The organism is Bacteroides muris (ex Fokt et al. 2023), from assembly GCF_024704895.1.
Lineage (GTDB): Bacteria > Bacteroidota > Bacteroidia > Bacteroidales > Bacteroidaceae > Bacteroides > Bacteroides muris.
In genome coordinates this window covers 1-57,671 of record NZ_JAMZEE010000010.1, presented here as the reverse complement: position 1 = coordinate 57,671, position 57,671 = coordinate 1, and the positions used below count along the sequence as shown (strand labels likewise).

Annotated in this window: 46 protein-coding genes, 2 tRNA genes and 1 pseudogene (1 of these 49 running past the window's edge); 16 read left to right on the top strand and 33 right to left on the bottom strand. The window is 47.0% G+C overall.

Annotated elements, in window-relative coordinates:
• From M1B78_RS05875 to galA, 9 genes are all read right to left on the bottom strand, one after another.
• Positions 1-516, bottom strand: the 5' portion of a protein-coding gene (locus M1B78_RS05875) for a hypothetical protein (RefSeq protein WP_257930999.1). The gene continues 213 nt to the left of window position 1, outside the view; only the first 516 of its 729 coding nucleotides appear in the window; the start codon lies at positions 514-516; its stop codon lies off the left edge, out of view.
• Positions 517-587: 71 nt separating this feature from the next.
• On the bottom strand, positions 588-1,424 hold the full coding sequence (locus tag M1B78_RS05870; RefSeq protein ID WP_257940157.1) for a hypothetical protein: 837 nt from the start codon (positions 1,422-1,424) through the stop codon (positions 588-590).
• Between the two features lie 26 nt (positions 1,425-1,450).
• Positions 1,451-3,220 (bottom strand): RagB/SusD family nutrient uptake outer membrane protein, encoded by a 1,770-nt coding sequence (locus tag M1B78_RS05865; RefSeq protein WP_257940156.1) that lies wholly within the window; start codon positions 3,218-3,220, stop codon positions 1,451-1,453.
• A gap of 12 nt (positions 3,221-3,232) precedes the next feature.
• Positions 3,233-6,481, bottom strand: coding sequence for a SusC/RagA family TonB-linked outer membrane protein (locus M1B78_RS05860; RefSeq protein WP_257940155.1), 3,249 nt, complete (start codon positions 6,479-6,481; stop codon positions 3,233-3,235).
• A 291-nt stretch (positions 6,482-6,772) separates the two neighbouring features.
• On the bottom strand, positions 6,773-7,744 hold the full coding sequence (locus M1B78_RS05855; RefSeq protein WP_257940154.1) for a glycoside hydrolase family 5 protein: 972 nt from the start codon (positions 7,742-7,744) through the stop codon (positions 6,773-6,775).
• A 112-nt stretch (positions 7,745-7,856) separates the two neighbouring features.
• Positions 7,857-9,149 carry a glycoside hydrolase 5 family protein gene (locus tag M1B78_RS05850; RefSeq protein WP_257940153.1) on the bottom strand — a complete coding sequence of 431 codons (1,293 nt, stop codon included), beginning with the start codon at positions 9,147-9,149 and terminating at the stop codon, positions 7,857-7,859.
• Positions 9,150-9,223: 74 nt separating this feature from the next.
• Complete coding sequence (locus M1B78_RS05845) at positions 9,224-10,507, bottom strand: acetylxylan esterase (RefSeq protein WP_257940152.1); 1,284 nt, start codon at positions 10,505-10,507, stop codon at positions 9,224-9,226.
• Between the two features lie 72 nt (positions 10,508-10,579).
• On the bottom strand, positions 10,580-11,467 hold the full coding sequence (locus M1B78_RS05840) for a helix-turn-helix domain-containing protein (protein WP_257930989.1): 888 nt from the start codon (positions 11,465-11,467) through the stop codon (positions 10,580-10,582).
• Between the two features lie 333 nt (positions 11,468-11,800).
• Positions 11,801-14,248, bottom strand: a complete 2,448-nt coding sequence (galA, locus tag M1B78_RS05835; protein WP_257940151.1) for a beta-galactosidase GalA — start codon at positions 14,246-14,248, stop codon at positions 11,801-11,803.
• A gap of 220 nt (positions 14,249-14,468) precedes the next feature.
• Here galA and M1B78_RS05830 point away from each other — a divergent pair, with 220 nt between their 5' ends.
• The 5 genes from M1B78_RS05830 (at position 14,469) to M1B78_RS05810 (ending at position 21,612) form a co-directional block, all read left to right on the top strand.
• The gene (locus tag M1B78_RS05830; RefSeq protein WP_257940150.1) at positions 14,469-16,955 is read left to right on the top strand and encodes a GH36-type glycosyl hydrolase domain-containing protein; all 2,487 of its coding nucleotides are present in this window, start codon (positions 14,469-14,471) and stop codon (positions 16,953-16,955) included.
• Between the two features lie 18 nt (positions 16,956-16,973).
• Positions 16,974-17,978 carry an aldo/keto reductase gene (locus M1B78_RS05825; RefSeq protein ID WP_257940149.1) on the top strand — a complete coding sequence of 335 codons (1,005 nt, stop codon included), beginning with the start codon at positions 16,974-16,976 and terminating at the stop codon, positions 17,976-17,978.
• 6 nt (positions 17,979-17,984) lie between these two features.
• Positions 17,985-20,000 (top strand): glycoside hydrolase family 97 protein, encoded by a 2,016-nt coding sequence (locus tag M1B78_RS05820; RefSeq protein ID WP_257940148.1) that lies wholly within the window; start codon positions 17,985-17,987, stop codon positions 19,998-20,000.
• Positions 20,001-20,219: 219 nt separating this feature from the next.
• A complete protein-coding gene (locus M1B78_RS05815) occupies positions 20,220-20,858 on the top strand; it encodes a DUF4136 domain-containing protein (protein ID WP_257940147.1) in 639 nt (212 codons plus the stop codon).
• Between the two features lie 124 nt (positions 20,859-20,982).
• On the top strand, positions 20,983-21,612 hold the full coding sequence (locus tag M1B78_RS05810) for a porin family protein (protein ID WP_257940146.1): 630 nt from the start codon (positions 20,983-20,985) through the stop codon (positions 21,610-21,612).
• Between the two features lie 161 nt (positions 21,613-21,773).
• On the opposite strand, the gene M1B78_RS05805 is transcribed toward M1B78_RS05810, so the two are convergent.
• The 6 genes from M1B78_RS05805 to M1B78_RS05780 form a co-directional block, all read right to left on the bottom strand.
• Positions 21,774-24,809, bottom strand: coding sequence for a glycoside hydrolase family 3 N-terminal domain-containing protein (locus M1B78_RS05805; RefSeq protein WP_257940145.1), 3,036 nt, complete (start codon positions 24,807-24,809; stop codon positions 21,774-21,776).
• Positions 24,810-24,830: 21 nt separating this feature from the next.
• The gene (locus M1B78_RS05800; protein WP_257940144.1) at positions 24,831-27,845 is read right to left on the bottom strand and encodes a glycoside hydrolase family 3 N-terminal domain-containing protein; all 3,015 of its coding nucleotides are present in this window, start codon (positions 27,843-27,845) and stop codon (positions 24,831-24,833) included.
• A gap of 1 nt (position 27,846) precedes the next feature.
• Positions 27,847-28,764, bottom strand: coding sequence for a bifunctional metallophosphatase/5'-nucleotidase (locus M1B78_RS05795; RefSeq protein WP_136009670.1), 918 nt, complete (start codon positions 28,762-28,764; stop codon positions 27,847-27,849).
• Positions 28,765-28,784: 20 nt separating this feature from the next.
• The gene (locus tag M1B78_RS05790; protein WP_210434519.1) at positions 28,785-29,555 is read right to left on the bottom strand and encodes a 5'-nucleotidase C-terminal domain-containing protein; all 771 of its coding nucleotides are present in this window, start codon (positions 29,553-29,555) and stop codon (positions 28,785-28,787) included.
• Positions 29,556-30,093: 538 nt separating this feature from the next.
• Positions 30,094-30,459 (bottom strand): hypothetical protein, encoded by a 366-nt coding sequence (locus M1B78_RS05785; protein WP_257930980.1) that lies wholly within the window; start codon positions 30,457-30,459, stop codon positions 30,094-30,096.
• Positions 30,460-30,486: 27 nt separating this feature from the next.
• Positions 30,487-32,055, bottom strand: a complete 1,569-nt coding sequence (locus M1B78_RS05780; protein WP_257940143.1) for a hypothetical protein — start codon at positions 32,053-32,055, stop codon at positions 30,487-30,489.
• Between the two features lie 98 nt (positions 32,056-32,153).
• Between M1B78_RS05780 and M1B78_RS05775 the strand changes: the two genes are divergently transcribed.
• The gene (locus M1B78_RS05775) at positions 32,154-32,453 is read left to right on the top strand and encodes a transposase (protein ID WP_257940142.1); all 300 of its coding nucleotides are present in this window, start codon (positions 32,154-32,156) and stop codon (positions 32,451-32,453) included.
• Here M1B78_RS05775 and M1B78_RS05770 read toward each other — a convergent pair.
• Positions 32,395-32,751, bottom strand: coding sequence for a hypothetical protein (locus M1B78_RS05770; protein WP_246866896.1), 357 nt, complete (start codon positions 32,749-32,751; stop codon positions 32,395-32,397). The two genes, M1B78_RS05775 and M1B78_RS05770, sit on opposite strands and share 59 nt — an antisense overlap.
• 565 nt (positions 32,752-33,316) lie before the next feature.
• On the opposite strand from M1B78_RS05770, the gene rplS reads away from it, so the two are divergent.
• Positions 33,317-33,670, top strand: coding sequence for a 50S ribosomal protein L19 (gene rplS / locus M1B78_RS05765; protein ID WP_009122351.1), 354 nt, complete (start codon positions 33,317-33,319; stop codon positions 33,668-33,670).
• Positions 33,671-34,340: 670 nt separating this feature from the next.
• Here the strand turns inward: rplS and M1B78_RS05760 are convergent.
• The gene (locus M1B78_RS05760) at positions 34,341-35,321 is read right to left on the bottom strand and encodes an ROK family protein (protein WP_136009665.1); all 981 of its coding nucleotides are present in this window, start codon (positions 35,319-35,321) and stop codon (positions 34,341-34,343) included.
• Between the two features lie 176 nt (positions 35,322-35,497).
• Here M1B78_RS05760 and M1B78_RS05755 point away from each other — a divergent pair, with 176 nt between their 5' ends.
• From M1B78_RS05755 to M1B78_RS05735, 5 genes are all read left to right on the top strand, one after another.
• Positions 35,498-36,214, top strand: a complete 717-nt coding sequence (locus tag M1B78_RS05755) for an ABC transporter ATP-binding protein (RefSeq protein WP_005825069.1) — start codon at positions 35,498-35,500, stop codon at positions 36,212-36,214.
• 54 nt (positions 36,215-36,268) lie between these two features.
• Positions 36,269-37,528 carry an ABC transporter permease gene (locus M1B78_RS05750; RefSeq protein WP_257940141.1) on the top strand — a complete coding sequence of 420 codons (1,260 nt, stop codon included), beginning with the start codon at positions 36,269-36,271 and terminating at the stop codon, positions 37,526-37,528.
• 5 nt (positions 37,529-37,533) lie between these two features.
• Complete coding sequence (locus M1B78_RS05745; protein WP_136009663.1) at positions 37,534-38,775, top strand: ABC transporter permease; 1,242 nt, start codon at positions 37,534-37,536, stop codon at positions 38,773-38,775.
• A gap of 77 nt (positions 38,776-38,852) precedes the next feature.
• Positions 38,853-39,956, top strand: coding sequence for an efflux RND transporter periplasmic adaptor subunit (locus M1B78_RS05740; protein WP_257940140.1), 1,104 nt, complete (start codon positions 38,853-38,855; stop codon positions 39,954-39,956).
• 30 nt (positions 39,957-39,986) lie between these two features.
• A complete protein-coding gene (locus tag M1B78_RS05735) occupies positions 39,987-41,315 on the top strand; it encodes a TolC family protein (RefSeq protein WP_257940139.1) in 1,329 nt (442 codons plus the stop codon).
• Between the two features lie 84 nt (positions 41,316-41,399).
• Here M1B78_RS05735 and M1B78_RS05730 read toward each other — a convergent pair whose 3' ends face one another.
• The 3 genes from M1B78_RS05730 to M1B78_RS05720 all read right to left on the bottom strand — a co-directional run bounded on the left by M1B78_RS05730 (position 41,400) and on the right by M1B78_RS05720 (position 43,957).
• A complete protein-coding gene (locus tag M1B78_RS05730; RefSeq protein ID WP_257940138.1) occupies positions 41,400-42,317 on the bottom strand; it encodes a hypothetical protein in 918 nt (305 codons plus the stop codon).
• A gap of 13 nt (positions 42,318-42,330) precedes the next feature.
• The gene (locus tag M1B78_RS05725) at positions 42,331-43,020 is read right to left on the bottom strand and encodes a DUF4476 domain-containing protein (protein WP_257940137.1); all 690 of its coding nucleotides are present in this window, start codon (positions 43,018-43,020) and stop codon (positions 42,331-42,333) included.
• A 100-nt stretch (positions 43,021-43,120) separates the two neighbouring features.
• Positions 43,121-43,957 (bottom strand): CvfB family protein, encoded by an 837-nt coding sequence (locus M1B78_RS05720; protein ID WP_257930973.1) that lies wholly within the window; start codon positions 43,955-43,957, stop codon positions 43,121-43,123.
• 194 nt (positions 43,958-44,151) lie between these two features.
• Here M1B78_RS05720 and M1B78_RS05715 point away from each other — a divergent pair, with 194 nt between their 5' ends.
• From M1B78_RS05715 to M1B78_RS05700, 4 genes are all read left to right on the top strand, one after another.
• Positions 44,152-45,153: a malate dehydrogenase gene (locus tag M1B78_RS05715; protein WP_136009657.1), complete on the top strand. Its 1,002-nt coding sequence runs from the start codon at positions 44,152-44,154 to the stop codon at positions 45,151-45,153.
• Between the two features lie 137 nt (positions 45,154-45,290).
• Positions 45,291-45,363 (top strand) — tRNA-Phe (locus M1B78_RS05710).
• Positions 45,364-45,378: 15 nt separating this feature from the next.
• Positions 45,379-45,454 (top strand) — tRNA-Pro (locus M1B78_RS05705).
• 125 nt (positions 45,455-45,579) lie between these two features.
• Positions 45,580-46,734 (top strand): tyrosine-type recombinase/integrase, encoded by a 1,155-nt coding sequence (locus M1B78_RS05700; protein WP_035449745.1) that lies wholly within the window; start codon positions 45,580-45,582, stop codon positions 46,732-46,734.
• Between the two features lie 62 nt (positions 46,735-46,796).
• Here M1B78_RS05700 and M1B78_RS05695 read toward each other — a convergent pair whose 3' ends face one another.
• The 13 genes and pseudogenes from M1B78_RS05695 to M1B78_RS05635 form a co-directional block, all read right to left on the bottom strand.
• Positions 46,797-47,102 carry a hypothetical protein gene (locus M1B78_RS05695; protein WP_257940136.1) on the bottom strand — a complete coding sequence of 102 codons (306 nt, stop codon included), beginning with the start codon at positions 47,100-47,102 and terminating at the stop codon, positions 46,797-46,799.
• A gap of 177 nt (positions 47,103-47,279) precedes the next feature.
• Positions 47,280-47,639, bottom strand: a complete 360-nt coding sequence (locus M1B78_RS05690) for a peroxisomal biogenesis factor 3 (RefSeq protein ID WP_257940135.1) — start codon at positions 47,637-47,639, stop codon at positions 47,280-47,282.
• Positions 47,636-47,833, bottom strand: a complete 198-nt coding sequence (locus M1B78_RS05685; RefSeq protein WP_257940134.1) for a hypothetical protein — start codon at positions 47,831-47,833, stop codon at positions 47,636-47,638. The genes M1B78_RS05690 and M1B78_RS05685 overlap by 4 nt, the downstream gene beginning before the upstream one ends.
• Before the next feature lie 317 nt (positions 47,834-48,150).
• Positions 48,151-48,636 carry a hypothetical protein gene (locus M1B78_RS05680; protein ID WP_035449760.1) on the bottom strand — a complete coding sequence of 162 codons (486 nt, stop codon included), beginning with the start codon at positions 48,634-48,636 and terminating at the stop codon, positions 48,151-48,153.
• A 177-nt stretch (positions 48,637-48,813) separates the two neighbouring features.
• Positions 48,814-49,218 (bottom strand): hypothetical protein, encoded by a 405-nt coding sequence (locus tag M1B78_RS05675; RefSeq protein WP_257931744.1) that lies wholly within the window; start codon positions 49,216-49,218, stop codon positions 48,814-48,816.
• Between the two features lie 259 nt (positions 49,219-49,477).
• Positions 49,478-49,873 (bottom strand): type II toxin-antitoxin system HicB family antitoxin, encoded by a 396-nt coding sequence (locus M1B78_RS05670; RefSeq protein WP_057253973.1) that lies wholly within the window; start codon positions 49,871-49,873, stop codon positions 49,478-49,480.
• 41 nt (positions 49,874-49,914) lie between these two features.
• Entirely contained in the window at positions 49,915-50,118 is a 204-nt protein-coding gene (locus M1B78_RS05665; protein ID WP_057253971.1) for a type II toxin-antitoxin system HicA family toxin, read from the bottom strand.
• Positions 50,119-50,185: 67 nt separating this feature from the next.
• The gene (locus tag M1B78_RS05660; RefSeq protein ID WP_257940133.1) at positions 50,186-51,961 is read right to left on the bottom strand and encodes a hypothetical protein; all 1,776 of its coding nucleotides are present in this window, start codon (positions 51,959-51,961) and stop codon (positions 50,186-50,188) included.
• Positions 51,958-55,512 carry a phage tail tape measure protein gene (locus M1B78_RS05655; protein WP_257940132.1) on the bottom strand — a complete coding sequence of 1,185 codons (3,555 nt, stop codon included), beginning with the start codon at positions 55,510-55,512 and terminating at the stop codon, positions 51,958-51,960. The genes M1B78_RS05660 and M1B78_RS05655 overlap by 4 nt, the downstream gene beginning before the upstream one ends.
• Positions 55,499-56,041 carry a hypothetical protein gene (locus M1B78_RS05650; RefSeq protein WP_005829029.1) on the bottom strand — a complete coding sequence of 181 codons (543 nt, stop codon included), beginning with the start codon at positions 56,039-56,041 and terminating at the stop codon, positions 55,499-55,501. Before M1B78_RS05650 ends, M1B78_RS05655 begins: the two co-directional genes overlap by 14 nt.
• A gap of 64 nt (positions 56,042-56,105) precedes the next feature.
• On the bottom strand, positions 56,106-56,630 hold the full coding sequence (locus M1B78_RS05645) for a glycoside hydrolase family 108 protein (protein ID WP_005829027.1): 525 nt from the start codon (positions 56,628-56,630) through the stop codon (positions 56,106-56,108).
• A gap of 48 nt (positions 56,631-56,678) precedes the next feature.
• A complete protein-coding gene (locus M1B78_RS05640) occupies positions 56,679-57,281 on the bottom strand; it encodes a master DNA invertase Mpi family serine-type recombinase (RefSeq protein ID WP_257940131.1) in 603 nt (200 codons plus the stop codon).
• Positions 57,282-57,303: 22 nt separating this feature from the next.
• Positions 57,304-57,671: pseudogene (locus M1B78_RS05635) on the bottom strand (invertase); the annotation flags it as partial.

Genomic DNA, 57,671 nt, shown 5'->3' with positions numbered 1-57,671 from the left:
TTTTTTGTCAGAATCAACCAACACCCCTCCACCGTTTGTCTCTATTCCATACACTTTCATTATATTGTAACCTACTTTGGAAGGAGGAACATTATCGTCAGTACCAGGTGCTTGAACTATGCTTTGAGTATAAGGAACCTCTCCTGTATAAACCAAATTGATATATCCTCCTGAGACTTCGAAAGTACTTCCTACGACAAGCGTTCCCCAATTAGACTGTGTCGTACAATTCTCTAATGCAATCACACGATAAATTCCACAAGCCAAGAAATAGCAATATGGAGGAACTCCTGGTTCACGCGCTGTCAAAACATATTGTTTACCACCTTCGTCACAAACCGTTATACTCGCGTTAACTGGAACATATACACCACTAATCGGAAGCACAATTCGTCCATATCCTGCTGGCGTATCAGGCACATTACCATCCATTATATATGGTCCCAAGACATCTGCCTTTACTGATAAAATGCAAAAAAGCAAAAATACGGGAATACACCAAAAAGTTCGTTTCATCTTTTGATTTTTATGTGATTATTAATTGAGGAATACGGGCGGATATTACCCGCCCGCACATCCAATATTGACTATTTTCTCTTGAAATTCCAGAACCATGCAGTACCACCTCCAGAAGTCACCCCTGGCTCAGGTGCACAAAGCCGAAGTTCATCCTCTGTGATTTTCAAAATGTGATATACATACTGACGTGCATTTCCTTGATTAGGTTGTATACCCAACAAAGGAATAGTACCAGAAAATTCAATTGTACCTACATCCCATCCGGATTGTACCATATCTTCTGAAACTTTTACAGAGCCACTTTCACCACGACTTGTCTGGACACCTGACAAACTAAGCGAGAACCAACCGTTCAATCCGTCATCAGGTAGTCCCGCACCTGTAACCTGTCCATCAATTTCTCCACTACGGATAACCCACCAACCGGGACCTGTATTTGACAGAAATCCACCATTACCCCAGCAGCCGTCTTCGGCTTCTGTATTCCAAGTCCAAGTGGTTGTTCCATAACCACCGTCCGGAGTTGTACCGAATACATCAGCATAAATAGCGGGAAGATCTGTATACTCCGTTACTGCTATTGATTTGGAAGCCGATTTTGTTATGGAGCCGTCCGAATTAATGGTTGTTACATATACTTGCAATTCTTTATTAGGAGGAGCTACTTGAACCGACGGAGCCGTACCTTCTGCCAACTTGGTATCAGACGTAGCATCATAAACCTTCACATAACGTGACGGAGTAGGAACAATCTGAATGTTGTTGTTTCCCTGGTTCTTGGCCACAAGTTCAAAAGTAAGATTTTCCGGTGTGACATTGGGATCCGGACTGATTTCATCCACTATCGGATCGCAAGCCACCAGCAGCATTGCAAACAAAGGTATTGCGAATAATATCTTTTTCATATCTTTTTTCATTTTAAATTCATATTCTATTCTTGCCAACCATTATACTCAGCACTTGCATCCGTATAACCCGCATTTTGTTCTACCTTTCCTTCATTCAGGAGGACTTGGTTTTCGGGAATCTTCTGGAAACCTGCCGTAGCCTTATAACGTGCGGCATAACCACCGTTCTGCGCCACATTACGGCTTTCAGCCCCATTTGTATAAACCTTTGTTCCCGTCTGTTTCTCAAGGGCATCGGCAGCAATATGCCAACGGCGAATATCGTTCCAGCGAGTACCTTCAAAACATAGTTCCCAACGGCGTTCATTCTGCAATGCAGCCAACGAATATGTACCAATAGGTTCAAGCCCGGCACGACTACGCACTCTGTTTATACCGGAAACATCTTCCTTCAATTCAGACTGCATCAACAATACATCCGCAAAACGAATCAAGACCAAATCATGGATAGAACCGGTTTGCATCAGATTATCATTAATCCAGCCGTCGGCACCATACATTATCTTCTCAAATACCGGTTCAATCGTTTTATTTCCAGCCGCATCCGTATTATAAGCCATGATAGAACCTATTTTCATCTGATAATAATCCGTTTCTTGGATAAAGCCGTCACCACCACCTTTATTATAACTCGGCATATCCTCCGTCTTGAATACGGAGGCCGGACGACGGGCATCATCTTGTTCTGCCACACTCCAATCATTATAAAGATTGGGAGCTACAGGACCGGCACCCCATCCTTGTCCGAAGGGGAAAGAATTGGCCTGATCATTGCCACGTACACCAAAATGCAGAGCGTAACCGTTACCATAACCGATAGTAGTGCTCCAAGATGCAAGTTTATTATATTTAATGGCAAACATGGATTCGGGATTTACCGCTGCATCATCTTCTACCCACTTCAGTCCCTGACCGGCAGTAAACGGAAAATCTTCTACCGTACATTTATTGGTATATGCCCACAAATTACGAAACTCAGGAACAAGACTATAACCGGAGTTATTCACACAATCATCAATATACCCAACCACATCCTGCTTGGTCAAAGTAGTCCCATCAGGCAAATCAACTGAAGTCAACGGACTATAGTTCGTACTAACCAAATCGTTCAGAGTTTCACCATTACCATACATGCCGGTATAATACAACCAAGCACGTCCTAACATAGCTTCAGCCGTATATTTATCAACATGCCCATCCGACTTGCGAACAGCCGGCATATTTGCAGCCGCATCGCGAAGATCCTGCAGAATCTGCCCCCAGATAACAGCCGCAGTCGGAGGAGTAGTATCTTCGGGCAACAAAGCAGTAATCACCAAAGGTACGCGCCCATACATGGAAGCCAACTCATAGTAATAAAAAGCACGAAGGAACTTGGCTTCACCCTCAGCCTGCGCTCTCACTTCCGGATCCATTTCAATACCGGCAAGAGCCTCCAACAACGTATTGGCACGGTTGATTCCTTGATAGCGAGCCACCCAGTAGTCCTGCGTAGCATTTGTACCCGTATTACAAAGAAGGTCCAAAGATTGCATCAACTTGTCATTGGGGCCACCACCACCCAACATATCATCGCAAGCCAGCAGAGAATTATACAAGAAAGACTGCTGCGGAAAAGCATTGACATTATTCAGATTCTGATATATGGCAGCTAAAGCCTGATTGGCATCTTCAGCCGTTTTAGGAAAATTGGTCGTATCTTTTTCCGTCAGACTCATCGAGTCCAAGCTACAAGAAGCAAACATTCCTGCTATCATCAAAGCTGCACCTATTAAATATGCTATTTTTTTCATCGTGTATCAATTTTAGAATTTAACATTAACACCTACCATATAAGTACGAGGTTGAGGATAGTTACCTACATCAACACCGGTTACCCACGGTTCGCTGTCATTGAGGGCTCTACCATTCTCCGGATCCATCCCTTTATAACCGGTAAAAGTAAATAGATTCTGTGCAGCAGCATACACACGAAGTTGCTGGAACGGACAGTTCTTCCAAATTCTCTTGAAATCGTATCCTATAGTCAGATTTTGAATGCGAACATAGTCGGCATCATCAATATAAATATCTGAAATGGCCTGGAAATTCTGGCCGCTATTTCCCGGCGCAAGCAGCGGATATCTGTTTGAGGTTCCTTCGCCATGCCAGTAATCGTAAACTTCTGTCGTATAGTTTTCATACTGTCCGTCTGAGAACTTTCGCCAAGAGCGAGCTACCTGTGCACCAAAAGCGCCATAGGTTGTTACAGAGAAATCAAATCCTTTATATTCCGCACTTAACGTAAGACCCATTGTCACGTCAGGATGAGGATTACCCAAATCAGTCTTATCGTCATCATTAATCACCCCATTTCCATCAACATCCACAAACTTCAAATCGCCCGGTTTAATACTTGCACCTTGCTTAGAGTTTGCCGCATTGCCTTTACAATTCTGGTCAAGATATGCCTGCAAGTCTGTCTGGTTCTGAATGACACCATCCGTCTTATAACCATAAAAATAGCCAATAGGATGTCCTTCTTCCATACGGACAAACCGACCCGTATTCTGAGCCAACAAATCATTACCGCCTTCAATAAAATGATTGGCGTTATTAACCTCCGTTACTTCATTCTTATTATAGGCCATATTGACATTCACCCCATACTTGAGCTCCTTACCAATCTGATCTCTCCAGCCCATTGAAAGTTCAAGACCAGTATTCTTTACCGTACCAGCATTTTGATATTGAGTAGCAAAACCGGAAGCTGCATTGATACCCACTTCCACTAACAAGTCTTTCGTCTGCTTGTTATACCAATCCATGTTAAAACTCAGACGGTTATCCAAGAAACGGGCATCAATACCGATATTGGTCTGTTCTGAAGTTTCCCATGTCAAATCGGGGTTAGCCAAACGATTCGGGTAAGCTCCGGTTGTACCTCCATTCTTATCCGAGCCAAATGTATAAAGACCATAATCGCCAAACTCATAACCGGCACGCCAATTTGAATTAGGGATATTGTCATTACCATTCTGTCCCCAACCAGCACGGACTTTCAAGAAACCAAGCCAAGAAGCAGTATTCTTCATAAAAGCCTCGTTTGAAATAACCCAACCTGCGGAGAATGATGGGAAATATCCCCATTGATTGCCTTTCGCAAACTTAGACGAGCCATCGGCACGAATGATAGCAGAAAACATATAAGTTTCCTTAAAGTCATAATTCAAACGTCCAAAATAAGACATCTTAGAACCATAATCCGAGGGATAACCATTTACTGTAGCAGTAGCTTTACGTTCTGTATTATGCAAATAAGCATGTGTAAAGTCACCAAAAGCACTATTATAACCGGTTGCCTCTACTGATTCGCCATAAGTTGGTCTTGATTTAGAATACTCTGTACCAGCCAAAACATCAAAATGATGTAAGTCTGTAATATCAAACCGATAACTCAACGTATTAGTCAAACTCCAGTTCCAACCCAAAGACACGTTATTTATCGTTTGGTCTTTATCACGGCTATCTCCCTGATTATTAATTTGGTAAACGGGAAGATATGAACGCCATGAACTTGACCATTGTTTGTAACTAACCTGACCTTTATAAATAAGATTCTTAAGTGGTTGTACTTCCAGATATGCCGCTGTGTTCAGATTAAAATTCTTATTCTTATTATTCCCAGCCTGATTATATACCATGTGAGCCATCGGATTAGAAGCATATGCAGTATAATCAAGTATACCATTAGCACTCGTTCCAAAATTCTTCAAATCATCATACATGAAGAAATCACCATTTTCATTATATACAGGAATCAGAGGAATAGCACGCAAAGCATTAGAAAGGTCATTCGAATATTGATTACCTAACTGCACACCTTGATTCTGTTTGTGCTGATAATATATATTCTCACCAAACTTTATCACATCCACATCTCCCTTACGATATATCACATGCTCAGAATTAATGCGGAAAGTAAAACGACGATAGTCAGTCTTCACCGGACCACCGAATGCACCATCTTGATACTGATAGCCTATACCTGTCGAAAATTTGGAGAATTCAGAACCACCTGTTACATTCAACGCATGATTAGTAACCACAGCATTTTTATTCCGGAATTCTTTTACCCAATCTGTACCAGGATTGGTACCATTCTGATAAGCAGTCAGCAAATCAGCATCTACGAATTTTGACCAATCATACGGTTGGCCTCCATTATTATAGGCCACTTGATCCATTACCGCCATATATTCTTTGGCATTCAACATATCAGGCATCTTATATATATTTGCCCAACCTATGTTTCCATCATAAGATACAGAAACCTTTCCTACCTTACCCTGCTTCGTAGTAATAAGGATAACACCGTTGGCACCGCTCGAACCGTAAATTGCACAAGATGCAGCATCTTTCAACACGTCAATACGTTCAATATCGGCAGGATTCAAGGCGTTAATATCGCCACCGGCTACACCATCAATAACGTAAACTGGAGCTGTATTTCCGTTAGTACCAGCACCACGAATATTAATTTTAAACCCATCACCCGGCTGACCGGAAACGGCCTGAATATTTACACCCGGAGACTGGCTTTGTAAAGCGCCCAATGCCTGCGTAGTATTTAATTTTGCGATGTCTTCGCCTTTTACCTCAACCGTAGCACCTGTCACCAGTTTCTTCTTCTGTACACCGTAACCCACTACGACTACTTCATCCAACAATTCAGCATCTTCCTTCAGCTGAATCTTGAAATTAGTCTGGTTGCCTACCACGATTTCTTGCGGCTGATAACCGATAAAAGACACTACAATCGTGGCTCCCGGCTGAACATTCAATGTGAAATTACCGTCAATGTCGGTAATAACACCATTTGTGGTGCCTTTTTCCAACACATTGGCACCGATAACCGGTCCCATTGCATCTGTTACAGTACCTGTGATTTTTTTTGCTTGCTGCACAGCATCTATTGCATCGACCGATGCGGCGAAAAGTTGCGGAGTATAAGTCAGGCTGACAGCCGAACAGATACCCACGAGCAGCGCGGTTCTTCTGAAATTTAAATTCATACTTGTATTTTTCTTAGATTAATGAATTGGTATTGCCTGGCGGCATCTACCGTTTAATATAAGGTTAAACTTTTCTTTTTGAGGAAAAATTAGATATACCTTATTCTATAAAGTGGTTGGTATACATATCACTCCTTTCTCATAGGCATTTTTCATTTCATTAGCGGTTAAACATTATATGATTATTATCAAATTCTAATCAAGCTTGACAAAAGTAGACTTTTAGCATCAAATCTTATAATACTATTTTATCAAATAATAATATTTGATAAAATAGTATTACTACAAAAGTCATTTCTTCAGTTCATCTCGCACCATTCTTCCCCATTCCTTCACGTCTGCATCTTTCCAGTTTCCCTCGGAAGAAGCCGACGGATAAAGCATGGAACAAGTCTCGTCTTTGTCCGACAAGGACCAAGCCACCCAACTGATGGAATGCCGCTGCATCCACTCCAGCCAATTCCCCCACTCCTCTTTACTGATGGGGCCGTCCCCACTTGCCTCCATACCGGCGCATTCGGAAACGAAAATCGGCAAACCCTTTCCCAGAGCATAGTCGGCGCGGTCGCGCAGCCACTGTCCGTGGGTATTGGCATAAAAGTGGAGTGTATACATTATATTGCTATATCCGGTAATAGAATCGTCCGCTGCCAAATGGATGTCCTGGTCCCAATGCGGACAACCGACGAGGATAACTGCATCCGGCTCTATGGCACGAATCGTCTTGACGACCTCCACAGAGTATGCCTTCACGTGCTCCCAACTATCTTCCACCGGTTCGTTGAAAACCTCATAGATGACATTCGGAACCCCCTTGTAACGGGTAGCCATTTGGGTGAAGAATTCCTTTGCTTCTTCCTGCCGCAGATTGTGGCTATGCCAGTCGATAATGACGTAAACGCCGTTCTCGATAGCGGCGTCCACCACTTTCGTAACACACTCAATGCCGAACTCGGGCTTGTTCACATAGCAGGCGCTATCCAAATCCACTCCCATAGAGGCCCGAAGCACCTGCGCGCCCCAGTCATTGACCAGATAAGCAACCGAAGAGGCATTGTAGAAACGGGGCCAGAACTGATGCCAGCCATAGCTGACCCCGTGCAATACCACCGTGTCGCCTTCGGTATTCATCAGCTGCGTACCATTGACTATCAATGCCGGAAGCGTTTCCTCCGCACTTTCATTCTTCAACGGGTTTGTGCCACAACCAATGGTCATACCTAGGCAACAAACCGCCAACATAACTTTCCATATGCTTCTCATATCATACTTAGTAATTAGAGTTATACATCTTTCCTGATAACGGTAGGAACGCTTTGCACATGCTTATATTCTGATTTTCGGGCAGGGATTACACGAAAAAGCACGGACAGGTCTAATTTTGCAGCTTCCGGTTTTCCGCTTTAATTATTTCAATAGTGCTGTCTGTGGCAAAGACAGAGTTCAGTCCTTGTTGTTCCTGAGCCGGGTCGCCGGTATAGTCATCTCCCTTTTCCCAGAATACATGGTCGGGATTTTGTCCGGCAAAACCACCCCATGCCCAGAAGTTGCATCCGGCAAAGAGTCCGCCGCTCTCACGGTCCTGGCGGATGAGGTCGAATACATAACGGTAATATTCATCGCGGGCAGTGGTCGGTGCCTCTTTGGAGAAGCTGAAGCCGTCGCGAGGAAAACCGAACTCCTCCAAAACAATCGGCTTGCTGTACTTCCGGGCAATGACCATGTGGTCATCTATATACTTCCTGGTATTCTCCTTGGCACGCGGAAGAAGTTCCGTCAGGCTGTCAGCCTTCACCCAGCCCCAGTTGTAGGGCCAGATGTGGATATTCAGATAATCGATGTTGGGGTCGGCATGAATCTTCTCGAAAAGACTCATATCCATTTCGCATCCCCACGAGCCCTCACTGCCGGAAGACACCATGTGGTTCGGGTCGAGTGACTTGATTTGTGCAGCCACATCGGCCATCCAGCGGGCAAACGGCTCCTTGTTCTCGTCAGAGAAAGCGCGAGGCTCGTTACCAATCTGCCAGGACATAATAGTAGGGTCATCCACATATTTTATCTGATTATACCTATTGGTGCGTGAAACAATATAATTGACATGATTGGCAAACAAGGCCTTCGCGCTGTCCGATTGGGGGAACTGCTTGACATACTCCATGTAGGCGGGCCATCCGTCTACGGCAGGTACCACGGCATCACCGTGTCCGGACCATTGCAGGTAAACGGAATAGCCACCGCTCCATTCCCAGGAATTGTTCAAATAGAGGACAGCTGTCATATCACGTTCACGCAGTTCATTCATAAAATAATCCAATCCGGCTAAAATAGTATCATTATAGACGCCTGGTGCTACTTGCAAAGAGGGTTCTACCCGCGTCTTTATGCCATTTTCACCGTCAGCACCCACCAATACGCGCAGGTTGTTGATGCCAATACTTTTCAGAAAGTCCAGCTCCTTATGCAACCGTTCACGATTGCCGCCTTCACCTTCGGAACCAAGAATGGCACCGTACCAGAAATTGGCACCTACAAAATAATAGGGCTTTCCGTCGCGAACGAACTGTCCGTCAGCATTGACCCTGATAAACGAATGTTCCGCAGGCTCGGGGGCACATGCTCCCAAAAGGAATAAAAGTACTGTCAGTAAAAGGAATTGTTTCTTCATATTATCAGTTTTTAAGCGATACACAAAGATACGTGGCTCATATCATAAAAAATGATACTATATTATCAGATTAATCACATTGACACATTAAGTTGTCTCCGTATCCAGTCCAGCCATTCATCCCACTGTTCCTGATACCAGTAATGCCCGGTTTCCAAATAAAGATGCAGCTCTTTCGGGGAAGAAATCACATTGTAGGCTGCATACATGGAAGTGGGAGGACAGACCTCGTCGTTATATCCCCAACTGAACCAACCGGGCACATTCAGCAGGCGGGCAAAGTTTGCCGTATCATAATAACGCACCGTTTCAAGCTGCTTTTCATCGGGAGTACCGTAATAATAGAAATAATGGGGCCAGCCGCAAGCACGCTTCTTGAAGAACGCTTCGTGGTCGCACAAGGCAGGATGAACAGCCGCCAGGAAAGTTACGCGTGAATCAAGAGCCGCCGTAATCACAGACAAGGCACCGCCCTGGCTGGAACCCGTAACGCCCAGCGCCTTCCCGTCGTACTGCGGCAGCGAACAGATAAAGTCCACAGCACGCAAAGCGCCTACCACCACACGGTTATAGCAAGAAGCATCCCGGCTGTCGCGGCCGAACGTCCAGTAATTGCTCAGCGCCCCGCCTGCCAGCGCATCGTATACAGGCTGCTGCATCGTGACGGGAATGCCGTGGATGCCCACCTCCAATGTAATCACCTTTCCGGGAGCCGTATACGTATCTCCCGCATAAGGGCGGACGCCCGCACCGGGCACACGCAGCAAGGCCGGATACTTTCCTTCTTTCTTGGGAATACTGAGAATGCCGTAGAAACGTCCTCCCCAAGCTTTCGTCTGGAAGCTGACCTGATATACATTATCCGTTTCCGTACAGCGTTCGGGAAGCAGTGTCATAAGGGGATTCAACGGGGTCTTGCGCGCCTCTTCCAAGGTCTTGGCCCAATAATCCCGAAAATCGGCAGGAAGTTTCGTCACGGGTTGCAGCTGCCCGGGAGCGTATGCCGACGTAGCCAGCCCTTCATAAGTCCGGCCGTCCACATGCGCCTTGACCTTGCAACGCAAGAAGCCTGCAGTCTTCATCGTGCCTTGCAACTTCAAGGTACCGTCTTTCAGCACCACGTCTTTCTTCACTTCAGCGGGATACATTTCGGGACCCAGCTCATAGTCAATCCTGACGTCGGGCAAGAGATTCTGCGCCTTCAGCACCCGGACAGTAAACGTGCACTTCTCATTCGGACGATACACCCAATCGCCATGGTCGGGTGAAACGACTACACGGACTTCATTGCCGCGTATCTGCGCCATCACACCACATACACACAGCAAACATAAGAATAAGGAAAAAACTCTTTTCATAATATCAGATATTAGTATTAATCATCGGTGCAAAAATAGGCACTTTCAATAAAGGATACTGATACTTTCTTATCATATCACCAGCTTCTTTTTCCGATAATTCTCACGGAATTCCTTCGGCGAGCATCCCTTCTTCCGCTTGAACATACGATTGAAATTGGACAGATTGTTGAAGCCGCAGTCATAGCACACCTCGGCAATGGTACGCGTGGAATCTACCAGCAGACGCGTGGCAAAGCCCAGACGGATGTCGATAATGTAGTCGGAAAGCGTCTTGCCGGTGCGCAGGCGGAAGAAACGGCTGAAGGAGACCGGGGTCATGCCCACCATATCGGCCAATGAAGCCAACCGGATATCCTCCTGATAATGGGTGGAAATGTATTTCTGCACCTTCTGTACCCGGCGGCTGTCCGAGAAAGTCTCTATCTTGGCAAACGAAGAACTGGACAACACCCGGGCATTGTCATAGAGGGAAAGTTCGTAAAGGATACGGAGAAAGTTCATCACGGCATAAAAGCCCTGCTCCTCGGAAGCCAGCTTGTCCAGCCAGTTGTACACCTTCATGATGGCCTGCATGGGGAAGCAAAGTCCGCACTGTGCACGCTCCAGCATCCGACGAATACTGTCGAACTGGTTCTTGTTGATGACGTTCCCGAAGAACAAGTCGGGAGAGAACTGGATGGTAATCTCCCGAATATCTCCGGAGGTACATTCATGTTGCTCCCATACGTGCTCCAACTCCTTACCGGTTATCAGCACCAGGTCATAATCACCGATAATCTCGGCAGAATCGCCTACCACGCGGCGGACACCGGAAGCATGTTCCGTAAAGTTCAGTTCATATTCTGCATGGCAATGGATGGGGTAGGTGAATTCTGTTTTGTGACGGTCGGCAATATAGAAACAGTCACGTTCCGACAGAGGGGTTATCTCCCTCATGATATAGTTCTGGTTTTCCATAGGCATTGGCTAAAAAGTATCATGCCACAAATATACTCATTCTTTTTAATCCACAATAGTAGCATTTGTTACATTTAGGGGTAAGAATTGTTATGTATGAGCAGATGCCCGGGAAAGCACAACTTCTGTCCTTCTCCCCCTCAGGCTCCAATGCAAGGAAGCGTGAGATGTACATCTCACGCTACATGAAATGTGTATCTCATACAGCACGAGATGCGCATCTCGTACATTTGCACACTATAGTTTGAGGAAGAAAGAAGCGGAGTTCCTTCTCTTGCCCCATAGACATAAGAAAGGTCTCCGCTTCGCCGGATGATATGAATGATAAGCTGCTTACTTCTGCAGCTTCAAAACGCAGGAAGTTTCCGGCAGGTTTTCCGAAACGACCGTCAGTGTGGCTTCTCCCACTTCGCCGGTGCTTTGCAGCAATACCTGCGCAAGTCCGTTGAATGTCTTTACCTGACAGGTGCGGGCATCGGCGTCGGCCGGACGTTCCGTAGCCTGATAAGCGGGATCTCCATTCCCCACCCCAAGGATGCGTACCGGACCGGAGACGGTTATCGTCAAGTCGCTGCAGGCAGTGGGAACAAAACGTTTCTTCTTGTCCTGCAACTCAATGTTGCACACCGCCACGTCCCGATTGTCCGCCCGAATGACGGGACGGTCCGCTGTCAGGGAGATACGGGCAGGAGCACCGGCAGTCTCCACAGTACGGGTCAATAGTTTTTTGCCGTTCTTATAGCCTACAGCCTTCACTGCACCGGGCCGGTAAACGGCTTTCCAAGAAAGATGACCGTTTCGGGGCATCGGTTTGCGCTCCAGCTTCTTGCCGTTCACGGTCAGTTCCACTTCATCGCAGTTGCTGTATACCCAAATGTCGATACTGTCACCTTCGTGCCCTTGCAGATTCCAGTGGGGAAGGATATGCAGTACCGGTTCATCCGTCCACCAGGACTTCAGATACCAGGCTTCGTCCTTGGGGAAGCCGCAGTAGTCCAGAATGCCGAATTGCGAGCCCGTAGCCGGGAACTTCATGGGGTTGGGTTCGCCGCGGTAGTCGAAACCCGTCCAATAGAAAAGACCTGCCAGATAGGGACGTTCGTCATAGAATTTCCAGCCACGCTCGATGCAGTTCAGCAGACTGTCTGGTCCGTTCGGTCTACGGTTGTGTGCCACCATGTGGCCTTTGTCGTGGGCATCGAAGTAGATGCCGCGTGTACCGCAGCCCGTAGTCTCTTCCGAGCCGAGCGCACGGCGACCGGGATAATCCTTGCGGTGCCGCTCCACCGGATTCTGAAGGATGTAGTTATAACCGGCCACGTCTGCGGGAACCAAGATGGCGGGACCACTGCTCGAAGCAACGGTCATGAGGCGTGTAGGGTCGAAACGGTGGCAATATTCGCGCATCGTGGCAGCAATGCGTGTACCGCTTTCTTTCCACTCGATGCCCCACTCCTCGTTGCCTACACTCCAAAGGATGATGCACGGATGGTTACGGTCGCGGTCTATCATACGTTTCAGCAGGCGGGTGTGTTCTTCGTTGACACCCGTCAGGCGGTTTTCTTCCATCACAAGGATGCCGAGGCTGTCGCAGGCATCGAGCATTTCGGGAGTCATCGGGTTATGGGAAGAACGGTAGGCATTGCAGCCGAACTTCTTCAGTTCCTTCAGCCGGTACGCTTGCAGGGCATCGGGGATGCCGGCACCTACTCCGGGATGGTCCTGGTGCATGTTCACGCCTTTCAGTTTCAGAGGCTGTCCGTTCAGGAAGAAGCCCTTGTCGGCATCGAAACGGATATGGCGAATACCGATTGGAGTGACTACGGCATCCACTTGCCGGCCGTTCTGCCGGACACTTGTCTCCATATTATAAAGGTAAGGAGTATCCGTGCTCCAGAGATGCGGATTCAAAACCTTGGTGTACACTTTCACGGTACGCGATTCGCGGGGGAGTAAATTAACCGGTTCTCTTGCTTCGTCTTCCATCTGCACCTGCCCGTCGGCATCAAGCAATCGGCAGAACACGTTGGCGAGGACAGGCTCGCTTCCCGAGTTCTTCAACCGGACTTCCGTCACCAGCAATGCCTTGTCAAAAGGTTCTTCCAAACGCGAAGAAACAAACACGCCGAATGGCTCCACATGCAGCGGCGCCGTCTTGTTCAGCCATACGTGCCGGTAGATGCCCGCACCTTCGTAAAACCACCCTTCCTCGAGCGTGGCGTCGGCACGGACACAAATCAGATTCTCTTCTCCGTAATTCAGGTATTCCGTAATGTCATACACCTGCGTGGCATAGCCGCTCGGTTCGTGTCCCAGGTAGAAACCGTTTATCCAGATACGGGCATCACGGAAGATACCGTCGAACTGAAGATAAAGATGTTTGCCGAGGTCCTCTTGTGGCACGGTGATGGTCTTTCGGTACCATCCCACAGAGTTTTCGGGGAATTTATAGCCGACGGCTTTATAGCCATGACTGTGGCTCGCCTCTTTGGCATAAGGCAAATCAACCACCCAGTCATGCGGAAGATTGACCGTCTTCCAGTCCACACCCCACTTCTCCGGATTGAACTTGGGAGAGTAAGGGCCCTCATTATGGATAGAGGCTGCCTTGGTCAGATAGTTGAAGTACTCCGTTCCGCAGCCAAAGTCTTTCTCCGGCGAGGAAGCATTGCCGAAAGCAAACAGCCAGCCGTCATCCAACAAAATACGTTCGCGGACGGATTGGGCGGAAAGAGAAAAGGTGATTCCAAGAAAGAACAGAAATGCGAATAAGTATCTCATATCGGTTAATCATAAAACGTGTTTACAAAGATAGAGCGAAAAAGATTCGCACAGTGATACTTTTGTATCATTTTCCGGTACTTCATGTTTCCAAAGGGAAAAAACACACCGGGCAAACAAGAGGGATAGGAGAAAAGTTTTTAAATTTGAAGCGTGCTTCCGGAAAAATGACCGGACGACGCGACTACCGGAAATGAATCAAACCAAAAACAAAAATAATATGCAAGACAAAAGATTCGGATATTTCGATGACGAAAACCGCGAATACGTCATTACCGACCCCAAGACACCCTGGCCTTGGATTAACTACCTGGGCAATGAAGATTTCTTCTCGCTCATCTCCAATACCGCCGGAGGCTACTCCTTCTACAAGGATGCCAAGTTCCGCCGTATCACCCGCTACCGCTACAACAGCGTGCCGATGGACAACGGGGGACGCTACTTCTACATCAACGAAGGCGGCAGCGTATGGTCGCCGACATGGAAGCCCTGCAAGACAGCCCTCGATAGCTACGAGTGCCGTCATGGAATGAGCTATACCCGCATCACCGGAGCCAAAGACGGCATTGAGGCCAGCCTGCTCTTCTTCGTCCCACTGAAAATCTGGGGAGAGGTGCAGAAGCTGACCCTGCGGAACACTTCTGCCAAAGTGAGAAGACTCAAACTGTTCTCCTTCGCCGAATGGTGCTTGTGGAATGCCGCTACGGACATGGAGAACTTCCAGCGCAACTTCTCCACGGGAGAGGTGGAAGTGGACGGGTCCGTCATCTACCACAAGACGGAATACAAGGAACGTCGCAACCACTACGCCTTCTACAGCGTCAATACACCTGTAGACGGATTCGATACAGACCGCGAAACGTTCGTGGGGCTCTACAACGAGTTTACCGCCCCGGAACGGGTGGTCGAAGGCAAGCCGGGCAACAGCATTGCCCACGGCTGGAGCCCCATCGCCTCACACTATCTGGAAGTAGAACTGCAACCCGGCGAAAGCCGCGACTTCATCTTCCTGCTGGGCTATGTGGAAAACAAGCAGGAGGCAAAGTTCGAGGAACGTGAAGAATCTCTGCATGAAGCGTTCAAGCAGAGTGTACCCTCTTCACCTATTATAAATAAGGTAAAGGCTAAGGCGATGATTTCGGCCTTCGACACCACCGCCAAAGTAGATGCCGCCTTTGCCGAACTGAAAGCCTACTGGGACCGCCTGCTGGACATCTACGTCGTGAAGACCGACGAAGAAAAGCTGGACCGCATGGTGAACATCTGGAACCAGTATCAGTGTATGATTACCTTCAACATGTCCCGTTCCGCCTCTTTCTTCGAGAGCGGCATCGGTCGGGGAATGGGCTTCCGCGACTCCAACCAGGACCTCGTGGGCTTCGTGCACCAGATACCGGAACGCGCCCGCGAACGAATCATCGACATAGCTTCTACCCAATTCCCCGACGGAGGATGCTACCACCAATACCAACCGCTGACCAAACGCGGCAACAACGACATAGGCGGTGGCTTCAACGACGACCCCATGTGGCTTATCTTCGGTACGGTGGCATACATCAAGGAATCGGGAGACTTCAGCATCCTGGATGAGCCCGTCCCCTTCGACAACAAGGAAGGTTCGGAAGTGTCTTTGTTCGAACACCTGCGCGTTTCCTTCAACCATGTCATCGAGAACCTCGGCCCCCACATGTTGCCCCTCATCGGCCGTGCCGACTGGAACGACTGCCTGAACCTGAACTGCTTCTCCTGGGATCCGAATGAATCATTCCAGACCACGGAAAATCAGACGGAAGGCAGCCAGGCAGAGTCACTGATGATTGCCGGCTTGTTCGTAGTGTGCGGACGCGACTATGTGGAACTGTGCCGCCACTTGGGTAAAAACGACGAAGCGAACAGAGCGCAAACCTATATAGACAATATGGTGGAAGCCGTGAAAAAACATGGTTGGGACGGAGACTGGTACCTGCGCGCCTACGATTACTTCGGCCACAAGGTAGGCTCCAAAGAGAACGAGGAAGGACAAATCTTCATCGAATCGCAAGGCTGGTGCACCATGGCAGGCATCGGACTGGAAGAAGGCATGGTAGAGAAAGCACTGGACTCTGTAAAGGAACGCCTGGACTGCGAACACGGCATTGTACTCAACAATCCGCCCTTCACCCGGTATGTTGTGGAGTATGGAGAAATCTCCACCTATCCCGCCGGCTACAAGGAGAATGCGGGTATCTTCTGCCACAACAACCCGTGGGTCATCATCGGAGAAACCGTACTGGGCCGGGGCGACCGTTCCTGGGAGTATTTCCGCAAGATATGCCCGTCGTACACCGAAGAGCACAGTGCCCTGCATAAAGTAGAACCTTACGTATGCTGCCAGATGGTGGCCGGCAAGGACGCCGCCCGCCCCGGCGAAGGCAAGAACAGCTGGCTGACGGGAACGGCTGCCTGGATGTGGTATGCCATTACGCAATTCATACTCGGCATCAAGCCTTCGTATGAAGGTCTGGAAATCAATCCTTGTATCCCGTCAGACTGGAAAGGCTTCAACGTGAAGCGCAAGTTCCGCGGGGCAGAATATCATATTACCGTGAAGAATCCCGATGGTGTGTGCAAAGGCATCAAGTCCGTCACAGTAGACGGCCAGCCGATAGAAGGCAATGTGGTGAACCATCTGCCGGGCACGCATACAGTAGAAGTAATAATGGGGTAACCCACAAAATGCAATATCATGATAAACCCAATTTATTCTCCGGCGGCCGAACGCTACAACAATGGCATGAAATTCCGCCGTTGCGGGCAAAGCGGCATCCTGCTGCCTGAAATATCGCTCGGATTGTGGCACAACTTCGGCGACGTGAACACATTTGCCAATTCCCAGGCCATGGCGCACTATGCCTTCGACCGTGGAATCACGCATTTCGACCTCGCCAACAATTACGGTCCTTCCTACGGTTCCGCCGAAGAAACCTTCGGAATGATTATGAAGAAATCCTTCATGCCCTATCGGGACGAGCTGTTCATCTCCACCAAGGCCGGACACGACATGTGGCCCGGCCCCTATGGAGAGTGGGGTTCACGCAAGTACCTGATGAGCAGCCTCAACCAAAGTCTGAAACGGATGAACCTGGATTATGTGGACATCTTCTACTCTCACCGCTACGACCCGGTTACTCCACTTGAAGAGACCCTGCAAGCACTGGTTGATATCGTACGGCAAGGCAAAGCACTCTATGTAGGAATCTCCAAATATCCCAAAGAGGCGGCCGAGTTTGCCTACAAATACCTGGAAGAACGGGATGTACACTGCCTGCTCTATCAAGGCAGATACAATCTCTTCAACCGCGAACCGGAAGAAGAAGGTATCCTGCAGCAAGCCAAAGGGAATGGGACCGGCTTCATCGCCTTCTCCCCGCTGGCACAAGGCCTGCTGACCAACCGCTACCTGAACGGTATTCCCGAAGATTCGCGCATGGCAAAGGGAGCTTTCCTGAAGAAAGAAACACTGACCGACGAGACGCTGCAAAAAATCAAGGCACTCAACGAAGTTGCTGCCTCACGCGGGCAAACCCTTGCCGAGATGTCACTTGCCTGGCTGTTGAAGGACGACCTGGTGACAAGCGTCATCATCGGAGCGAGCTCCGTTGCCCAACTGGCAGATAACCTGAAAGCGACTGAAAATACAGACTTCTCTGCCGAGGAACTGGAGAAGATAAAGAAAATCATTCAAAAATAAATCAACATGAAAAGCCTCCTTATTCAAACCTTTTGTTTATTATTCCTTTGCTTGGGCACAGTCCGTGCACAGCAATACCAACTGGCATCACCCAACGGAAAACTATCCGTTACGGTAGATGCCGGAGAAGCCCTCACCTGGCAGATTGCACACGACGGCACCACAGTGCTGCAACCCTCTGCCATCGCCCTGCAAGGCAGAGATGAAAAATCAGCCAAGAAAGCAATAACTTTCGGTAAAAATGTAAAAGTAATCCGTGCAGAACGCAAGTCTGTGGAGTCCTCCTTCCCCACTCCCCTCTATAAAAAAGCAAGTGTGAAGGATGTCTACAACCAGTTGACACTAAAATGCCGCGGAGGCTACAGCGTACAGTTCCGCGCATACGATGACGGCGCTGCCTACCGCTTCATTTCCGAACAGAACAAGCCGTTTATCGTCCTCAACGAAACTGCGGACTTCAATTTCGACAAGGATTACCAGGCATTTGTACCTTACATAAACGACAACCGCAACGGTGAGCGCTATTGCTTCTCCTTCGAGTCTTACTACGACGAAGCCCCGTTGTCCAAAATGCACACCGACTCACTCTCCATCACCCCACTGATGGTTTGCCTGGACGGAGGGAAGAAAGCCGTTATCATGGAAGCCGGATTGGAAAACTATCCCGGCATGTTCCTCACTGTAAATCCCCAGACACGTCAAGGAGTGCAGGCAGCATTTGCCCCCTATCCGCTGGAAGAAATAATCGGCGGACACAACCGGCTGAACCTGATACCGACAAAACGTGCAGACTACATCGCCCGTTGTGCCAAGCAGGAGCTCCCCTGGCGTGTGGTACTCGTCACCGAAAAGGACACGCAGCTTGCCGACAACGACATGGCACAGCGTCTTGCCCCCGCCTGCCGCATCAAAGACATTTCCTGGATTAAACCCGGCAAAGTGGCTTGGGACTGGTGGAACACCTGCAACCTGACTGGCGTAGACTTCAAGGCCGGCATGAACACCCCGACCTATAAGGCATTCATCGACTTTGCCACCGACAATAAACTGGAATATATCATCATCGATGACGGCTGGAGTGGAAACGAATCCTTATTGAAAGACCTGAATCCGGATATCGATTTAAAAGAACTCATAGCCTACGGAAACCAAAAGGGCGTGGGCATCATTCTCTGGGCAAGCTGGCGAAACTCTGCCAAAGATACGGAAGCCGTATTCAGCCACTATGCACAGATGGGCATCAAAGGCTTCAAGATAGACTTCTTCGACCGTGACGACCAGCCACTGGTACAGTCCGTAGAACGCATTGCAGCCTGCGCTGCCGAGCACCGCCTGGTATTAGACCTGCATGGACTCAAGCCATACGGTATACAGCGCACCTATCCCAACGTCCTGAACTTTGAAGGTGTAAAGGGATTGGAGAACGCCAAATGGGAACCGATAGTGAACGGGGCCCCCCTTCACAACTTCCCGCGCTATGACGTGACTGCTCCCTACCTGCGTATGCTTATAGGTCCGATGGACTACACACCGGGAGCCACGATGAACGCAACCCGCGAAACCTTCCGTGCCGTCAATGACCATCCGATGAGCCAGGGTACACGTGTACACCAAATGGCGATGTACACCCTCTTCGAGGCCCCGTTGCAGATGCTTGCCGACAGCCCCAGCAAATATATGAAGGAGCAAGAATGCACGGACTTCATTGCCAAAGTGCCTACCGTTTTCGACGAAACCGTAGCACTGGACGGTGAAGTAGGCGAATACCTCACATTGGCACGCCGCAAGGGAGACGTCTGGTACATCGCCTCCATGACCGACTGGACACCCCGCAACTGCGTCATCGACCTTTCCTTCCTCGAAGAAGGAAGTTACGAAGCCGAAATCTTTTCCGACGGCATCAATGCCGAGCGGGAAGCAACTGACTACAAGAAAGAAGTACGCACCGTGACTTCGGGAGACAAGCTGAACATACACATGGCACCCGGAGGAGGATGGACAGCACGGATATGGAAAAAATGATAGGGTGATAAAGTAATGGCATAATGCAATAGGGTGACGGTTACATTAAAAGTACTGTCACCCTATTCATTTATCACTCTATCGTCCTATCAGTGTACGTCCTTTCTCACTTTTAACACACTTCTGCGTGAACTTTTTATATCCTATCTTGTTTTTCTCACAAAAGCCTAAGGTACCATAGGGCAGGAATTTATATTAAACCTAGACCATTATAAAAGTATGAAAAAATTTATTCCCCTATTATTAGCGGTCTTTGCAGTGACGCTTGCATCTTGCGAAAAAGACCCTGACATGGATAAGCTGGACAATAATTATCTGGTTTATACCAACTATGACAAAAAGGCGGATTTCAGAACCTTCGAAACTTATTATTTGCCGGACAGCATTCTGGTTATCGGTGATAAGGAAAATGCCGAATACTGGAAAGATGAGAATGCCCAGGAAATTCTCAGCGCTTACGTTACTAACATGAACAGCCGCGGCTACATCCGTGTGAATGACCGGGAAGAAGCCGACCTTGGCTTGCAGATAAGCTATGTCAGAAGTACTTATTACTTCACCGACTACGGACGTCCTGAATGGTGGTGGAACTATCCAGGCTACTGGGATGCTCCTTACTGGGGCAACTGGGGCGGATGGTATTATCCCTATGCCGTGAACTATTCCTACAGCACCAGTTCCTTTATCAGCGAATTGTTGAATCTGAATGCACCGCAAGGCCAGAGCGAGAAACTTCCTATTCTGTGGACCAGCTATATGAGCGGCTTACTTAGTGGTTCTACTTCTGTCAATACCAAACTTGCCGTACAAGGTGTGAACCAAGCTTTCACTCAATCAACCTACTTGACCAACAAGTAACGATAAGCTACGAACCATAGGTGACAAATGACCGGTTACCCGATATAAGGTGACAAGAATAATACGGCAGCATCCTTATCCAGACAGGGAGGTGGCCATTGAACCCCAAAAACAAGAACAAAGTATGAAAACAATAAAATATCTTTCCTTACGAGTATTTGCAGTTATCGCTCTTGCTCTCGTATTCACCCTACCGACAAAGGCGCAGATGACCGATAACGGTTATGCCAATATCGACTGGCAATATAACTTTCCCCTCAGCAACAACTTCGCCGACAAATCAAGCGGCTGGGGCATGAATTTTGAAGGCGGTTACTTCCTGACAGACAATTTTGCATTGGGAGCTTTCTTAAACTACCATAGCAACCATGAGTATTTCAGTCGCCAGACACTTCCCGTAGGCGAAGGCGGCAGTCTGAATACCGACCAGCAGCACACTGCATTCCAGTTACCTTTCGGTCTGGCCTCCCGTTATGTATGGAACCGTGGAGGTGCATTCCAGCCGTATGCCGGTGTAAAACTGGGTGCTGAATACGCACAATTGAAATCAACCTTCAATGTATTCGAAGCCAACAAGGATACATGGGGTTTCCATGTATCACCAGAAATTGGTTTCAATGTGTATCCTTGGGCTTATGGACCGGGCTTGCATGTTGCAGCCTATTACAGCTACAGTACAAATAAAGGTGACCTCTTTACATACAACGTAGACGGTTTGAGCAATTTCGGTCTGCGCGTAGGTATTGCGTTCTGATAATACACCCACTTAAAGCTTAACAGATAGAATTTAATTGTTTCAAAATTCAAGAAGAAAAGAGCCTTTCCTGCGTGAACAAGGAAGGCTCTTTTTAATTGTGTGCAAATTCATAAGAAAGAAACTTCACACCACATCATTTTTCATGCAAACAGCAAGCTTTACTTCACCAAACTTTTATATACCGCCTCTTGAATCCTCGTCCTTATATCCAGCCTCATCAACTTGTTATTCCACACATCCGGATAGGTGCGGTTGCTCAAAAAGACATAAACCAAGCCATTCTCCGGGTCTGTCCAGGCGCAAGTGCCCGTGAAACCGGTATGGCCGTAGACAGAAGCAGGGGCAGACTCTGCGCAGGGACTCTTCTGGGGATTACGCCGGTCGGGCTTATCAAATCCCAGCCCCCGGCGACTTATCCTTGAGACGGTGGTAGTAAATACCCTGCAAGTCTCTTTGCTCAAATAGCGCTTACCGTCCAGTTCACCCCCATTCAGCAACATCTGATAGACTTTTGCCACTTCTCCGGCAGTGGAGAACAGCCCGGCATTACCGGAAACGCCGCCCTGAAAAGCTGCGGATTCATCATGTACAAACCCTTGCAGGGTAGTTTTACGTAAGAAAAGATCTGTTGATGAAGGTACAATATCTTCCTTCTTCAAAAAGCGCAGAGGGAGATACCCTGTACGCTCCAATCCCATCGGAGTATAGAATTCCTTGGCCAGATATTCGTCCATAGACATGCCGGTACGCGCCTCGACCAACTGCTGCAACAAGATAAAGCCCACACAACTATAGCGATAACGTTTATCCCTAAGCGGAGCATCCACTATCTTCTGCAAATACTTCTGCTTGAAGGAACGGTTCAGCCAAAGGCTATCGGACACTTGCATGGCATATTCAGGTGTTTGCACCTTCGACGTCAGTCCCTGACAGAAACGGAACTTAGGATTCGCCCAAGTCTGCCGTCCGATGCGTGCGGAATGCTGGGCATCAGGGCGCACCTTGAACAAAGTACCGGTGTAGCTTTCCTCATCAATCGCTTCCTGATAGAACAGCAAAGTGGAAGGCAGACCGGATTCGTGCATCAATAGCTCGCGTACCGTAATATTCTTCTTGTCCGTATCTTGCAGGAAAGGCAGATAATCCGACACCCGGTCTGTAAGACTGAGACGCCCACCATCGTACAACTTCATTACGGCAAGTAACGTGGCCGTGGTCTTTGTGAGCGAGGCGATGTCGTACACATCTGTTTTCTTCACGGGAGGCGCCTTGCTTCCGGCCTTGTTCCAAACGTGGGTACCGAAAGCTTTATTATACATCTCCCTGCCATCCTTCAGCACCACCACCTGGCAACCAGGGTAAGCCCCTTCACGAATGCCTTCTTCAGCTATCTTGTCTATTTCAGCCAGCAGATGGGAATTCATGCCATGCTCTTCGGGCACAAAGCGGGGAACACTTTGAAGAGTCAGCGTCACCCCCGCACCGGCAGCAAACCGACTACCGATACTGGCAGACAAGCGTCCCTCCGAACAAGCACCTCCATAAACAATCCGAGCGACCTGCCGCTGTACCTCCTCGTTGGAAGAGTGTGCCAAAACCACCGCTTCGGCAGTTGCGCCCCCTTGCTTTATCTGCAATACCTGCTTGCCAGGAATAAAGAACAGATAAACCACCGGTACGTCAGGAGCAAACTTTGCAAAGAAATTCTGATAGGGCGTCAAACGGTGTTCGGTGACACAGACCAGAATACGTTTGTACTTGGCCAGCGCATTCCTCAAACGGTTCCCGTCAGCCTCCGGCAGATTCTTGCCCAAATGGAACTCCACAGGACGGGTATACCGCGACAGTTCTTTGAGGAATGGCCGGATTTCCTGCGCTTCTCCCACATTGAGCACGGCAACTTCACCGATGGAAGGGTCCAGCGGAAGTACCTCGCCCCGATTATCCAGCACAGTAATGGCCGCCAAGTTCAGCCGGCGCATCAAATCGCGCGTTTTCGGAGTATTGATACGAGTCTCCAAACCGGAAAGCCGTACATGGGGTTTCTTTTCCAGCCCAAGGGCATACTTATATTTCAGCACTTTACGGCATTTTTCCTCTATCTCTTTCTCTGCCAGCTCCCCTTTTTTCACAGCTGCAAGCACAGCCTCCACTTCTTCCTTAATACGTCGGGGGACAAGCAGCAAATCATTGCCGGCTTTCAGCGCCTGCAAACAGACACTTTCATTGCCCGATACCCCTTTCATAGCAAGGGCATCCGTAAAGACAAGCCCCTGAAAGCCGAGGTCATTCACCAACAGACCGGAAACTACCTTACGCGAAAGCGAAGACGGAAGCCCCTTTTGCGGCTCTATGGCAGGTACCTCCAAGTGCCCCACCATCATACCTCCCAGTCCGGCACGAATGGCTTTTCTGAAAGGATAAAGCTCTATACTGTCCAGACGGGCACGGGTAAAAGGCAGCACAGGCAACGCCTTATGAGAATCTACATCCGTATCCCCATGCCCAGGAAAATGCTTGCTGACAGAAAGTATACCACCATCCTCCAACCCTTTGGAGTAGGCAACAACCTTGTTCGCCACATTGAACGGACTTTCACCGAAGGAACGGGTATTGATAACCGGATTTTTGGGATTGATATTCACGTCCGCTACGGGGGCAAAATTCACTTGTACCCCTAGTTCACGGCACTGACGGGCCACCTCTCGCCCATATTCATAAATCAGTGTATCGTTCTGTATGCAGCCAAGCACCATGTTTCGCGGAAAGTTCGGGGTACCGCGAAGACGCATGGCCAGTCCCCACTCACCGTCAAAGGTAATCATCAGCGGAACTTCCGCCATCCGCTGCGCCTCATTGGTCAACATCACCTGGTTCTGCATCAATCCGCCGGAGAACAACAGACCACCTACTTTGTAATCTTCCACTACTTTACGAAGCAGTTCCTTATTGGCCTTGTCTTGCTGGGGGGCAATCGTATAAATAAACAGTTGTCCGATGCGTTCTTTCAAAGTCAGACACTGCAAGACGGAATCCACCCACTGCCTGCACCGCACGTCACTGTTCAAGAGACGTACAAGCGAAGGATCGTTCAGCGGCACCGGAGTAAACGGCATGGGACCAAGCTGCGCTTTCAGAAGCGGACAAAAACAACACAATATAACAATATAGGCAAGCAGGTATATTCTCTTCATTTTTCTATAGATAGATTATTTTTAGGGGATTTGCGAAATCATACTTTTATAAATCAATTCCTGAATATCTCTTCTTATGTTCATGTCACCCAGCTTCGTGTTCCATACATTGGGGCACAAGCGGTTGCTGAGGAATACATACACCGTCTTGTTTTCCGGGTCTACCCAAGCACAAGTACCCGTAAATCCGGAATGTCCATATACCGTTTCCGGAGCGGAAGGAGCGCAAGGACTGCGCTTCACAATGGATACATCCGGCTTGTCGAATCCCAGACCGCGACGGCTGATGGTGGACTTCTCCGTCGTAAACAAACGGCAGGTAGCCTCACTCAGGAAACGCTTGCCATTGAATTTACCGCCGTTCAGCAACATTTGATAAACCTTTGCCACCTCTTCGGCTGTAGAGAAAAGTCCTGCATTGCCAGACACTCCACCCATGCAGGCAGCAGTCTCGTCATGCACATATCCGCATATATCCTGGCGACGCAGAAAGTCATTGGATGCCGTGGGCATGATTTCCGCTTTGGCAAACTTCATCAAAGGCAGAAACATAGTACGTTGCAATCCCATCGGGGCATAGAACTCACGGGCAAGATACAAATCCATCGGCAGTTCCGTCACCTTCTCCACCACCTGTTGCAACAGTACGAAACCGAGGTCGCTATAAACATAACGTTTGCCGCCTAACTCACACTTGGCTATCCGCTGAAGGATAGAATTCTTGAAACTCTTGTTCAGCCACATGCCGTCTGCCATGTGCAGGGTATAAACCGGTGTATTCTTGTCGGACACCATCCCTTTCCGGAACTTAAAATCGGAACAATAATAGCTATGTTCGCTCACCTGCGTGCGGTGCCATTCGTCTACCCAACTCTGGGAGTACGGACCGTGTACCGAATTCGGGTCTATAATGTCCAGGTAGAAACGGATATAGGGAGGAAGCCCCGATTCATGAAACAAAAGTTCGCGAATAGTAATGTTCTGCTTGTTACCATTGCGCAAGAAGGGCAGATAAGCGGAAACCTTATCATCCAATTTTATTTTGCCCTCATCATACAGTTTCATGATGGCAAGCAACGTAGCCGTAGTTTTGGTCAGCGAAGCCAAATCAAAAAGGTCTGAAGAACGGACAACAGTGGTATCCTTATCAGAGTGGGTGCCGAAACCTTTGTCATATACCGGCAGTCCGTCTTTCCACACCAGCACGCGACAACCGGGATAAGCTCCCGCTTCCAGTCCCTTCCGGGCAACAGCATCGATACTTTGCAGCACATACGACTTCATGCCGTAATCTTCCGGAACAGTCTTCCCCGGTTTCATACCCGGCTCAATTATACAACCCGTTCCCGCCGGAAACAGTTTACCGATACTCATCGACATTCTGCCATTGGCCGGCTTTTTGGCAAAAAGAACATCAGCCACGTATTGCTGCAAATCCGTCTCTGCCGAATGTGCCAGCACCACAGCGCTGGATTTGGCAAGTGCGGGCATCAGAGGTTGCAATGTACGGTAAGAAGTAAAAAAAGTATAGACCAGCGGAGCACGCAGGTTCAAGCCTTCCAGAAAGGCCACATCACGGTCGCTGACATAAGCCGAACCGGTGATGCTGATAACCACGCGACGGAAAGCAGCCAACTGCCCCTGCACGTCCTGCCAGAGAGCCTCATCGGCATTCCAGGGCAAGTGGAAATGACTGATGCCTGCATTCTTTTTCATAGCTTCCACAAAGGGAGCATCCGCCTCCTTCTCTCCGATGCTGAGCACGGCAATATCACCTTCCACCGATGCCAGCGGCAGGACATCGAAATAATTGTTCAATACAGTCACTGCCGAACGGCGCAACTTGGCAGCCAACGCCTGCGCTTCCTCCGTATTGATGCGATAGCTCATTCCGCTGACCCGAAGTTGCGGCTGGCAGTTTCTCAAGCCAAGCATATGCTTGTACATCAACACCTTGCGGCACTTAGCATCAAGTTCGTCCTTACTCAGTTGTCCCGACTCCACTGCATCTACCAGCTCCTGCACCGCATTCTTCGTATTGAACTGTACCAGCACCATATCATTTCCCGCCAGCAGCGCTTTGGTAGTTACCTGCGGAATGGCAGACACACCCTTCATGTCCAAGGCATCGGTAAACACCAGCCCTTTAAAGCCGAGTTCATCCTTCAACAACCCGGTCACCACATTCCGCGACAAGGAGGAAGGAGTCACCCCGTCCGGGTCCAGCGCCTGCACCTGCAGATGGCCTACCATCACACCCCCCAATCCGGCACGTACCATTTCCTTGAAGGGATAAAGTTCCACACTGTCCAGGCGTGCACGGTCGTAATGCAAAACGGGAAGCGCCTTATGAGAATCCACATCCGTGTCGCCATGTCCGGGGAAATGCTTGCAAACGGAAAGTATGCCCCCGCTTTCGAGCCCACGGCTGTATGCCACTACCTTTTCCGCCACCCGCTGCGGGTTCTCGCCAAAGGAGCGTACGTGTATCACCGGATTCAGCGGATTCGTATTGACATCCGCATCGGGTGCAAAATTGACGTGTACCCCCAATTCGCGGAACTGGCGGGCCACCTCACGCCCGTATTCTTCAATCAGGCCATTGTCTTCGATACATCCCAAGGCGGCATTGCGAGGATAGTCCGGAGCACCTTGCAGCCTCATTGACAGTCCCCACTCTCCATCGAAAGTAACCATAACGGGAATCTTGGCATCCTTCCGGGCCATATTTGTCAAGATAGCCTGCTCTTCCGGAGTACCTTCGGAAAACAGCAAGCCACCGACCTTGTATTTCCTTACCAGCTCGCGCATCTGTTTCTTCGTGACCTTGTCTGCTCTGGCCGGAATGGTGGCAACGATGAGTTGCCCCACTTTTTCATATACATTCAGACCTGACAACACGGAGTCTGCCCATTGCCGACACCGGTCGTCTGCAGCCGAAGGAAGAAACGGACCTCCCGTTCGGGCGTGAAGTGAAGATAGTCCCAATATAAACAATCCTGCAACCCATAAAAGGAGGGTGAGTTTTTTCATCATGCTATTTTTCTGTTAAAGTAAGTACCATTTCTCCTATGTAGATGCCACTCTTGCCGGTGTGCAGCACGGGAACGTTCTTGCCGTCCGCATTCAGATAAACGGCAGGCTTTTCCATAAAGGTATGCGAATGTCCGCCCAAGATGACATCAATGCCACGCGTCTTGCCTACCAGGTTCTCGTCGGAAGCGCCTTCGGGATTTGCACTGCGGATACCCAAATGGGACATGCAAATCACGACCTCGCAATTTTCCTTCTCCCTGAGAAGGTCTGTCATTTCCTGGGCTACCTTTATCGGGTCGTTGTAGACAATGCCTACGCACTTATCCGCCTGCACCAGCCCTTCCATCTTGGGGGCCAGGCCGAAGATTCCGATTTTCACCCCTTCGCGCATCAAGGTGATATAAGGCTTCACCAGCCCTTCAAGTACCGTACCCGTCACGTCATAATTGGAACAGACCACGGGAAAATCCGCCATACGGAACAATTCCGCCATATTCTCAAGTCCGAAATCAAATTCATGATTACCTATCGTCATGGCATCATAGCCCATGAGGTTCATCATCTTGACCTCCAGCTCGCCTTTGAAAAAGTTATAATAAGGGGTGCCTTGCGAGATGTCTCCGCAATCCAGCAGCAGCATATCCGGATGCTTGCCGCGAAACTGCTTTACAAAACCGGCACGACGCACCACACCGCCCATCCCGGCATACTCGTCAGCAGCCTCGGCGCTGATGGGTTCTATACGGCTGTGCGTATCGCTGGTGTGCAGGATAAACAGTTGTTTTCCGGATTGGCCGGACGATACCGAATCGGCGGACACCAGGCAAAGGGGTTCTTCAGTAATGACACGCTCCTCTTGTTGTGCCGATGCGGGGAGCATGAAAAGCAGCAGGGCTGCCAAGGAATATATATGTTTCATAGAACTTCTTTTTTTAATGCTTACTCTTTAACGACCACTCTTCCCTCCATGCGCGAAGTCACCTTCTTGCCGGCTGCCGTTTGCTTCTCCACATACTTCATGAACAGACCACGCAGTGTAGCCCCATCCGGGCACTCCCTTTTATCCGCCTGCAGGAAAGCCGTCAGTCCGTCGTTTCCATCAGCCAGATAATCAATCGTGGCAACCGTATAGTCACGGTCATCCTCCACCGGCTTGCCGGCAATGGAAGCCTGGAGCAGCTTGCCATCCTTGCTGATTTCCAACTGCATACCACTCACCCCTTCACCAAGTCTCACCGCAATATTTTCAAACAAGTGCTTCATGGCAGAGCCTTTCATCGTCAGCACACAGAGCGAATTCTCAAAAGGCAATATCTCATAGATGTTTTCAATAGTGATGTCTCCTTCCGTCAGGGAATTCCGGATTCCACCGATATTGATTAGCCCCATATCGGCCGGTTTGCCCAGCACTTCCACCGCAGCCTCACGCAGTACATCTGCAATCAGATTGGATAAAAGGCTTTCGGGCCGGAATCTGTCCATCGACATCTCTGCGGTTCCCACCACATGATACATAACGCTGTCCATCCGGGCTTTGTAAGGCGCCAGCAGAGCCACGGCTTCGGCATCCGGCTCGGCATCCCAAACAGAGTTCATGGGAATTCTGCCTCCCTCCACCTTGGTCACTTCGTAGGAAGAATGGCAGGAAACCAATAGAAGCGCAACCGCCAACACTGCCCCCGAAAAGAGACTGAAAGTTTGTTTCTTCATATTCATTTAGTTTTAAATTGCTACAAATATACTTTTCTTTTGCGACTGAGCCACACAAATAAATGATAATTTAATGCATGGAGTTTTCATTTAAAAGAGTTATCGGGAGTTAAAGACCGATACTCTTATTGATGTATAACTATACTATCGGCTTCTAACTCCCTTTAACTTCCTCTAACTCCCTCTAACTCCCTTAAATGAAAGAGCCGCGTTTGACTTTGACCCTGTGTGTTTCTTCTATTTGATTATCAATAAGACAGTAAAGCTGAAAGGGTGTTTTGGGTGACGTAAGCTTTGTTTTTGCTATCTTTGCGCATGTTTGTGCGCAAGAAAAAGAATCTCATCGGTACGGTGACTATTGTAGTGGAAGATGATTGTCCGTAGCGAAGAGTTGGCAGATGATTTCGGCGCATTATACATCGAGGTTCATACTTGGGGATGCCACAATTAGGTTCTCCTACACATAAAAATTACCCCTTGCCGGGGTAGGCAAAGGGCAAAAGTAACAGGAATTTCCGTATCTTTCAGAAAAACAACGCTATATTACAACGGTTTCTGTCTTTCCTATTTGGATTTGTACAGATTCGGTGATATAGGGTGTATAATCATTATTATCAGCTCTAATTAGAATTTTGTAATTTCCGGGATTTAATTCTACATGATTAGGGGCATCACTTGTTAATTTAACAATCTTTATTATTTCATCTTGTTGCTCAAGAGGAGATATTATAACAAACAAGTGGCTAATCCATTCCGGCTGCCAATTGGTAATTTCAATGTTTAGTATGCCTGTATAAGTTGTATCATCTTCTGAACAAGATGATGCAAATATCAGCGTTATAAAGAGTAGTCCTATAACCCTAAATGCTTTTTTTGCAGATGTAAGAATAAAATTTTGATGCATAATTTGTATTTCGTTTAATGTGACAATTTAATTTAGTTCAGGAAGCCATTGGTCGTCATAACGTACAATATTATCCAAATAAAAAGTTTTAGAGATAATAGTCGATGGGCAGCCGTTTTTCGGTTTAACTTCAATTGCAAAATAAAGATAGAATTGCACATCAGGAATTTTTTCTAAAATGGTGCCGTGCTCTCCAGAATTATATGCTTGAAATTCTGTTTCATTATAGACGTATCCACCTTTATCCATGGCAAAGACTTCTTGCTTCAAAATATTGATGTCTGCGATTTTTTCCACTTCCGGATTAAATTGTAAATATATGGAATAATCATTTAATTGTCCACAAGTAAGGGTTTCCCAGCTTTCAATAATTGGCGCTCCGGGATTATACGGATCATCGTGTCTAATTCTCCGCCTTTTGGTGTGAGTAACATATATGTTTAAACCACTACCGTCTATATTGAACACTCCAAGTGGCTTGTTATAAATAGGAAGTCTGCCGGGTGCATTGGATGGTATTTGGGTTCCAGGCATATATAATGTTATTGGCATCGCAGGAAAAGATCCTGCCTGGGAAAGCTCACCCGTAGCCTTCATTTCTGTATTTATTGTTGCATATATAGGGGTCGGTGATGTTTTTGTACCAAAAAGAATAGAATTAAAAAGCCCAATGGCTGCACCCCATGCTCCGCCTACAGAACCGGAAGCGGCTTCACCTACTTTTTCTAATATTTTTTGATAAGTAGAACCTTTAATGCCAAAAATATTTTTCCCGTTTTCATCTACACCTTTTTTCAAGAGAGAATAGCTTACATTTGATAATGCCGCTTTTCCTCCTTCTTTCAGAGTTTTGCTAAAAGCATGAGAAAGCTCTCCTTCAGATTGTTCTCCAATAGTTCCCTCTAATTTGCTTACACTTGTCCCATTTAATGTAATTTTACCAACATCGGTGAAATTCAAGTTGAAATTGAAGACAATCTGATTGTATGGTATTGATTCTATATCAGGATTATAAGCAAGTTCGTATTGAGCCATATACCAACGTTGTGACGCTAATGGTTGGGATCCGTCAAAAGGCTTCGGCTGAATGTGCCGTAATGAGGTTCTGGTATCATTCCCTTTGACAATTTCCTTATCAGCAAAATTAAACATTTTTACAGGATAGGGAGAAATAATGGATAGATTATCTACTACATTAGAAGATGTTTGGACAAAACTATCTGTGGCATAATAGAAAATGCGCATTATTCCTCTATACTCATTATAAAGTATAAAGAATGGATTTTGTTGATAGTTTTTAGGGTCTGTTGAAAAGGAATTATACAACAAACACCATCCCTCTGTTTTTTTTCGGTCATTAATGACGTCTAATTCATAAGTACCAATGAGACTACCTTGACCTATCCATGGGGTTGGAATGGGTGTGCTCCCTGCAGGTGTTGGCATAAAGTCAGCATTTTCCCAATCAAATTCGTCTTGTATGATGGAAGAAACCATTCTGGTTGATGCGCACTGGTAGTCTTCCATATCTTCGTTCTTACAAGAACTTAACATTGAGAAGGCAATTAACAAGTAAATTCCATAGTTCTTTTTCATACACCTTATTTGAAATGATTAAACAAGAAATATCACCCTATTAGTCAGTTAGTTAATTAAGAAAACTCGTAGTTTTAAGATTCCTAATCAAAAAAGTTATGAGCGATTATTCAACTAACCTAACTGAAAAACAATGGCAAGTTATCAATAATATCGTAAAATCACAAGAAAAAAGCAGAAAAACTTCTCTCAGAGAAATCATAAACGCTATTTTTCATCTCATCAAGAGCGGATGTCAATGGCGTATGCTTCCGACTGATTTTGCCCCCGGCAAACAGTTTATTATTATTTTCGCAAGTAGAAACCGGAAGAAGTGTGGGAGGAATTGTCGGATGTTCTTCATAAGTTGGCAAGGAAATCAATCGGTAAACAGGAAAGTCCCAGCATGGGTATCATAGATTCCAGAAGTATGTAGACAGGGGGCGGCGAGTGGCAGCGGCTGTTGAAGCAGTGGGCATATTCATAGGACACCGCTTGGTAGTCGAGGCATCCGGTTCTGTCCGCCATATAGAGCGCACCCAGGAAAGCAAAGATTAGGGCTTCCCTATACTCTATGATTTGTAAGTCGGGAATCACTATTTCACACGGGCACAAGGCATTGATGCGTTCTATGAGGAACTTGTTGAATGCACCTCCGCCGGTAATCAGCAACTTGGCGTTGCCATCGGGCAAGGGATGGGCGGTGATGATGCGCAATATTTCCTTGTTGGGCTATCTCACCGTCGCGGTCAAACTCCAAGGCACTCATTGTTTGCGCACCGGTGCCCAATATCTGTTTCATGTCATCGGGATAGCTGTAACTTTTCGCATACCGGACATCAGACCGATGGCTTGAATTTGGAAGTTCATTTAAAAAGGAGTTATCGGGAGTTAGAAGGAGTTATCACCCTTCGCCTCTTTTACCTTTTCTGCATATCGCCCTATCCATCGGCTTTTCCGGTGAAACTTTATACACTTTTTTCCATCTATATTTCCGGTGTGCTACATTTATAGATGCAGCATCTTGCAAATAGATATGCGATACGATGCATGTTTATGCAGATTCAGGCTCAACGTGTTTTCTTGCAGGGAGTCGTGTAGATAAAAGTTCAAATAAAAATGAAAAAGCCATGCCCAACTGGTAAAAAAAAGTTTGAAGCACTTGTGTATCTGGCAAATAATTCGTTCCTTTGCACCGCTTTCGCGCAATCGCTGTCAGGACACCAAGAGAGAAGCCTGGTATGTTGCGTTGTAACGATGAAACAATTTAATAATAAAAACAATGGATTTAATTAAAATTGCAGAAGAAGCATTTGCTACCGGAAAACAGCACCCGAGCTTCAAGGCAGGTGACACTGTAACAGTAGCATATCGTATTGTCGAGGGTAACAAGGAACGTGTACAGCTGTACCGTGGTGTTGTTATCAAAATTGCCGGACACGGAGACAAGAAGCGTTTTACAGTACGTAAAATGTCAGGAACCGTAGGCGTAGAACGTATTTTCCCGATTGAATCACCGGCTATCGACAGCATCGAAGTGAACAAAGTGGGTAAAGTTCGTCGCGCTAAACTGTACTACCTGCGCGCTCTTACCGGTAAGAAAGCAAGAATCAAAGAAAAAAGAGTTAACGGTTAATACCGAACTCCTATTTCGAAATAAAAAAGGGAAGCTGACAGCGTCGGTTTCCCTTTTTTAGCAATATACACAGTATGCATACACACCATGCAATACTCTACTGCTACTACCTCATTCAAAACATTGTAAACCTGCGCTCCTTTCCTTTCACATAAGCCTTTCTTCTTGCTGATATGTTAGTTTATCAGCACCTCACGGCCGTTAAACAACTGTCATATGCATAGCTTTTCCATACTGAATACCTATCTTATCCATACCAAAAGCCTGGCTTCCACCTATTATCGCACGGGCTTTTACGAAGTTAATACCGTGTTTGCAGGAAACTAATAGCTTGTTTACACGATATTGATAAATTGTTCCACATCCTATTAATTTATTGTACTACAATATATTAACATATTATCCAGCGTAAATTTAAGGTAGAAGAAAAAGTTGCGTCCACAGCATCCGCAACCCCGATGAATAAAGGGATACAGAGAATGGGGGAAGTGTGAAAGCAACTTGTACAGAACTTTATTGCTGAGGAATATGTACCATCCCCCCAAAAAAGGTGTGTCGAAACTCTCATAAACTAAAAATCACCCTCGCTACAGATAGGTGTAGCGAGGGTGATTTCGATAAAAGGGGAGTTTTAACACATCCCCTCCTTTATCAGTTTCCCTGATATTGATTACTTAATATCTCTCAACTCCCAGCCCAATGCACTGGCACCCAGCACAGCAGCATCAGAGTCCTTCAACTCGGAAGCCAGCAATTTGGTCTTGCCTTTGTAGATATTCAGCACATTATCATCAATAGCTTTCTGGATAGGCTTGAAGATATAGTCTCCCGCTTTTGCCAGACCGCCGAACAATACGATAGCTTCCGGACTGGAGAAAGCGATGAAGTCAGCCAAAGCCTCACCCAAAATGGTTCCGGTAAACTCAAAGATGTCTTGAGCAATCTTGTCACCCTTCACCGCAGCATCATACACATCCTTGGAAGTAATGCTTTCTGCCGGAATGTCGCGTAACAAACTCGGTTCGGTACTCTTGGTCAGGAACTCGCGGGCAGAACGTGCCACACCCGTAGCCGAGCAGTAAGTTTCCAGACAACCGTGACGTCCGCATCCGCAGAGACGACCGTTTTCACGACGGATGATGGTATGTCCCAACTCTCCGGCAAAACCGTCATGACCATATACCATCTGACCGTTAATAACAATACCACTACCTACACCGGTACCAAGAGTTATCATGATAAAATCTTTCATACCACGAGCCGCACCGTAAGTCATTTCACCGACACCGGCGGCGTTGGCATCGTTTGTCAAAGCTGTGGGAATACCCAAGCGTTCCTCAAACATGGCAGCCAAAGGAATTACACCCTTCCAGGGAAGGTTCGGGGCAAATTCAATGGTACCGCTGTAATAGTTTCCGTTAGGAGCACCTATACCTATACCTTTTATCTTGTCTACACCACCGTTGGCAATAATGAGCGGCAACAAGTTCTTGCAAACCTCGTCTACGTAATCATTAGCGTCTTCATAAGCTCCGGTTTTGATGGAACTGCTTGCAATAATAGTTCCGCGTGCGTCTACAATACCAAAGACGGTGTTTGTTCCGCCTATGTCAATGCCCACTACATAGGGCTTTTCCATGTTTGAATTCATGATATTACGTTTGTTTAAAGGGTTAGTTAATCACATTCATGGTTACAAAAGTCACAAAGAAAAACGACACTGCAAAATCTTTTTTTAAAAAAGTTTGCAACTTTTGCAACTTTTCGTAGCATTGCTTCGTCTAACAGTGAAAATTAATAAGAGTAAAGCAATAAACAGGGAAAACAGTGATACAACTAAAAGACATTAACAAGACCTACAACAACGGAGCACCGCTACATGTGCTCAAAGGCATCAACCTCGACATTCAGAAAGGCGAATTTGTTTCCATCATGGGCTCATCGGGTTCAGGAAAGTCCACTTTACTCAATATACTGGGTATTCTGGATAGTTACGACACGGGGGAATATTATCTGAACGGTACCCTCATCAAGAACCTCAGCGAAACGAAGGCAGCCGAGTACCGCAACCGTATGATTGGTTTCATCTTCCAGTCCTTCAATCTCATTTCCTTCAAGAATGCAGTGGAGAATGTGGCGCTTCCTCTCTTTTATCAAGGAGTGAGCCGCCGCAAACGTAATGCGCTGGCACTGGAATATCTGGACCGCCTGGGGCTGAAAGAGTGGGCACACCACATGCCGAATGAGATGTCCGGTGGACAGAAACAACGTGTAGCCATCGCCCGTGCCCTCATTACCCAACCGCAGATTATCCTTGCCGATGAACCTACCGGCGCGCTCGACAGCAAGACTTCCGTAGAGGTGATGCAGATTCTAAAGGAACTGCACGATACGGGCATGACCATCGTAGTCGTGACCCATGAAAGCGGTGTTGCCAACCAGACGGACAAGATTATCCATATCAAAGACGGTATCATAGGTAGCATCGAGACGAATCTGAACCACGATGCAAGCCCGTTCGGAAAAGACGGATTCATGAAATAATAAAGGAAGAGCCCCCTCCCCCTTTAATTTTTAATTCTTAATTTTTAATTATCAATGATAGACCTTTGGCAAGAAATATACGGAACCATCAAACGCAACAAACTGCGTACATTCCTGACGGGCTTTGCCGTGGCATGGGGAATCTTCATGCTCATCGTGCTGCTCGGAGCCGGAAACGGTATCATACATGCCTTCGAGCAAAATGCGTCGGAGCGTGCCTTGAACTCTATCCGCATCTTCCCCGGCTGGACCACCAAGTCATACGACGGTCTGAAAGAAGGACGCCGCGTCCAACTGGATAACCGGGACATGGATGACACGGAGAAGCAATTCACTGAAAATGTCATTAGTGCCGGTGCTACAGTGCGCCAAAGCAATGTAAACGTCAGCTTCGGACAAGAATATATCAATATCTCTCTGCTGGGCGTATATCCCAACTACACCGAAGTGGAAACCGTGAAAACAGCGGACGGACGTTTCATCAACTACAACGACCTGAAAGACCGACGTAAAGTCATCATCCTCCATAAGAAATCTGCAGATATCCTTTTCGGAAAAACGCATACTGAACCCATCGGACAATTTGTCAATGCCAGTGGAGTGGCCTATCAAGTAGTAGGCCTCTACAATGACCAGGGAGACCGCGAGGCAAACGAAGCGTATATCCCCTTCTCCACCTTGCAAACCATCTATAATAAAGGAGACAAGCTGAATAACATCATCTTTACGACCAAGAACCTGAGTAGCATGGAAAGCAATGAGGCCTTCGAAAAAGAATACCGTAAAGCCATTGCCACCAACCATCGCTTCGACCCCACCGACGACAGCGCCATCTGGATATGGAACCGTTTCACCAACTATCTGCAAACCCAAAACGCAATGGGCATTCTACGCACCGCCATCTGGGTAATCGGCATTTTTACATTGTTGAGCGGCATTGTCGGTGTATCGAATATCATGCTGATTACCGTTAAAGAACGTACCCGTGAATTCGGTATCCGCAAGGCATTGGGAGCAAAGCCCTTCTCCATCCTTTGGCTGATTATTGTGGAAAGTGTGACCATCACTACACTCTTCGGCTATATCGGAATGGTAGCAGGAATCGGAGTAACGGAATGGATGAACTCTGCTTTCGGTAGCCAGACGATGGATGCCGGCATGTTCCAGCAGACCATGTTTTCCGACCCCACCGTAGACCTCGGCATTGCCGTCCAAGCCACACTGACCCTCATCATAGCGGGTACACTTGCCGGATTCTTCCCGGCAAAGAAAGCCGTGAGCATCAGTCCTATCGAAGCACTTAGAACAGATTAAAGATTATGAGAATAGACATAGATACGTGTGAGGAAATCCTCATCACAATAACAAGAAACAAGACAAGAAGCCTGCTGACGGCATTCGGTGTATTCTGGGGCATCTTTATGCTGGTGGCGCTCATCGGTGGCGGACAAGGCATGCAGGAAGAACTGAAATCCCAGTTCGAAGGATTTGCTACAAATTCGGGCTTTATCGCCACACAAAAGACAAGCGAAGCCTACAAGGGATTCCGCAAGGGACGCTGGTGGGATTTGGAGATGGAAGATGTAGACCGCGTACGCAGTGTGGACGGCATCGCACTCGCCACACCTTCATTTGCCCTTTGGGGACAGACCGCTGTCTATGGAGAAAATAAATATGAATGTAGCGTAAAGGGGCTGTACCCGGAGTATGAGCAGATAGAACATCAGGAAATGGCTTACGGCCGTTTTATCAACGACGTCGACATCAAAGAGTCACGTAAAGTATGTGTTATCGGCAAACGTGTATACGAAAGTCTCTTTAAACCGGGAGAAGACCCCTGCGGCAAATATGTTCGGGTGAACGGCATCTATTACCAGATTATCGGAATGTGTTCATCCGAAGGTAATGTCAACATACAAGGACAAGCCTCCGAGGCCATTGTATTGCCTTTCTCCACCATGCAGCAGACCTACAACCTCGGAAAGAAACTGGATTTGATATGTTTCATCATGAAACCGGGAATAAGAGTAAAAGACGTGCAACCCGAAGTAGAGCGCCTCGTAAAAGCAGCACATTACATTGCTCCCGATGACAAACAAGCCGTCATGTTCCTGAATGCGGAAGCCATGTTCTCCATGATGGACAACCTAATGACCGGAGTACGCTTTCTTATTTGGATGGTAGGTCTGGGCACATTGTTCGCCGGAGCCATCGGCGTATCGAATATCATGATGGTAACCGTCAAGGAACGTACTACGGAAATAGGCATACGGCGTGCCATCGGTGCCCGTCCTAAAGACATCCTGCAACAAATTCTTTCGGAAAGCATGGTACTGACAACCATAGCAGGCATGGCAGGTATTTCTTTTGCAGTATTTGTGCTGCAAATATTGGAAAAAGCAGCCAATGCCCCTGGAGTCATCAAAACCCACTATCAGGTTTCATTCGGACTGGCTATCGGAACCTGCATCCTCCTCATCGCATTGGGAGTGCTTGCGGGACTGGCACCTGCTTACCGTGCCATGGCAATCAAGCCAATTGAAGCAATCAGGGATGAATAAACTATAGAGAGACCACTAACCGTAAGCCATGAAATAATGGCTATATCAATCGTAAATAATTAAATCGTAAATATAAGATGAAAACAAAGAAGTTTCTGAAAATCGCATTATTGGTAGTAATTGCTGCCTTATTCATTTGGACATTCGTATTTCTGTACCAGAAGTCCCAACCTAAAGTAACAGTATACGAAACAATAGTTCCGGAAGTGACAGACCTTGAAAAGACTACCGTAGCCACCGGCAAAGTGGAACCGAGAGATGAAGTCCTTATCAAGCCACAGATTTCCGGTATCATTGCCGAAGTATACAAGGAAGCAGGACAAAGCGTAAAGCAAGGGGAAGTACTTGCCAAAGTAAAGGTAATACCCGAATTAGGACAATTGAACTCTGCCGAAAGCCGTGTACGATTGGCAGAAATCAACGCAACCCAAGCAGAGACAGATTTTGCACGTACCCAGAAACTGTACAACGACAAGCTTATCAGCGCTGAAGAGTACGAAAAAGGGGAAGTAAGCGTGAAGCAGGCACGCGAGGAACTGCAGACAGCAAAAGATAACCTGGAAATTGTAAAGGAAGGCATCACCAAGAACAGCGCCTCTTTCAGCAGCACATTGATTCGTTCTACCATCACCGGTCTGATTCTGGATGTGCCCATCAAAGTAGGTAACTCGGTTATCATGAGTAACACTTTCAATGACGGAACCACCATCGCTACCGTTGCCAACATGAACGATTTGATTTTCCGCGGTAATATTGACGAAACGGAAGTGGGTCGTGTACACGAAGGCATGCCGGTGAAACTGACAATCGGCGCCCTGCAGAATCTTTCGTTCGATGCCACACTGGAATACATATCTCCGAAGGGTGTGGAAGAAAACGGTGCCAACCAGTTTGAAATCAAAGCTGCCATTGCCGCACCGGACAGCGTACAGATACGTTCCGGCTATTCTGCCAACGCAGAAATCGTATTGGACCGTGCCCGGAAAATACTTGCCGTACCGGAAAGTACCGTTGAATTCAATGGTGACAGCACCTTTGTATACGTAATGACAGACAGCGTACCGGTACAGAAGTTCGAACGCCGCCCCATCCAGGTCGGCATGAGTGACGGCATAAAAATTGCCATCAAAAGCGGCATCACTGCCCAAGACAAGATTCGCAGTGCAGAGAAAAAGGATTAACAAACGGAATAGCTTAAAAAGATATACGATATGAATAAAAAGATATTCTTATACCTCGCAATATTCGGCAGTATCTCAGTGCAGGCGCAGGAACGATGGTCTTTACGCCAATGCATAGACTATGCCATCGAGCATAACATCAGTATCCGCCAGACAGCCAACGCTGCCGAACAGAGTGCTGTCGAAGTAAATACAGCCAAATGGGCACGACTGCCGAACCTGAATGCCAGTGCCGGCCAGAGCTGGAACTGGGGACGTACGCAAACAGCCATCAAAAATGAGGATACGGGAGACTATTCCACTGTATACGTCAACACCAGCAGCCACGGCACTAATATGTCTGTCAATACCAGCATACCTATCTTTACCGGTCTGGAAATTCCCCACCAGTATGCATTGGCCAAACTAAACCTCAAAGCTGCCATTGCCGACCTGGACAAAGCCAAGGAAGACATTGCCATCAATATAGCTTCGGCCTACCTTCAGGTGCTGTTCAATGAAGAGCTCCACCAGGTGGCGTTGGGACAAGTGCAATTGAGCAAAGAGCAATATGTCCGCATCAGCCGGCTTGCCGACTTGGGAAAAGCCTCTCCGGCAGAACTGGCAGAAGCCAAAGCACGTGTGGCACAAGACGAGATGAATGTAGTGCAGACAAACAACAACTATAAGTTGGCCCTGCTCGACCTTAGCCAGCTTATCGAACTGGAAACACTGGAAGGGTTCAATCTGGAATCTCCGGCAGTCAATCTGAATCTGGTTCCTCTCACTCCTCCGGATGAAATATTCCAAACAGCTATGGTAAGTAAAGCCTCCATCCAGGCTGCACAGTTCCGTTTGGAGGGTAGCAAGCACAGCATCCGCATCGCCCAGAGCAACTACTACCCACAACTGAACCTGAACGGTAGTCTCGGTACGAATTACTATTCTACCATCGACCGTACTTTCAGCCAGCAGATGAACGATAACTTCAACAAATATGTAGGATTCAACCTCAGCGTACCTATTTTCAACCGTCTCTCTACCCGTAACCGGGTACGCACGGCACGCCTGCAACGCGAGAACTATGCCTTGCAACTGGATAATGCCAAAAAGACGCTTTACAAGGAAATCCAGCAGGCATGGTACAACGCCGCTGCTGCCGAAAGCAAATATACCAGTAGCCATACAGCCACCGTTGCCAGCGAAGAGTCTTTCAAGCTGATGAGCGAAAAGTATGAGAACGGAAAAGCAAATGCCGTAGAATACAATGAAGCAAAACAGAACCTTATGAAATCCCAATCAGACGAATTGCAAGCCAAGTATGACTATCTGTTCCGTACCAAGATTCTGGATTTCTATAAGGGAGAACCGATTGAATAAAAAAAGAAGTATAATTTTAGTTGTTGTGTTTGATTCTCCCCTCTCCCTGCCTCCAGGCTGACAAGAGGGGAGTTTTTTGTTCTTCTATCTCCTTTCCGAAGAGCGGGAAGAGCTACTGCCGGTAGAACTGCGGGTAGTGCTTGAAGAGCTGCTGCGACGGCTTTCGGAACTCCGTATGCCGGAAGCATTTCTTCTTTCCTTGCTTGCCGTCTTTACCCTGCTACGGCTGGGGCTCTTATCATTATTTTTAGTTCTTGTGGTTTCTATTTTCTCTTTACTCGACTTTCTGCCACTATCCACACTACTACGTCGCGTACTGCTGTTACGTGTACCTGTGCTAATGCGATTATTACTACCGTTGCTACGTCGCGTGGTATATACATCATCCCTGCCTGCCGGACGCTTATGCGAATTAGGGCGGATGTTCACCGAACCGAAATCTGAACGGCGGCTGGTGTGATACGACTTTTCATTCCGAATACTCCACGAACCGGTATAGTGCGGATGATGGTAACGCCCGCGATAATAGCTGTTGTGATAGTGCGTACGACAATGCCCACCGCAATATGTACGGTAATGATACGGCCGCGGGAAATAGAAATGATTATGATTGGTGTAAGTGATGTAAACCCTAAAAGACCAACGCCCACCACTTACATAAACCGGACGGTAAAAATAGGCGGCCTGCATAAAACGGCCGTACTGTCGGTTATTCAGCACCCATCGAAGGTCGTCATTGCGCACATCCAGATAATCGTAATAGCGATTCAAAGCCCATTCCTCCCCCCGAAGTACGTCATCCATCAAATAGCGTATACCGGAAATGAAATCATAGTTTATTTCGTACACGTCATTATACTGTTCTGTATTCAGGTTCAATTCATAAGCCATCTTGTCCGTAAGAAAGCGGGTCTCTTTACGCACTTTGCTGTTGCTCATTGCCGCACTGCAAACAGCTGTACTCATCATAGCGGCAAGAAATATAAATATAATCCGTTTCATAATCCCTCCTTTTTTAGTTATTCTTCTCATGATATTGTTTAATGAAAGCATTTATCTCGTTCTTGTCCGACGAGAAGGTCAGCTTTTCTATCGCATAATAGAAATTCGGTTTATCGGCTATTTTAGGATAAATCTTCTTCATCAACTGCTTCTTCTCACTATCGAAACGATAAAAATCCATCAGACGGATACACTGGTCAGTAGTGAACCAAGAGGTCAGCAAGGCATGGTCTAGTACTTCCTTGCGGTCTGAATCGAAGTTCTGTTTTTCCATCAGCCCCATGAACTGTTCGAAGGCAGAAGGAGACATTACCCGTTCATACTGTCCTTCTATCGGTCTGTCACCTGGCCTGCCGGGTTTGTGATGATTGGAAGTACCCCGGTTTCCACTGACTCTTTTGTCTTTCGGAATGAGAATATCTTTCACTTCATTGATGGAGCAATGCACACGTTCATCATACAACAGTTTTCCTCTTCGGGGATTCTCCCCATGGGATGGTGCTTCATAAACCTCCACCTGGTAACTACCATGCAGATTGGCAACAAAACAACTGAAAGTAGGCAGGCAAATCTGCTGCCCGTCAACCAATACCACAATTTTACGGTGTGGACTTTCTATACGGATTCCATCTATGGACACCGCTTTCATTGCGGGCAACATTGCCAGAAGCAGATAAACACTCAGTATTAAATGACGTATCATAACTTTTCTTTTTTTATTGTACGACAAAAATAGGGAGAGGAAATTCCCCTCCCTAATGATTATCTCTATTTACGAGTAGGGAAATTCCTAATGACAGGAACTAATTCCTAATCTTGATTTCATCTTCCTCCAATACAACCAAATGTTTCTTGTACAAGTCGCCCACAGCTTTCTTGAAGGTTTTCTTGCTAACACCGAAAGTTACATAGATTTCTTCTGCCGGACTCTTGTCATTCAAGGTTGTCCGTCCACCCTGCTTACGGATATAGTCCAGCAGCGTAGCTGAGAAATCTTCTACTTTAGCCTGCCCCGGTTTTTGCAGCAGCAGGTCTATCTTGCCGTCTTCACGCACCTGCTTCACGTATGCCTTCATCGTCATGCCCGTGTGCAGTGGCTGAAATATCTCGTTCTCGTACAGCAAGCCGCCATATTCATTGTTTATGATTGTCTTGAATCCCAGGTCCGTCTTCTGCCAAATCAGGATATCCACCTCCTGCCCCGGCTCATAAGCAGCCTTCTCTTTGGAAAGATAACGTTCTACCTTGGCCGATGCCACGATGCGATAGCTCTCATCGTCCAGATGGGCATGAACCACATACTTCTTTCCCACCTGCATCTTCATCTTTTGCTCGCGGAAAGGGACAAAAAGATCCTTCATCAATCCCCAGTTGAGGAAAGCGCCATACTGGTTAATCCACGCCACCTCCAAGCAGGCAAACTGTCCGACCTGCACCAGCGGTGTCAAGGTAGTGGCAACCAGGCGTTCTTCATTATCAAGGTATATAAAAACGTTCAGTTCGTCTCCCACTTTACAGTCTTGGGGAACATAACGCGACGGGAGCAGAATTTCACCTTCTTCGCCACCGTCCAGATACATGCCGAAGTCTACCTCTTTCACCACTTCCAGCGTATTGTACTTTCCTAACTCAATGCTCATAGTTTCTTACTTATCTTCATTTTCCCAACAAAGATAAGTAATTTAGGTACAATACAGCAGTTAGGAAAGAATAAATAACTTTTTGCTCTAAAAGATAACTTTTTTCTATGAACAACTCTCTTCAAAAAGGGTTATCTTTGTATCGTGACAATCAGCAAGAAAAGATATTACTCACTTTTAAATAAAAAAAGATTATGGAATTTCTGACAAATGACAAATTGACAATCGTCGGCGCAGCCGGCATGATTGGTTCAAACATGGCGCAGACAGCAATCATGATGCATCTCACTCCGAACCTATGTCTGTACGACCCTTATGCTCCCGGACTGGAAGGTGTGGCCGAAGAGCTGTTCCACTGCGGATTCGAAGGAATGAACATCACATTTACCTCCGACATCAAGGAAGCGCTGACCGGCGCTAAGTATGTAGTATCATCAGGTGGTGCCGCCCGCAAAGCAGGCATGACGCGTGAAGACTTATTGAAGGGGAATGCCGCTATTGCCGAAGAATTCGGTAAGAATGTAAAAGCCTACTGCCCCGATGTAAAGCACGTGGTTGTTATTTTCAATCCTGCCGACATCACCGGTCTGATTACCCTATTGTATTCCGGCCTGAAACCTTCACAAGTGACCACACTGGCTGCCCTCGACAGTACCCGCCTGCGCAGCGAGCTTTCCAAGCACTTCGGCATTGCTCCCGACAAAATCGAGAATTGCCGTACCTACGGCGGTCATGGTGAGCAGATGGCCGTATACGCCTCTACCGCCAAAGTGGACGGTAAACCGTTGCTCGACATCATCGGTACCCCTGCCTTGACCAAAGAACAATGGGCTGAAATCCAGACTAAGGTAACCAAAGGCGGTGCCAACATCATCGCCCTCCGTGGACGTTCTTCCTTCCAGAGCCCGGCATACGTCTCCATCGAAATGATAGCCGCAGCGATGGGGGGCAAACCGTTCCGCTGGCCTGCCGGTACATATGTACACAGCCACGGCTTCGACCACATCATGATGGCAATGGAAACTGAAATTACCAAAGACGGTGTACACTACAAGGAGCTGAACGGCACACCCGAAGAAGAAACCAAGCTGAAAGAAAGCTATGCCCACCTCTGCAAACTTCGTGACGAGGTGATAGAAATGGGTGTACTGCCTGCCATCAAAGACTGGCACAGCATCAATCCGAATATCGACTAATTTCTTCGATAGCAAGTGATTCTCAAAAGTAAGGTGCCTCGTTCCATAGAGTATGAGGCACCTTTTTAGATATTTTTTCCTCAAAAAGTCTTGCAGTATAAAAAAAACTCTTTATCTTTGCACCCGCAAACGAAAAAGGTGCCATAGCTCAGTTGGTAGAGCAAAGGACTGAAAATCCTTGTGTCCCCGGTTCGATTCCTGGTGGCACCACTTTTCAAAAGCAATCGGAATGTAGCGCAGTTGGTAGCGCACTACGTTCGGGACGTAGGGGTCGGGCGTTCGAGTCGCCTCATTCCGACCAATTATGCGATAAGTCACTGTTCAACAGTGACTTATTTCGTTTTTAAGGCAAACAGCCGGGACGAAATCGGGACGAGAAATATTAACGTATTTGTTTTTGCTTCCGGGCGAAAACAAATAAAAAAAATGTCTAATTGTCAGCAAGTTAAAAGTTACACACCTCCGGTGCTGCACACCGGCAAAGACTGGTACATTGACTTCTATGCTTTCTGTCCGGCCACCGGAGCCATGAAGCGCAAGAAATTCAAGCTCAACTACATTGATTCAATCAAGGAAAGGCGGAAGTATGCCAAGGACTTCATGAACCGCATATCGGAAAAGCTGGCTGTCGGCTGGAACCCTTGGATAGAGCAGGAATCCGGCTCCGCATACATGCTCTTCAGCGAAGTCATAGACCGGTACCGCACATTTCTTGCAAAGATGCTGCGCGACGGACGCTACCGTCAGGAAACAATCAAGTCGTATTCCTCCTACCTCCGGAATATGGAAACGTTCAACGAGGAGAAGAAAGTGCCCATCACCTATATCTACCAGTTCGACAAGGATTTCTGTGTCCTGCTTCTGGACGAGGTCTACATCACAAGGGACAATACCGCCTTTACCCGTGACAATTACCTGGGATTCCTGAAATCCTTCTCCACCTTCTGTCTGAGCCACAACTACATCACCAAGAACCCGACCGAAGGCATCAGCAGCCTTGGACGGCGCGGAAAGAAGAAGATAAGGTGTGTCATCGAGGAGGACAAGCTGCAGAAGATACATGGCTATCTGCTCGAGAAGAACCCGTACATGCTGCTGGCGAGCTATATCCTGTATTACTGCTTCATACGCCCGGCAGAAATGACACGCCTCAAACTGAAAAACATCAGTCTGGCCAGACAGACCATCTTTGTCGAGGACACCATATCCAAGAATCGGAAGGACGGTACCATCACGCTGCCGACAAAGGTCATCCATCTCATGCTCGACCTGAAAATATTCGACTACCCGGGAGACTACTACCTGTTCTCGGACGGACTGAAGCCGGGAAAAAGGGAACGGACCGAAAAGATGTTCCGTGACTGGTGGGCACGGCATGTACGGAAAGACCTGAAGCTGTCGGCAAAGTACAAGTTCTATTCATTGAAGGATACCGGAATAACCAACATGCTCCGGCATTATGACGTATTGAGCGTACGTGACCAGGCACGACATAGCAGCATCCTCATGACGGACATATATACACCGCACGATATTCAGGAAGCGAATAGCCTGATAAAGAATTACGATGGTATATTTTAAAAAAAGCCCCTACTCTCACGAGCAAGGACTTCAAAAATAAAAAAAATGTCCGGTTAATGTGTTTATGGCTTCTCATACAGCACCCAATACGGCTGTCCTGCCAGGTACTCCACATGGTATCTGGCATCAGTCAGCTGCTTGGTCAGCTCCATCGGAGCGACATCGACGATATTCGACAACTCGTACACCAGTTCGACTGTGGTTTTATAGCACTTCTGCGAAGTGGTACCGATAGGCGAATAGTTATGGCCGATAAAATCGGCTATGGCTTTTTGCCGTTCGGCTTGTTTTTTCTTCTGTTTATCTTCCTCTGAATTCTGAGCATTATCATTGTATGCCCGAAAACCTATTTTCCTATGATTGTTCATAATCACTGCCCTCCTCCTTTTTTAAATAATTAGTAAGGAACTTGTTAAATCGCACCAGTTCCTCATAGCCTATATCATTAATCTCACCATCACAGTTGCGTGCATACAATTGATATCTCACCGAATTGGTTCCTCCACTACCTGTATCCACAGTCTTGGTGATAAAGAATTCATCATTCATGCCTCACCTCCTTCCTGCTCCAGCATATTCGCCTTTTCACTGAATTGATAAACGGAATGTACCTTGCAAATATCGAGAAAGAATACCGTGTCCGGGCATCCACCACTTATGACATGTGCCTCGATGCGTATAGTACAGTCACGTCCCAAAGGAGTAGCAGTACATTTCATACGTTTCATCTTGGGGTGTTCGGCATTGATGCGGTTAACCACATCGCCTATTTCATGCTTGAGTGCATCCAGGGAAAGTTCATCCTTGATAAGAACGTTTTTATACTTCTCTACATAATCAATAACCTTTTTCCATGCCCGGTTCTTGGGGGAATAGGTCTGCAGATGGTAAACAAAGAACATCATGCTTTGCCTCCTTTCTCATTAAAGGTGATGTCGACTGTCCCACCATTGACATAGATGGAAATGGATTTGTCACTACGTGCTGCACGGATACGTTTACGTCCGGCGCACAATTCAATACCCAACTGGGCAAACAGTTCTTGAACCTTCTCTGCGGATACATAGCGTCCGTGGGCGCTTTGATTTTGTTTTTTCATACTGTTTGATTGTTTCGCTATAGGCAGAAAAACGGCTGCCATTTCCCGTGTCGCGAAACAATCAAACAGTTGTCACTCCGTAGAGCAAAACAAATTGATGGGAAAGGCAGCCGCCAATTTCGTATGTATCATTTTACTGACGTCAGTAAAATGGTCTATGTATGGGCATAAAAAAAGCCCATTATGTCATGAGCATTAACCGCGCTCTGCGTACATGACTAACATGTTTGATTATTTCGCGTCACAAATATGCGGGTTTATTTTGAAATGGCAAAAGAAAAGCGGAGATTTTTTGTTTCTCCGCTTTTAATGTCACATTAAAAAGTTATACTGGCAGACAACCCACCTGGTGATGCTGACATTTTCAAGTATTTACCAGCCAACCATTCATAACGCAAACTCGAAGCATACAGAATGACAGCAGCCGCTCCAAAAATGACACTGGTTCCAGCAACAGCCACTTCATAGTCTTCGCTGTTATTAAAGAACCAGATTCCTCCACTGACGGCCGCACATGCTAAGGACGCTGTTTTGAATCGGGAAGATTTAAGCATCATGTGTCCAGCTTCAAATTGTGGATTCCCTACATCTGTTCTCAATTTTAACGACTGCATAAAAGTCATTGGCTGTTTTTCAGCATTTGGATTCTGCCCATCGACTCTCTCCGGATGTCCTGGAGGTATTTGCCTCTCGGTTGTTTCTGTGTTTCTACGATTTTCACGTCTCATTTCCGGACGTTCTTGTGCTAAAACAGTGTTTGCCACTAAGGACAGAACACAGATTAAAAATAAAACTCGTTTCATATTCAATTATTTATAGTATTTTTGCAAAAAAGAAAGTTATCATGAAATATACCGATAAAGATATACAGCAAGCCATAGAGCTTTCACAATATGCAGCCAATAAATGCTCTGAATTAGAGGATTACTCCATAGAGATGGAAGAACAGCTGTTTCGTTTACAACGGAAATGCAGTTTAATCAGAACATTGCAGATAACCACTCCCATAAGTTTGCTAATTGGTCTTTTGTTAGGACTCCTAATATAAAACCCACCGCTCCCCAAACAGCGCTGGCAATATTGATATAGTTTCCCCACAATGTCGTTTTCTTTATCCTGCTATCCAGCTCGTTTTCTTTTTCCTTCATCTCCAAATATTTGGCAAACCCCATTTTTACAGCTTTCTTGCCTTCGCGGGTCAAACAAATAGATTCAGTTTTTCCTTGTGCAGTAGAAATTAATCCTTCTGAATCTATGTCCGTTATGGCTTGCGTTATACGTTCCATATTATAACCTTTTTTTTGAAATTTGTCTTTAATATCCTTAGGATGAATAATGGTTTGTTCTGATATATATGTCAGAATGAAATCTTCCAATGAATTCATATCTAAAAAATCAATTCCTTATGCCGCGCGCCCACCGGAACCACCCGGAACCCGATTGAGTACGGGTTGCACGGCATAAGGAATTGAAACGTTTGGTTTATATTGGGCACTGCAAAGGTGTTAATTCTATTTCACATATCCAACAAAGAGAGACCAAAAAAGGCTTCCAACCCGTGGAAGCCCTCCTAATTGTCATTAAAAACCTTACGGTCTCGCGATTGACCGAGAAGTATCTTTCAATCCATTATCGGAATTTACATCATGCCAAGTGCACCTGGCTTATGTCGTTCAGAAAGCCATGCAATGCGCTTTCTATTTTTTCAACCTGAGCTTTACGCGGTTTTTTCAGACCGGATGCGTAATGTCCCAAAAGTTTCTGGTTGACCCCTGTTATACGCTCCAATGCAGCCTTTGTAAAAATGCCGCTATAATACTGGAGGAACGACTGTACATCAAAAGTCCATTCTACGGATATTTCTCCTTGTAATTCTTTAGGGACTGTAGAATTATGTTTTTTATACAGTTCAATGGAGGCAAGAAGATTCTCTTTTGTTTCCTGCACAGTTTCACCCTCTCCATAGATACCAGGAACATTGTCAGCCCACGCACCGAACAAGTCCGGTCCTTTTTCAATTGTCACTTTAAGTTTTCCCATAATAAAATCCTCCTTTCAAACATATAGAGAAAAGGGGGAGCTTATTCAAGCTCCATATCCCTGATAATTTTCTTTCTTAGTCCTTCACCCATTTCTTTGGCGCCGTGGTAGGGCACCGGGTATCTGATACCGTTCTTGTCTTCATAAATCCGATGGCTCCCGTCTCCTTCACCTTTTATCCAGTGCCATCCTCTTTTCTTTCCACGTTTCAGTATCTGACTATGAAATTCTCTTGATTTAACCATATCTTAGTTGTTTCAATGATGCAAAGGTAGTAAAAATTCTACTTTATGCAAATAAAAAGAGCTTTTTTTATTCTATTCGGTAAAAAGTCCCCTTCAGTACCTTGCTTAATCCATCAACATCTATTTCCGTCTCAATCTTCTCGCACAAATACTGCTTGTTGCCTATAAGAAACACCTTATTCACATCTGGCAGCTTATTGGCTTGGAACTGGATTGTGTAAGGGATATTGGAGTGAAACAGACTGAGTGTCGACAACCGATGTCCGACACTGTCCGGACAAACATCGTTCAAGCTTAGGGAATACGGAAGGAAGTCCGTGAGCTGTGCTCCGGTCTTCTGCTGGTAGTCCGTAAAAGGATAGGCATAATCATAGGCATGTGTCTGACCGCTGTAAGTTACGTTCTGCCGGTTGAACTTACCGGTATTGACAGCCACTTCCATGTGCCCGTTTTTTTCCTGCTTCTCCTTCAGCTCCACGTCACCGTTTATGGCTTCCTGGACATTGAAGCGCTCCTGCTTGGCAACAGTAGCCTGGTAGCCCACCGCGGGTATGTTCAATACCATGGAGGTGTACGGACGGGACAAATCGTAATCAGCTACAGAGCCATACACACCGACATTGAACTGAATAATTTTAGCCGGGACGATTCCGAGTGAGGTCTCTACATCGGACGATTCCGGGTCACGGATTAAATCCGCATACAAATTGACTTCACGCAGCGTATTCTTATCATTTTCATTGTAGTTGATATAATACCGTTTACCAACAATAAAGATTGTACTTTTCTTGTCACCGTCACCCATTCCGTTGTATGCGGCCAGCATTGCATCGTAAGAATCATATTCTTGTTTGTATGCAGCCTCTATGATGTCCCTTTCAATTCGCAGATAGCCGTCATCCGTATGGGAAGGCAGATTGTAGCCCACATTGCCAGTGCTCAAGTCTTTCTCATTCTTTTCATCTTCAATATCCACAGTGAACTCCCGTAGCAGGGAGGATGCAGGAATTATCTCCTTTCCGGATTCTGTAAAATAATCGTTAAGCCCTACGAGGCTCACTACTTTGGTGCGTTCGTTGACCACCGTAACCGCACAAAGGAATTTCTCCAGTTCATCAAAGAATTCGGAAACAGTCCAGTGCGGCAATGCGGCGGCCACCCGGTTGCTGCTTACCGCGCTGCATACATAAACGTTACGCAAGAAATTGTTATCAAAGAAGGAGGTATCGAACCTATAGCCAAAATGCCCCACTATTCTCTTGATGACTGTCAAAAGGTATGGTTGTACACATCGACGGCCATAATAGGGGCAAAGGGTAAAATTGTTCGTGCCGAACTCATAGATTGCATCGTTCTGAAGGTTCTCCCATTTGGCTTCCTGATAGAACACCGGCAACCATACAGCTTCAATGTCGTCCACCGAACCGTAGTAGTTCACCATATTGGCAGGTGGCTGGAAACGGTTCTGATTGTTGTTCGGCCAACTGATTGTACCTAAATCAAGTTCGTCAATATACAGATCATCATTCGTCAGCAGATTAAATTCCGCATTACCCGATACGAGCTGTACCTTAACCAGTGCATCTTCTACTGAGAGTAAAACCGCACTGCCGTAAAGCAGGCATCTGGCGTCAATGATGAGTGTGGCCGGAAGGATAGTCTTTTTTTTCGTCACATCCAGTCTGTTCACGTGCTTGAATATGGCATGATTGGCAGGCATGGGGAGTTCTATGTCCAAGGAATAATTGGAACTGCGGGTGAAATACGGATTCTCGGAGGTGAACGTGATGTTGAACCCTTCAGGAAGGGCGGCCAACTGCCCGTCAATGTATAATTCTGTCATTGCTTGTTGCGTGATTTATTGTTGTTCAACTTCTGATATTCTTTTTGTGCCTGGTTGATACCCCGTTTGCCGGTAACATAAGTTTCCGCTACCAAAGGGGCATCCAGCCTGTTTTTAAGCTTCCGCAATACGCGGGTACATTCTATCAGCATCGCCACCATAGCCGGGTCATTGGTCGTCGTTGTGGCACTGGCAGCGGGTGCTTTGGCTGGTACGGTACGTGTACTCTTTCCGGGACCTGCCACAGCCGCTATGTCTTCAGCTGTCAGATTACCGACATTACCGCTACGCTGTGCCACGTCAATGGCGTCGAATATCGGTCGCAGATTCGGATTGGCGACAGCGAAACGGTTGGCGACGAACTCGTTGGAATGCACGATGCCTTGTGGCTGATCCCAGTCACCGGACGGAGTAAAGCCGCCGGTGTAGAAATTGGAGATAAGCCCTTTGGCTGTCTCAAATGCGGCAGTTATCAGAGCAATCTCTCCGGCAGCTTTAGCTACACCTACGAAGCCGAGTGAACCTATATTCTTGATGGTGCGTTCGGTAACGGCCATAATCATCATACGTTCCAACGCATCAAGCGACATAGTAAGAATATTCTTCAGGAAGTCCTTGAGAGACACCTCGGAGTCCGTGAAGAATTGCGCCATGGTCTCTCCGAAGCCTTTCGCCAGGTCAGACAGTATGTCAAACCTCTCACGTTCAATCCGTTTTTCTTCTTCAGCATCTTTTTGGGCATCCTTCAGATTACGTTTACGCATCTGTTCACGTACCTGGTTTTTCTTCTCCTCACTGATTGCCGCGTCATTGAGAACCTTATGGTAATATACATCTTGCAGTCTGCGCAGCTCATTGAAATACTCCTCCTCGGAAGTCTTGTTTTCATAATGGTACATGGCGGCAGCTTCCACCTGCATTTGGTACTCTTTGTCCAAACGGGAAAACGTCTCTTCTGCCTGCTCCTTACGGCGTTTCTCTTCATCCTTGGCAGACTGTTCATCAAGCCTGCGCAATTCATCACGCGCCTTTATTTCCGCATCAAGTATTTGGTCATTGATACGTTGAATCTCTGAAGGCTCAAGCCCCTTGACCTTCAGCTTATCGTTGAGCAGTTGCATCTCCGCATCCCGCATTTGCTTGTTGTATTCCTCCTGGGTCATCTTATCGTCAGCGAGGTACTTCCGTTTGATGTCAGCGATGCGCCGATAGTAGTCGGCTTCAGCTTGGACGAACTTGTCTTTGGTAGTGTTGTTTTTATCGCAGGTGCAAGGTTTGTTCCCACATATCGGACATTTGCCTCCGTTACCACCACCATTGCCACCGGAATTTCCATCCGTTCCACTGTTTGTTTTGGTGGAAACTTCCAGCTCCTTGCTAATTTGTTCGTAAATGGTCATATAGCTTTCGATAGCCTTCTTAGTGTGTTCAATGTTGAATTTTAGCTGTTCTACCGCTGCATCGTAAGCGGTGAATCCAGTTTGGGCATACGTAGCACTTTCACGCGCTTTCTTTTGACCAGCCAATGCCTTGTCCAGTTCTACCTGGTATTCGATTAGTTTCTTGCTCTCGGACTCAATATAGGATGATGCACCTTTCAACATCGCCTCTTTTTGTAGCTGTTCTACATATCGGGCCTTGGCATCAGCCGCCTTTTGCGTGTTGATTGTCTCCAAAGTGATGTCACCCAAGTAATCGGGAGCAATCTTGTTGATTTTTTCCATGGCTTCTCTACGTTTATCCATAGCAACACGATTGTTTTGCGCTACCATCCACAAGGTATCCAACTCTTTGCGCTGGTCAGCGGTGGATTTGGCAGCCTCTTTTTGGAGACGATTTGTGGCTTTTTGAACATCAACGTACTCGTGGGCACGTTTGTATAAGTATAAAAAAGCTGCGCCACCTGCAAGAAGAACCGTAGATAGAGCACCTGCCGGACTCAGCTTCATAACCGTCCAAGCAGCCCGCATGGATTTTGCAGCAAGGTCCACACGGCCTTGCAGCACTTGCATGGCTCCTGCAAAGAGGTAGGTGGATACGCGGACAGTTTTTAGTAGTATATTATGTCCAGCTAAAAGCGTGCTCAACCTGCGAAGCTGGGTAAAAGAAGTAACGGTATAACCTGAAACTGTATTGACAGCAATACCGTAGGCAAGCTGTAATGCGGTAGCCGTCTTGGTGATGGCGTTCCAAGCCTTTGAAGCGATAGTGGCAGCTTTCGTCCGTAATGTGTAAACAGCGATACAAGATGCCACATATAGGACGGTACCACCCCATTTGTTGCACCAGTCAATCAATCCCGGCAAATACTTGAGCACATTGGTCAGCATATTCGTACTCACCGTCAGAGCCGGATTCAGTTTCTCTCCCAAATCAATGGCTGCCAGCTTCATCTTATTACGTGCCTGCTCCAGTTTGGCCTGTGCAGTATCACTGTTTATGGCCGCCTGCTCATACGCCACATTGGTACCGGTGACGGCAGCGGTGAAGTCTTTCACCATCTCTGTGTTCTGAAGGATTACGGATGTGGTATTGTAGCCTTCCTCCCCGAACATTTTCTTGATGGCGCCTGCGTCCATGTTCTTGTTCTTCAGATTCTCCAGTGCCTTATCCAACCCGACAATTTTAGGGTTGGTCTCGTCCGCTCCGGTCTGAAGAACAAGAAAGAATTTCTTCAATCCCGTTCCGGCCACTTCATCCTTTATACCCCGATAGGCAAGCGTTTCGATCAATGCGACCGTCTGTTCAATGGGAACATTGGCCGAAGCCGCTGCGGTACCTGCATTCCGGATAGCCTTTGCCTGGCTTGCGATATTGGCGGAACCTGCCTGGGAGCCGGCAGCCAATACGTTGGTAAACCGTCCTGCCTGGTCTGCTGCCGCCCCATATTGGTTGAGTGATAAAGTAAGCGAATCAACCGCTTCGTTCAGGGTGATGTCTTTGGCTGCCGCCTGCAACCGCATGGCTTCCTCCGTAACAGCCTTGAGCGCTTCCTTGTCTCCAAGCAGTTCCGGCTTGGCCGAACCGACCAGCATGAACGCATCCAGGATCTCGGCTGCCGATTGGCGGACACGCAAGCCCTCTTTTGTCATGGTGGTGGAAAGAGTCTTGGCCTGCCCGGTCAACCAGGCAATGCTGTCATCATCAAGTCCGGTCAAGGCTTTCAGTCCGGCCTGGGACTCCTCCAACTTGTTGCGTTCGTCTCTGATGGCGCGCAAGGCGAGGGTAAAACCGGTCAGGAAACCTATTACGGACAAGATAACTCCACCGAAACGGTTGAACCAGTCCACCATACTACCAATACTGACAGTCGCTTTCTTGGTTTCGGCGGTGATGCCTTTTATCTCCTGGCGATGCTGTTTTAAAATCCCCTGAAGATGCTGTATCTTCGCCATGGTGCGGTTGTATTCCTCAGAGCCGCGTGTCATTTCCTTAATGTCACGCTGTAGGCGTTTCATCTCCAAATCAATGGAATTGATGTCATTCTTAATTTCCTTGCCATCGATGTACAAGTAGACACCTCTTTTGACAGTCTTGTCATTTTTTGCCATAACGTTTTTCGATTGTTATTTTATCAAACTTCTGAAGCACATTCTTGAGTGCCTGGTCACCGTAATACTCTCCGGATAAATCAGCCAGTGATTCGATGTTATCCACAATGGGAGGGTCTAACCAGGGTAGGGGACTTCGCCGGATAACGGCATAGTGTTCGTCAACGGTACGCATGCGACGGATGCGATATTCAGAAACACGTAGAGAACGCAGTTCCTGACGTTTCTTCTTATCGCTCCATGCCGAATGTCCCTTCATTATAATTCCGTTCTTGACGATATATCCACGCCCGGCGCCATACTCCCGGTACGCACCATACCGGGCAAAGCGGAACCCCAGACCGACATAAGCCGGTCCACCTTCACGGTCTTTCAGCCAACGGGATTGTAGTTCCCTACGCAATCTACCGGTTGCGTGTGTCCGTTGTAGAATATTTACGGAGGTATTCCTAACTTTCCACGTCCAGTTCTCAACTCCTCGATTGAATTTCTCGGAGGTCATTAAACTCTTTTCTTCAGTTATTGCCATAAAAAAGCCTTTAGTTCCGGACACAAAACTAAAGGCTGAAAAGAGTGGAAAAAAGGACAAGAATTCAACGGACAGAGAACTTGAAATCATTGACCCGGTTCAGCCATCCTTTCCGGAATACAAGCTGCGACGGGTCCCTTTTACAGATTTCTTCAATAAACCGGATTCTGTCTGTCTTGATAGCTTCGAACAGCTGCCGTTGGTTGGCCAGATTGATACTTGCAACCGTCTGAGGACCTACGATGCCGTCTACATTGATTTGCAGTAGTTGTTGTACCCTTGTGATACCGGGACGTCCGGAGGCCCACACCCAATCCACACAGATGTTCGCAATGGACTGGTTGTGTATGAAGTCCGCTTGGTAACGGTCCCAATAATACTTCTTGAAAACATGAAAAACGTCGTCCGGAGTAATCATGCGTAAATCATCCGCATCAATGTCTCCGTCACCATCCTTGTCATAACCACATGATTTCCACGTAGACAAGGTTATCCCCATATTGGTTTTGCCACCTTTGTCATTTTTGTGGTCACTCCATCCGCCTTCCCATTTGCGGATGACCTTGAATAAGATTTCTGCTTTTGCCATAACTATGAATTAATAGAACAGTGGCAAAAGTAACGTATGACTTAATTTTTATGTAGGACATGACATTCTCCGCAAATGGTCATCCAATGTTTTAGGATTGCATTTAAGCTTACGACAGATAGCAGCCTTCGAATAACCATATTCGAGCATAGTTCTAATGAGAGGTTCCTTTCCTGTAAGCTTGTAATGCGAATTCTTTCCACCCTTATGCCGCCCTAATTTCTGTCCTTCGGCAACACGCCTGGCAAGGCCTTCTTTGGTCCGTTGGCTTATCAGGTCTCTCTCTATCTGGGCAGATAGGGAGAAGGCGAAAGCAAGTATTTGAGATTGAATGTTATTGCCCAATTCATATTTTTCTTTTACGGTTAGAACCGTGATTTTCTTTTGCATAAGTGTATTGAGGATTGACATAACTTCCATTAAACGGCGACCAAGCCTACTTATTTCAGAAGCTATAAGCGTATCACCTTTTTTCAGTTTCTTAATAAGTGGACCCAATTTTCGCTTTTGAACGGACTTGGTTCCGGATACCGTTTCCGATATCCACTTATCAATATTTAATTCTCTGACACGGGCAAACTTCTCGATTTCGAAGCGTTGGTTCTCAACAGTTTGTTTGTCTGTTGATACTCTAATGTATGCGTAAATCATTTTTTACGCAAAGATATGCAACTCAACGGCATGGCAGAAAATAACACATTCTGATAAGGTGCCTATCCAAAGTAACCGGATTGCATTGTAGCCTTCTGCAGATGGCAGCTTTTGAATAACCGTATTCGAACATCTTTTTTATTAACCGCTCTTTTCCAGTCAATTTATAATGGGAATTCTGAACACCAGGTTTTCGTCCAAGCTTCATCCCCATGGCTACCCTCCTGGCAAGTCCGGCTTTAGTTCTCCTTGATATATCTTCTCGCTCCCTTTGAGCAAATAAGACCTTTAAAAACGTATCTTGCACAGAATTTGAATCATCTTTAATAAGCTTGTCATCACGGATTTCCACAATATTGGCTTTGGCAATCAGACAATGAGATATGATAG

Coding starts and splice junctions, on each gene's coding strand:
- M1B78_RS05715 (WP_136009657.1), top strand. CDS start 44,152: ATGGAATTTCTGACAAATGACAAATTGACAATCGTCGGCGCAGCCGGC.
- M1B78_RS05675 (WP_257931744.1), bottom strand. CDS start 49,218: ATGAATTCATTGGAAGATTTCATTCTGACATATATATCAGAACAAACC.
- M1B78_RS05810 (WP_257940146.1), top strand. CDS start 20,983: ATGAAAACAATAAAATATCTTTCCTTACGAGTATTTGCAGTTATCGCT.
- M1B78_RS05845 (WP_257940152.1), bottom strand. CDS start 10,507: ATGAAAAGAGTTTTTTCCTTATTCTTATGTTTGCTGTGTGTATGTGGT.
- M1B78_RS05665 (WP_057253971.1), bottom strand. CDS start 50,118: ATGGTTAAATCAAGAGAATTTCATAGTCAGATACTGAAACGTGGAAAG.
- M1B78_RS05825 (WP_257940149.1), top strand. CDS start 16,974: ATGATAAACCCAATTTATTCTCCGGCGGCCGAACGCTACAACAATGGC.
- M1B78_RS05785 (WP_257930980.1), bottom strand. CDS start 30,459: ATGCATCAAAATTTTATTCTTACATCTGCAAAAAAAGCATTTAGGGTT.
- galA (WP_257940151.1), bottom strand. CDS start 14,248: ATGAGATACTTATTCGCATTTCTGTTCTTTCTTGGAATCACCTTTTCT.
- M1B78_RS05640 (WP_257940131.1), bottom strand. CDS start 57,281: ATGATTTACGCATACATTAGAGTATCAACAGACAAACAAACTGTTGAG.
- M1B78_RS05860 (WP_257940155.1), bottom strand. CDS start 6,481: ATGAATTTAAATTTCAGAAGAACCGCGCTGCTCGTGGGTATCTGTTCG.
- M1B78_RS05780 (WP_257940143.1), bottom strand. CDS start 32,055: ATGAAAAAGAACTATGGAATTTACTTGTTAATTGCCTTCTCAATGTTA.
- M1B78_RS05690 (WP_257940135.1), bottom strand. CDS start 47,639: ATGATGTTCTTTGTTTACCATCTGCAGACCTATTCCCCCAAGAACCGG.
- M1B78_RS05805 (WP_257940145.1), bottom strand. CDS start 24,809: ATGAAGAGAATATACCTGCTTGCCTATATTGTTATATTGTGTTGTTTT.
- M1B78_RS05850 (WP_257940153.1), bottom strand. CDS start 9,149: ATGAAGAAACAATTCCTTTTACTGACAGTACTTTTATTCCTTTTGGGA.
- M1B78_RS05650 (WP_005829029.1), bottom strand. CDS start 56,041: ATGGCAATAACTGAAGAAAAGAGTTTAATGACCTCCGAGAAATTCAAT.
- M1B78_RS05730 (WP_257940138.1), bottom strand. CDS start 42,317: ATGAAACGGATTATATTTATATTTCTTGCCGCTATGATGAGTACAGCT.
- M1B78_RS05855 (WP_257940154.1), bottom strand. CDS start 7,744: ATGAGAAGCATATGGAAAGTTATGTTGGCGGTTTGTTGCCTAGGTATG.
- M1B78_RS05655 (WP_257940132.1), bottom strand. CDS start 55,512: ATGGCAAAAAATGACAAGACTGTCAAAAGAGGTGTCTACTTGTACATC.
- M1B78_RS05800 (WP_257940144.1), bottom strand. CDS start 27,845: ATGATGAAAAAACTCACCCTCCTTTTATGGGTTGCAGGATTGTTTATA.
- M1B78_RS05685 (WP_257940134.1), bottom strand. CDS start 47,833: ATGAAAAAACAAAATCAAAGCGCCCACGGACGCTATGTATCCGCAGAG.
- M1B78_RS05790 (WP_210434519.1), bottom strand. CDS start 29,555: ATGAAGAAACAAACTTTCAGTCTCTTTTCGGGGGCAGTGTTGGCGGTT.
- M1B78_RS05815 (WP_257940147.1), top strand. CDS start 20,220: ATGAAAAAATTTATTCCCCTATTATTAGCGGTCTTTGCAGTGACGCTT.
- M1B78_RS05700 (WP_035449745.1), top strand. CDS start 45,580: ATGTCTAATTGTCAGCAAGTTAAAAGTTACACACCTCCGGTGCTGCAC.
- M1B78_RS05820 (WP_257940148.1), top strand. CDS start 17,985: ATGAAAAGCCTCCTTATTCAAACCTTTTGTTTATTATTCCTTTGCTTG.
- M1B78_RS05695 (WP_257940136.1), bottom strand. CDS start 47,102: ATGAACAATCATAGGAAAATAGGTTTTCGGGCATACAATGATAATGCT.
- M1B78_RS05840 (WP_257930989.1), bottom strand. CDS start 11,467: ATGGAAAACCAGAACTATATCATGAGGGAGATAACCCCTCTGTCGGAA.
- rplS (WP_009122351.1), top strand. CDS start 33,317: ATGGATTTAATTAAAATTGCAGAAGAAGCATTTGCTACCGGAAAACAG.
- M1B78_RS05750 (WP_257940141.1), top strand. CDS start 36,269: ATGATAGACCTTTGGCAAGAAATATACGGAACCATCAAACGCAACAAA.
- M1B78_RS05645 (WP_005829027.1), bottom strand. CDS start 56,630: ATGGCAAAAGCAGAAATCTTATTCAAGGTCATCCGCAAATGGGAAGGC.
- M1B78_RS05735 (WP_257940139.1), top strand. CDS start 39,987: ATGAATAAAAAGATATTCTTATACCTCGCAATATTCGGCAGTATCTCA.
- M1B78_RS05775 (WP_257940142.1), top strand. CDS start 32,154: ATGAGCGATTATTCAACTAACCTAACTGAAAAACAATGGCAAGTTATC.
- M1B78_RS05760 (WP_136009665.1), bottom strand. CDS start 35,321: ATGAATTCAAACATGGAAAAGCCCTATGTAGTGGGCATTGACATAGGC.
- M1B78_RS05865 (WP_257940156.1), bottom strand. CDS start 3,220: ATGAAAAAAATAGCATATTTAATAGGTGCAGCTTTGATGATAGCAGGA.
- M1B78_RS05670 (WP_057253973.1), bottom strand. CDS start 49,873: ATGGGAAAACTTAAAGTGACAATTGAAAAAGGACCGGACTTGTTCGGT.
- M1B78_RS05725 (WP_257940137.1), bottom strand. CDS start 43,020: ATGATACGTCATTTAATACTGAGTGTTTATCTGCTTCTGGCAATGTTG.
- M1B78_RS05740 (WP_257940140.1), top strand. CDS start 38,853: ATGAAAACAAAGAAGTTTCTGAAAATCGCATTATTGGTAGTAATTGCT.
- M1B78_RS05660 (WP_257940133.1), bottom strand. CDS start 51,961: ATGACAGAATTATACATTGACGGGCAGTTGGCCGCCCTTCCTGAAGGG.
- M1B78_RS05795 (WP_136009670.1), bottom strand. CDS start 28,764: ATGAAACATATATATTCCTTGGCAGCCCTGCTGCTTTTCATGCTCCCC.
- M1B78_RS05870 (WP_257940157.1), bottom strand. CDS start 1,424: ATGAAAAAGATATTATTCGCAATACCTTTGTTTGCAATGCTGCTGGTG.
- M1B78_RS05720 (WP_257930973.1), bottom strand. CDS start 43,957: ATGAGCATTGAGTTAGGAAAGTACAATACGCTGGAAGTGGTGAAAGAG.
- M1B78_RS05680 (WP_035449760.1), bottom strand. CDS start 48,636: ATGAAACGAGTTTTATTTTTAATCTGTGTTCTGTCCTTAGTGGCAAAC.
- M1B78_RS05745 (WP_136009663.1), top strand. CDS start 37,534: ATGAGAATAGACATAGATACGTGTGAGGAAATCCTCATCACAATAACA.
- M1B78_RS05830 (WP_257940150.1), top strand. CDS start 14,469: ATGCAAGACAAAAGATTCGGATATTTCGATGACGAAAACCGCGAATAC.